At 50.7% G+C, this 57671-nt stretch carries 52 protein-coding genes; 41 read left to right on the top strand and 11 right to left on the bottom strand.

Annotated features, from left to right (window positions below):
* Nucleotides 1-130: 130 nt before the first annotated feature.
* Complete coding sequence (locus AV929_RS20990; protein WP_064289266.1) at nt 131-1486, top strand: DNA methyltransferase; 1356 nt, start codon at nt 131-133, stop codon at nt 1484-1486.
* 40 nt (nt 1487-1526) lie between these two features.
* Here the strand turns inward: AV929_RS20990 and AV929_RS20985 are convergent, their stop codons facing one another.
* Nucleotides 1527-2039: a DUF192 domain-containing protein gene (locus tag AV929_RS20985; RefSeq protein WP_064289298.1), complete on the bottom strand. Its 513-nt coding sequence runs from the start codon at nt 2037-2039 to the stop codon at nt 1527-1529.
* 93 nt (nt 2040-2132) lie between these two features.
* Here AV929_RS20985 and AV929_RS20980 point away from each other — a divergent pair, with 93 nt between their 5' ends.
* Both AV929_RS20980 and AV929_RS20975 read left to right on the top strand, forming a co-directional pair.
* Nucleotides 2133-2651 carry a hypothetical protein gene (locus AV929_RS20980; protein ID WP_064289265.1) on the top strand — a complete coding sequence of 173 codons (519 nt, stop codon included), beginning with the start codon at nt 2133-2135 and terminating at the stop codon, nt 2649-2651.
* Between the two features lie 92 nt (nt 2652-2743).
* Nucleotides 2744-4282, top strand: a complete 1539-nt coding sequence (locus tag AV929_RS20975; RefSeq protein WP_155120802.1) for an N-6 DNA methylase — start codon at nt 2744-2746, stop codon at nt 4280-4282.
* 609 nt (nt 4283-4891) lie between these two features.
* Here AV929_RS20975 and AV929_RS20965 read toward each other — a convergent pair.
* Entirely contained in the window at nt 4892-5509 is a 618-nt protein-coding gene (locus tag AV929_RS20965; RefSeq protein ID WP_064289262.1) for an archaellin/type IV pilin N-terminal domain-containing protein, read from the bottom strand.
* 297 nt (nt 5510-5806) lie between these two features.
* On the opposite strand from AV929_RS20965, the gene AV929_RS20960 reads away from it, so the two are divergent.
* The 10 genes from AV929_RS20960 to AV929_RS20915 all read left to right on the top strand — a co-directional run bounded on the left by AV929_RS20960 (nt 5807) and on the right by AV929_RS20915 (nt 13570).
* Entirely contained in the window at nt 5807-6355 is a 549-nt protein-coding gene (locus AV929_RS20960) for a hypothetical protein (RefSeq protein WP_064289261.1), read from the top strand.
* A 350-nt stretch (nt 6356-6705) separates the two neighbouring features.
* Entirely contained in the window at nt 6706-6975 is a 270-nt protein-coding gene (locus AV929_RS22110; RefSeq protein ID WP_155120801.1) for a hypothetical protein, read from the top strand.
* Nucleotides 6968-7447, top strand: a complete 480-nt coding sequence (locus tag AV929_RS20950; protein ID WP_230458932.1) for a DUF6884 domain-containing protein — start codon at nt 6968-6970, stop codon at nt 7445-7447. Before AV929_RS22110 ends, AV929_RS20950 begins: the two co-directional genes overlap by 8 nt.
* A gap of 64 nt (nt 7448-7511) precedes the next feature.
* The gene (locus AV929_RS20945; RefSeq protein ID WP_064289258.1) at nt 7512-7802 is read left to right on the top strand and encodes a hypothetical protein; all 291 of its coding nucleotides are present in this window, start codon (nt 7512-7514) and stop codon (nt 7800-7802) included.
* Between the two features lie 118 nt (nt 7803-7920).
* Nucleotides 7921-9114 carry a phosphoadenosine phosphosulfate reductase family protein gene (locus tag AV929_RS20940; RefSeq protein WP_064289257.1) on the top strand — a complete coding sequence of 398 codons (1194 nt, stop codon included), beginning with the start codon at nt 7921-7923 and terminating at the stop codon, nt 9112-9114.
* A gap of 38 nt (nt 9115-9152) precedes the next feature.
* Nucleotides 9153-9548, top strand: a complete 396-nt coding sequence (locus tag AV929_RS20935; RefSeq protein WP_064289256.1) for a hypothetical protein — start codon at nt 9153-9155, stop codon at nt 9546-9548.
* Nucleotides 9548-10573 carry a hypothetical protein gene (locus tag AV929_RS22105; protein ID WP_155120800.1) on the top strand — a complete coding sequence of 342 codons (1026 nt, stop codon included), beginning with the start codon at nt 9548-9550 and terminating at the stop codon, nt 10571-10573. The genes AV929_RS20935 and AV929_RS22105 overlap by 1 nt, the downstream gene beginning before the upstream one ends.
* Before the next feature lie 281 nt (nt 10574-10854).
* Nucleotides 10855-11049 carry a hypothetical protein gene (locus tag AV929_RS20930; protein ID WP_064289255.1) on the top strand — a complete coding sequence of 65 codons (195 nt, stop codon included), beginning with the start codon at nt 10855-10857 and terminating at the stop codon, nt 11047-11049.
* Nucleotides 11050-11471: 422 nt separating this feature from the next.
* A complete protein-coding gene (locus AV929_RS20925; protein WP_064289254.1) occupies nt 11472-12878 on the top strand; it encodes a site-specific DNA-methyltransferase in 1407 nt (468 codons plus the stop codon).
* A 269-nt stretch (nt 12879-13147) separates the two neighbouring features.
* Nucleotides 13148-13570, top strand: coding sequence for a hypothetical protein (locus AV929_RS20915; RefSeq protein WP_064289252.1), 423 nt, complete (start codon nt 13148-13150; stop codon nt 13568-13570).
* A gap of 201 nt (nt 13571-13771) precedes the next feature.
* Here AV929_RS20915 and AV929_RS20910 read toward each other — a convergent pair whose 3' ends face one another.
* On the bottom strand, nt 13772-14509 hold the full coding sequence (locus tag AV929_RS20910) for a hypothetical protein (RefSeq protein ID WP_064289251.1): 738 nt from the start codon (nt 14507-14509) through the stop codon (nt 13772-13774).
* A gap of 102 nt (nt 14510-14611) precedes the next feature.
* Between AV929_RS20910 and AV929_RS20905 the strand changes: the two genes are divergently transcribed.
* The 13 genes from AV929_RS20905 to AV929_RS20845 all read left to right on the top strand — a co-directional run bounded on the left by AV929_RS20905 (nt 14612) and on the right by AV929_RS20845 (nt 24167).
* Nucleotides 14612-14797 (top strand): DUF192 domain-containing protein, encoded by a 186-nt coding sequence (locus AV929_RS20905; RefSeq protein ID WP_064289250.1) that lies wholly within the window; start codon nt 14612-14614, stop codon nt 14795-14797.
* Nucleotides 14798-15181: 384 nt separating this feature from the next.
* Nucleotides 15182-15595, top strand: coding sequence for a hypothetical protein (locus tag AV929_RS20900; RefSeq protein WP_064289249.1), 414 nt, complete (start codon nt 15182-15184; stop codon nt 15593-15595).
* A 130-nt stretch (nt 15596-15725) separates the two neighbouring features.
* The gene (locus AV929_RS20895; protein ID WP_064289248.1) at nt 15726-17996 is read left to right on the top strand and encodes a DEAD/DEAH box helicase; all 2271 of its coding nucleotides are present in this window, start codon (nt 15726-15728) and stop codon (nt 17994-17996) included.
* A gap of 145 nt (nt 17997-18141) precedes the next feature.
* The gene (locus tag AV929_RS20890) at nt 18142-18354 is read left to right on the top strand and encodes a hypothetical protein (protein ID WP_064289247.1); all 213 of its coding nucleotides are present in this window, start codon (nt 18142-18144) and stop codon (nt 18352-18354) included.
* A gap of 176 nt (nt 18355-18530) precedes the next feature.
* Nucleotides 18531-19181 carry a hypothetical protein gene (locus AV929_RS20885; RefSeq protein WP_230458931.1) on the top strand — a complete coding sequence of 217 codons (651 nt, stop codon included), beginning with the start codon at nt 18531-18533 and terminating at the stop codon, nt 19179-19181.
* Between the two features lie 104 nt (nt 19182-19285).
* Entirely contained in the window at nt 19286-20104 is an 819-nt protein-coding gene (locus AV929_RS20880) for a hypothetical protein (RefSeq protein ID WP_064289245.1), read from the top strand.
* A 2-nt stretch (nt 20105-20106) separates the two neighbouring features.
* Nucleotides 20107-20475: a hypothetical protein gene (locus AV929_RS20875; protein WP_064289244.1), complete on the top strand. Its 369-nt coding sequence runs from the start codon at nt 20107-20109 to the stop codon at nt 20473-20475.
* Between the two features lie 79 nt (nt 20476-20554).
* Nucleotides 20555-20989, top strand: coding sequence for a hypothetical protein (locus AV929_RS20870; RefSeq protein WP_064289243.1), 435 nt, complete (start codon nt 20555-20557; stop codon nt 20987-20989).
* Between the two features lie 16 nt (nt 20990-21005).
* Nucleotides 21006-21371: a hypothetical protein gene (locus AV929_RS20865; protein ID WP_064289242.1), complete on the top strand. Its 366-nt coding sequence runs from the start codon at nt 21006-21008 to the stop codon at nt 21369-21371.
* A gap of 98 nt (nt 21372-21469) precedes the next feature.
* Nucleotides 21470-22255 carry a hypothetical protein gene (locus AV929_RS20860; protein WP_064289241.1) on the top strand — a complete coding sequence of 262 codons (786 nt, stop codon included), beginning with the start codon at nt 21470-21472 and terminating at the stop codon, nt 22253-22255.
* Nucleotides 22252-22692, top strand: a complete 441-nt coding sequence (locus AV929_RS22100; protein ID WP_155120798.1) for a hypothetical protein — start codon at nt 22252-22254, stop codon at nt 22690-22692. Before AV929_RS20860 ends, AV929_RS22100 begins: the two co-directional genes overlap by 4 nt.
* Nucleotides 22693-22791: 99 nt before the next feature.
* Nucleotides 22792-23148, top strand: coding sequence for a hypothetical protein (locus tag AV929_RS20850; protein ID WP_080510122.1), 357 nt, complete (start codon nt 22792-22794; stop codon nt 23146-23148).
* Nucleotides 23148-24167 (top strand): A24 family peptidase, encoded by a 1020-nt coding sequence (locus AV929_RS20845; RefSeq protein WP_064289239.1) that lies wholly within the window; start codon nt 23148-23150, stop codon nt 24165-24167. The genes AV929_RS20850 and AV929_RS20845 overlap by 1 nt, the downstream gene beginning before the upstream one ends.
* Nucleotides 24168-24240: 73 nt before the next feature.
* On the opposite strand, the gene AV929_RS20840 is transcribed toward AV929_RS20845, so the two are convergent.
* The 4 genes from AV929_RS20840 to AV929_RS20825 all read right to left on the bottom strand — a co-directional run bounded on the left by AV929_RS20840 (nt 24241) and on the right by AV929_RS20825 (nt 35045).
* Nucleotides 24241-29667 (bottom strand): CARDB domain-containing protein, encoded by a 5427-nt coding sequence (locus tag AV929_RS20840; protein ID WP_196220014.1) that lies wholly within the window; start codon nt 29665-29667, stop codon nt 24241-24243.
* A gap of 1053 nt (nt 29668-30720) precedes the next feature.
* The gene (locus AV929_RS20835) at nt 30721-31290 is read right to left on the bottom strand and encodes a hypothetical protein (RefSeq protein ID WP_064289237.1); all 570 of its coding nucleotides are present in this window, start codon (nt 31288-31290) and stop codon (nt 30721-30723) included.
* A complete protein-coding gene (locus AV929_RS20830; protein ID WP_064289236.1) occupies nt 31283-32209 on the bottom strand; it encodes a ParA family protein in 927 nt (308 codons plus the stop codon). The genes AV929_RS20835 and AV929_RS20830 overlap by 8 nt, the downstream gene beginning before the upstream one ends.
* Nucleotides 32210-32498: 289 nt before the next feature.
* On the bottom strand, nt 32499-35045 hold the full coding sequence (locus AV929_RS20825; protein WP_064289235.1) for a bacterio-opsin activator domain-containing protein: 2547 nt from the start codon (nt 35043-35045) through the stop codon (nt 32499-32501).
* A gap of 133 nt (nt 35046-35178) precedes the next feature.
* Between AV929_RS20825 and AV929_RS20820 the strand changes: the two genes are divergently transcribed.
* From AV929_RS20820 to AV929_RS20775, 11 genes are all read left to right on the top strand, one after another.
* Nucleotides 35179-35835, top strand: a complete 657-nt coding sequence (locus AV929_RS20820; RefSeq protein WP_155120797.1) for a hypothetical protein — start codon at nt 35179-35181, stop codon at nt 35833-35835.
* A 219-nt stretch (nt 35836-36054) separates the two neighbouring features.
* Complete coding sequence (gene rdfA / locus AV929_RS20815) at nt 36055-36759, top strand: rod-determining factor RdfA (RefSeq protein WP_064289233.1); 705 nt, start codon at nt 36055-36057, stop codon at nt 36757-36759.
* A gap of 132 nt (nt 36760-36891) precedes the next feature.
* Entirely contained in the window at nt 36892-38742 is a 1851-nt protein-coding gene (locus AV929_RS20810) for an archaea-specific SMC-related protein (protein ID WP_064289232.1), read from the top strand.
* 103 nt (nt 38743-38845) lie between these two features.
* A complete protein-coding gene (locus AV929_RS20805) occupies nt 38846-39214 on the top strand; it encodes a hypothetical protein (protein WP_064289231.1) in 369 nt (122 codons plus the stop codon).
* Nucleotides 39215-39531: 317 nt separating this feature from the next.
* Nucleotides 39532-39720 (top strand): hypothetical protein, encoded by a 189-nt coding sequence (locus AV929_RS20800; protein WP_064289230.1) that lies wholly within the window; start codon nt 39532-39534, stop codon nt 39718-39720.
* Nucleotides 39721-39725: 5 nt separating this feature from the next.
* Nucleotides 39726-39986 carry a hypothetical protein gene (locus AV929_RS20795; RefSeq protein ID WP_064289229.1) on the top strand — a complete coding sequence of 87 codons (261 nt, stop codon included), beginning with the start codon at nt 39726-39728 and terminating at the stop codon, nt 39984-39986.
* The gene (locus AV929_RS20790; RefSeq protein WP_064289228.1) at nt 39986-40267 is read left to right on the top strand and encodes a hypothetical protein; all 282 of its coding nucleotides are present in this window, start codon (nt 39986-39988) and stop codon (nt 40265-40267) included. Before AV929_RS20795 ends, AV929_RS20790 begins: the two co-directional genes overlap by 1 nt.
* Before the next feature lie 55 nt (nt 40268-40322).
* Nucleotides 40323-41567: a DNA cytosine methyltransferase gene (locus AV929_RS22985; RefSeq protein ID WP_080510121.1), complete on the top strand. Its 1245-nt coding sequence runs from the start codon at nt 40323-40325 to the stop codon at nt 41565-41567.
* 118 nt (nt 41568-41685) lie between these two features.
* Entirely contained in the window at nt 41686-41877 is a 192-nt protein-coding gene (locus AV929_RS20785) for a hypothetical protein (RefSeq protein ID WP_230458930.1), read from the top strand.
* 20 nt (nt 41878-41897) lie between these two features.
* Nucleotides 41898-42452 (top strand): response regulator, encoded by a 555-nt coding sequence (locus AV929_RS20780; protein ID WP_064289226.1) that lies wholly within the window; start codon nt 41898-41900, stop codon nt 42450-42452.
* Between the two features lie 694 nt (nt 42453-43146).
* Complete coding sequence (locus tag AV929_RS20775) at nt 43147-44550, top strand: AAA family ATPase (protein ID WP_080510119.1); 1404 nt, start codon at nt 43147-43149, stop codon at nt 44548-44550.
* Nucleotides 44551-44864: 314 nt separating this feature from the next.
* Here the strand turns inward: AV929_RS20775 and AV929_RS20770 are convergent, their stop codons facing one another.
* A complete protein-coding gene (locus AV929_RS20770; protein ID WP_155120796.1) occupies nt 44865-45854 on the bottom strand; it encodes a hypothetical protein in 990 nt (329 codons plus the stop codon).
* A gap of 140 nt (nt 45855-45994) precedes the next feature.
* Between AV929_RS20770 and AV929_RS20765 the strand changes: the two genes are divergently transcribed.
* Nucleotides 45995-46552, top strand: coding sequence for a response regulator (locus tag AV929_RS20765; protein WP_064289224.1), 558 nt, complete (start codon nt 45995-45997; stop codon nt 46550-46552).
* 332 nt (nt 46553-46884) lie between these two features.
* Here AV929_RS20765 and AV929_RS20760 read toward each other — a convergent pair whose 3' ends face one another.
* Nucleotides 46885-48327, bottom strand: a complete 1443-nt coding sequence (locus tag AV929_RS20760) for a hypothetical protein (RefSeq protein ID WP_064289223.1) — start codon at nt 48325-48327, stop codon at nt 46885-46887.
* 464 nt (nt 48328-48791) lie between these two features.
* Nucleotides 48792-50663 (bottom strand): hypothetical protein, encoded by a 1872-nt coding sequence (locus AV929_RS20755; RefSeq protein ID WP_155120795.1) that lies wholly within the window; start codon nt 50661-50663, stop codon nt 48792-48794.
* Between the two features lie 252 nt (nt 50664-50915).
* On the opposite strand from AV929_RS20755, the gene AV929_RS20750 reads away from it, so the two are divergent.
* The 3 genes from AV929_RS20750 (at nt 50916) to AV929_RS20740 (ending at nt 55932) form a co-directional block, all read left to right on the top strand.
* A complete protein-coding gene (locus AV929_RS20750; protein WP_064289221.1) occupies nt 50916-51362 on the top strand; it encodes a hypothetical protein in 447 nt (148 codons plus the stop codon).
* Nucleotides 51363-51485: 123 nt separating this feature from the next.
* A complete protein-coding gene (locus AV929_RS20745) occupies nt 51486-55370 on the top strand; it encodes an Eco57I restriction-modification methylase domain-containing protein (protein ID WP_064289220.1) in 3885 nt (1294 codons plus the stop codon).
* A 16-nt stretch (nt 55371-55386) separates the two neighbouring features.
* A complete protein-coding gene (locus tag AV929_RS20740) occupies nt 55387-55932 on the top strand; it encodes a TATA-box-binding protein (protein WP_064289219.1) in 546 nt (181 codons plus the stop codon).
* Here the strand turns inward: AV929_RS20740 and AV929_RS20735 are convergent.
* Entirely contained in the window at nt 55914-57584 is a 1671-nt protein-coding gene (locus AV929_RS20735; RefSeq protein WP_155120794.1) for a hypothetical protein, read from the bottom strand. The two genes, AV929_RS20740 and AV929_RS20735, sit on opposite strands and share 19 nt — an antisense overlap.
* Nucleotides 57585-57671 lie beyond the last annotated feature (87 nt).

Genomic DNA, 57671 nt, shown 5'->3' with positions numbered 1-57671 from the left:
GACTATGAGTTCAACATGAGGTACGGTGTCGACGAAGCGCCGCCTTTCGCTTACTATTTTCATCGTGTGAGTTCGAGATGAACGTTCAGTCTTCTCTCAGCACTTTCAATACGACACTCGATTCGTAACAATGTCCCAACATACACTCGCTGGGTTCGGTACAGAACAGCGCGACCCGTACGACCTTTCAGGGTACGACTGGTCGCTTAGCGGCGTAGATACCACCCCACTCACGCACGGCCTTCACTACTATCCGGCGCGGATGATTCCGCAGATTCCCCACCAACTCATTAATCACTGGGAGGAGACGGGCCTTATCGAACCGGGCGAGGTAATCTATGATCCGTTCTGTGGGTCGGGAACGACCGTTACCGAAGCCCAACGTGCTGGCTACCACGGCGTCGGAACGGACATCAACCCATTCGCCTGCCTACTCGCGCGAACTAAGGCAAAACCTATCGACCCAGCCAAAATCGAAGCTGCCGCCCAGAGCATCTTCAGCGACTGGCGCGTCCATCGTCGATTCATCCACGAGGGACACTCAGCTGGAAGTCCATCTGAACCGACCACTGTAGCTAAAGGGTGGTTCCCAGAACCCCAAGTGTACGAACTCGATTCGATCGCCCGACGACTTTCTGAAGGTCGCGGTGAGTGGGGCTTCGAGGTCATTAGGTTTCTCCGTATTTGCCTCGCGTCTATCACCCGGAAAATAAGCTACCAGCAGAACGGCGAATTCAAACGCCAGCGGATTCCCGAATGCGACCGTGCAGGCCACAACCCCGACGTGTGGGAGTTGTTCTGTGAAGCGGTCACGGATAACGTCGGTCGGATGGAACGCTACTACGAACAAGCAAGCGAACAGGGCAGTATCGACGTCCGACTTGCGGACTGTCGAAGCCCCACCGAAATCGTAACGAACTCCATCGATTCAGTGATCACGTCCCCTCCGTATGGCGACCACTCAACCACCGTCGCCTACGGACAATATTCGAGAGCACCAGCGCTCGCCGCAACCCCTCTCAACGTCAAGACAATGCGGGACGTGGACCCAACTGGCCTTGGTGGCACCCGGAGCAGTGCGTTTACCGAGGTCGATGACGTGACGGCCTTTTCGACTGCACTCCAGAACACGCTCGAAGAGTTAGAATCTGTCGACGGACGTAGCGACGACGCCTTTGCGTTCTTTGCCGACTACTTCGAAGCGATCAACCAGCTCGCTCGTGTCGTCAAAGAAGGACAGCCGGTCGCCCTCGTCGTTGGAAATCGAACGATGAGCAGGACGCCGATCCCGATGCACCTCATCACCGAAGATTTCTTCTCTGCCATCGGGTTCACTCTCGAAACCACCGAACCACGGTCAATACCGACCAAGACACTCCCATGGGAAAATGCCCCTGAAAACGAAACGGCAAATACTGGCGAACTAATGGCCGATGAATACATTATCGTCGGAACGGCTCCAGAACGAAGTTTGTCCAAATGGTGATTGCGATAGCAGTGGTCGGGATGAACCTAAAAGTCCCAGTCTAACAGCCGCCTTCAAATTTTACAGCGTCTCCTACCCCAACTCGTTCTGTCGCGTACCCATTCGGGACTTCAAGAACATACTTCGCTTCTCCTGAGTAGTGGTATTTCGGCTCCTCTCCTGTTTCATCCGGGGCGGGTTTCTCTGCGCTGTGAATAGTCGTTATCTCACACGACGAGTTGATGAATACGATATCGATTGAGAAGTTCATATCACGCATTACATATGTTCGTTCAGTAGTCTCGCCGTGGATGAACAACATCCCTTTGCCGACTGCCAGTGTATCGTGGTCACTCAATCCAGTCACCATCTCAGACTTGGTATTAGCGACCGAAGCGGCGACTGATCCGGCAGAACTGCCGTCAGACTTGAGGGTGACATTGAGCATGTCCTCGTCCGCTAATTCTGACGGAGAGCTAAGCGCACCAACTACGCCAGCAAAGGCAAAAAGAACTACGAGAACGCCGAGTGTATACACTTTCCAAGAGTAAGGGTCATCGCTGATGAGGTCCATACACGTTTTAGCCGTGTGCTGCATTATAAGAATACCCTCGCGTTGCGCCTCCAAAGGGCAAAACATCAAGTGCCAGTACCGAAAACCACGACTATGGCCGCTTCCTCAGAGACGAATCCCAGCGAGGAGACAGAATTGGGGGAATATACGCCGCCCCTCAAGCAATGCTCTTGCAGTGCTTGTGACTCGTACTTTAGCGAGCAGACAACCATCGAAACTGCAAAAACTGTCGTCTCCCACTGGAACGACGAGCACGCGAACATCCTCACGAACAGTTTCACGCCGTTCACTACTGAGGAGGTTGAACGTCACGTACTCACAGAAGGACTATCGCAAGCCCGAGAGCAACACCTCTTTATTACGGTTTACGATGTGCTCGATACCGATGGTGCGGACGCGCTCAGTAAGTCGTTCGTCGAAGACCTCAGGTACGAAGATATTTGCGTCGCGTGTGGCACCTCGATTTTCGATCTAGAAGACGTCAGCTACGAGGAGTTACCATCCGAGAAGCCGTTCAGCCGACATATCTGCGATGCCTGCTCTGCGAGGCGGAAGCTCAAACGTCGAAAGCAAAACAACAAGCAACTCGACGAGTGGAAAGTCGACAAATAGGAAATCATCCCGCTTGGGGAAGGGGTTTTCACTTGGAAAGAGAGCACGAGTCTGTTTTTATTCGCCCACGGGGGTAGAGCAGGTTTCAACTAATGCCATACTTAGCCCCATATCGACACGAGCTTCGAGACATAGTCAAACCTCTCGCAGAGGTGATCACTGGCACGCAAACACTTTCGACCGAACGCCGATTCGACAGCGTCCTTGACGAAATCGAGAAACTCCTCCAAACAGGCAATATCCCGAAGGGGACAACAGAAGAGGAGTACACCACAGTCGTCGCTGCTTGTCGCGAGAATCCACATGAGGTGAGTGATGAAGAAATCGCACGCGCCATTGCTGCTGTAACCGCCGCAACCAAGACCGATATTCTGGGCGCACTCTACCAGCTCACTGGACGGACTGCTGAGGACGACTTCAACCAGTATTTCACGCCTCCGAATGTCGCGGATGCTCTCCACAGGGTCGGTGAAACCACGAGAGACTATTTCGAAACTCCAGAGCCGACAGTAGAAAACGTGTCTGGTCAGTCCGCTCTCGGAATGTTTGCTCGCGAGGAGACAAAATCAGCGCGTACAGACGGCGGTCAGGTTGACAGCCACAACACTGAGGCGACGGTACTCTTCGATCCGGCGTGTGGAAGTGGCCGATTGCTGTTAGCAGCTGCTCGAGGAACAGAGAATGCTGTCTGTCTTGGGTGGGATATCGAACGGACTGCAGCCCGAATGACCGCGCTCACGCTCAGTCTCGTTGGCATCCCCGGCTGGGTCATCGGTGGGAACGCGCTGACGATGGGGATTCGAGAAATATATCGCATCGGAGCAGACGACGAGACCACACCCCAGTGTTTCCGGAGTATACGGCCAGAAGAGGCCCCAGAAATGCCGAAAACACAAGGTTACAATTCCGATGCCAAGACGGATAACACTGCCTTCATTCCTCATGAAGAACTCTCCTACCCCGCCAACAACGTTGACGACTGTTTTACCGAAATTGAGCGCGTCCTCCGGCATGGCGTCGACCAGACCGTCGTGAACCCTCCGTTCGACAAATGTGATCTCAACGAGAACGCCATCGGCCCACTCTCTCTCAGCCGATTCGATACCGCTCACCGGACAGTCGGGGACCACGATACGAAAATCAAAAGCTCGCAGCGATACGAGTGGCTCATCCTTGAGAACGCCCTGAGCTACACGCTCCCCTCGGGGGCAGTCTCACTCATAACCCCGACATCGATGCTGGGGAACCCAACCGAAAAAGGCGAGCGCCAGTGGTTAATGCATCAAGCATACCTGGATGCGAGTATCGAACTCCCTCCAGCAACATTCGCCCCAGAAACGACAACCGGCACCAGCATCATCACATTCGTTCCCCGACAGACAGATACCGAAGACCTGAACGTCGACTATCAAATCTTCATGTCCATCGCGGAAGAAGTCGGCCAAAATAAAGACGGTACCAGACTCTCCTACACAGACGACGCGGGAACGATCACACTCGATACTGAGTCACTTCCACGCTACTATCGAGGCCACAGGTGGCTTGGCCATGACACTATCACGCTGCCGGACGACGACCTCTACGCCGTTCTCAAGAACCACCGTGATATGCGGAAAAAGGAACCTGCATAAATCACAGATTAGGACAGCCAGTAAAGGCTTAACCAGATGTTCAGGTAGTTGCTTGTCTGTTTTTGCTCTCCATAAGCTGATAGAGACGGAGATTATAAGATGAGCCATAGCCAGAAGCCACTGAGTGCGTCTGACAGTGAACAACCCAATATGATTCGGCGAATTATCGGTCGGCTACCCGGTAGCGAAGACATTCATAAACAGTTGAAATACACGTCAACTGGAGGTAGCGAGTAATGTTCCCCTCTCCCCTTTTCGCGTTCGCCAGCTTCATTTACAGTCGAGTAACCGGCGCACCCTCGTTGTTCAAGTACGTCATCGCAGTCTACTTTTTCTGGCTCTCACTCCCTGTTCTACTGGGCGCAAGCGACCCGATCACCCAAACCATTGTATCCTCTATCGTAATCTATGTTGTGTACGCGCTCAAGCAAGAGCAGAAGGAGCAGAGATAGCCTCCTCATCCGGTTCACATCAATTTTGAGTGTAGTTCCAATTCGAGTCCTCCCGTGGATCCCGTCTCGCCGCAAACTGAAAGAAAAGCACTAATCAATAGTTCTAAGTGAGCGGAATAGTCATCCCACTGCTGAGTCGCAAAAAGAAAGCGCTGTTCTACAGCGTAACGGCGGAATTGCCAGACAGAGTCTCCGGAACAACAAGGCGGGCAGTCGAAGTACCGCCGGACTGTGTATTCAGTCGAAGCGTTGCCGTCTCACCTTCTCCGAGCCCACTGCCACCATGAATCTCGGTCACATCAAAAGTCAGCGCTGCGCGATCTGCCGGTTCATCTAGCACTTGACTACTCGAAATCGAGGAGCCGTCATCGTCTTGGACGGTCTCGACTGAGTAATGGTCACTCGCAGTCGTACCTGGATTATCCTCGTCGACGGTCAAATCGTACGAGCCACTTGAGTCGACCCACTGCCCAATCGTACTGCCGATGTCGATGTTTGCTGAACCGGGTGCTTTCTTGACTGTGAGTCTGACCTTATCCACTTCATTATCGTCTTGGTCGATAGTCGTCCCAACTGCACTCACAACTTCAAGCCGATTCGTCACTTGGTCACTACTCTGTTGTCCAGTTTCTTCAGCACTGCTCTGGAGGAAACCAGCCGTGTTGATCAGGACGCCCGCAGCGATAGCCGCCACCAGCACCATCGCGATGAACACGATCAGGGTACCGATACCGACCTGTCCGCGGTCGTCGTCATTCATATTTTCCGTGAACATAGGGAATTACGGGTCTGTCTGACCCTACTGTAACACATTATTCCGCTCATAATAAGTATTACTAAAAAATATCAAACCTGATAATAGAAATCTCGAAGACCCCTCTCTGATTGTGATTTGTAGATATTATTATCCGACAGCATCGGTCAATAGTTGGGCTTGGGAGGTCCGCCACATAGCACACACAAGCGAGGAACGGAGCGTTCCATTCTTACCTAACATTTTAGAAGGGCCGTAGAGTGGTTTGGTAAGACTGGGTTAGTTTGTATCCTCCGAAGAGGACAAGAGAGACTATTGATGAAGTCGAAAAAGGGACAAAATCAACTAGACGCGAGCACTGTCATCCAATCGCTTCGAGAGCAGCGAGAAGCTTGTACCGTTGGATACGGAGAGCGCTTCCCAGAGTCCGATGCACCCGAACTCGTTGTCGAAGACAATAACTCCGCGACAGGCATCCGACACGCAAACCAATCTTCGGAGGTCGCGTACGACATCACGACTTTCGGGGCTGGCGTCCTCGGCGTCAAACGGTTCCTTTCCGTCCTCCAAGCGGCTGGTCTCGACCCTTGTTGCGACTATATCCGCCTTTACCGTGACTTAGGGCGCGGAGTCGATACTGACTACCAGGACCACTTCCTCCACGCGTGGATCAACGACGACATCCTCGTGGCGTGTTCAAATAATCCAGTAACAGGCGAGGGTTGTTCGGAAAACCATTGCGGACAAAAAGGGAAAGCGGGGTACATTGGCGTCGGTGGAGATGGACAGCTCGTCGAAAAGACCACGAGTAAGATCGATGCGTACTCAAATAGCAAAGACAAGCAAGAGGGAAGGTTGTTCTTCTGATGAGTGGAACTGGTCAAGCTGCTCGCAAGTATTTATACGATGGGTGAGAACCAATGGATCGAAAAAGGATGTCTGGTGAGCCACGCGATGCAATTCAGCAGCGTGAACCCAAGCGGGAACCCCGTCCCCAAGACGAAGCAGGGACGTACTACTGTTATTCCGAAGATTGCGAGCAAGAGGCAGATGTCGCGCAGCCACGACGGATTGCGTCAACGGGATTAGACCCGATTGAAACCGTCGTAACATTCTGCCTCAGATGTCACTGTGCGTGGAAGACGCTCAGGGAGACAAGAGCTCCGCTCTCTGAAAGCATTGAGATCGAAAAAGAGCTTTCCGGAGACTACGGAGACATGGGATGGAACACAGCGCGGTTATATCCTCGCCTGCTCGCAAACATCGTTTTGTTCGATGACCCACGCGGCAGTGACCCAACGGGTGATGACAGCCCGCTCGGGAGTATATTCAAGCACGCTGGAGAACGCGGAGAGGACCTCTGTGAGAAACTAGAAACGCCGATAGATGAACAGCTACGGGCGTTCGACTACCTTGACATGGAAGACAAGAGCGAGGGGACAGACCCGGCCCAAGAGACCACATTCGAGGATTTTAATGATGACTGACCATGTTATAGGTATCACAGCGTGCAGCAAATCCAAGAGAGGAGGGCCTGACTCAGTAGAACCGTTTCCGGCGAGAGATCTTTATGACTCTTGGCTGTTCGACGGGCGAGTCGCCGCCTTGGAAGCAAACTGTGACCGCTGGTGCATCATGTCCGCGAAACATGGCTACGTCGAGCCCAATGATGAAATCGCATGGTACGACCAAGAAATGAGTGACCTTCCAGAAGAAGAGCAGCGTAAGCGTGCCGAGGACGTTGCCCGAAACGTCACAGAAGCCGACCGCGTGATGATTCTGATGGGACGGAACTATGCCGAACCGCTCAAGTCGGCTCTCCCCGACAGCATCGAAGTCAAGGACCCCTTGGAGGGGGTTGGGCTGTTCGACCAGCGAAAAGAATTGGACGACCTTGCTAAATCAAAAAGGCCCACCAGTCAAACGACGTTCGATGAGGTTAGTAAGAGTGAAAAGTGAGCGAACAGACGAGAATAGCCCCGGAAAGAACAGTCAACGGCGATATCAAGCATAACGAATCACTATGGCGGATACGATAGTAGAAGAAATTTCTGAGTTGGGCTACCCCAACAAAGAATTGGAGTCACTACTTCGGGGAGCGCAACAGCAGTACCTCGAGCAGGTCGAAGAGCATGGACCGGAAAAAAACTGGCTACAAGACGAAGCACGCTGGCACATATGGAAAGCGTGTGACGAGCTGTTCCAGGCAAGAGACCACGCTCATCGCGGCGACTACAAGCAGTCACGCTACCACTTCGGTGACGCGCTAAATCATATGCTGTTCGCAATGGAAATTGTCCACATGGAGGCATAACACTCGACTCAGATTAGGGGACGTCTTGTCGGATTTGTAGTGATTATTTTCTATCTCTCTTAGGTGAACCGAGAGTATTCCGAGTCCAGCGAAATGCTTCACCCTAAAATTTCATAGTATGATCCAAGTACCTACTTACGACATCGCACCGCCGGACGAAGCTGTCCGAACAGACGCAATTCCGAAGCCCGATCCTGAGTCTGACCCTATTGACATTTGGGAATCCAATCGAATACTTGAGGTTCCGAATGGGACTGGCGAGAAAGACCGCGCCGTTCTTTTCTCTGGAGGCGACGACTCGTTGGCGCTCACGCACATGGCGATGTCGAATGGATGGGCTGACTTCGTCATTCACTTAGATACGAACTCGTCGATACCGGAGAACCTCGACTACGTTCGGGCAATCTGTGAACAGTATCAGTGGCCACTCTTGATCATTTCCTCACCGATGCCGCTGGACACGTTCGCGTACCGCTACGGGTTCCCTGGTGCATCCTGCCACCGGATGGCGTTCCAGTTATTCAAAGGGCGGCAACTGGGCTACTTCTATCGGAAGAAGCACGGTGATGTGAAGTTCTTCTCGGGGGTTCGAAAGCTTGAGTCCGACCGTCGATTGGAAAACATCGAAGCAGAAGTCCAATATGAAGACGCATCAGAAAGCGGCAACTTCACCGGTTGGTGGGTCAGCCCGCTCATCGACAAGAGCGGCAAGTGGGTGCAAGAATACCACGAGCAACACGACCTCCCTCGAAATCCCGTCTCAAAGAAGATTCACCGCAGCGGCGACTGCCAGTGTCTGGCCTTCGGAAAGCGTACGGAGGAGCTGATAATGATCGAAGCGGAATATCCGGAATTCGCGAAATGGCTATTCAACGTCGAGCGCCGAGTACAGGAGTACCGGGGTCGAGTCTACCAACTGGAGGACGAATACCCGGACGTGACCAAGCAGATGCAGGAAGAGCGCGAAAAGACCAGACCGTATCCGATGAAACTCACTGTTCTCAAAGAGCACTTCCACAACATCTACGAAGAGATCGTAGCCACTCCCACAGATGAAGCAATTCTCAGAGGCCGAATGGAGAACACGAGCTATATCGGGCACGGCGGAATGTCTTCACGAGAACTCCGAGACCTTACCACTTCAGCGGACACGAATCAGAAGACGCTCTGTCAGACGTGTGGAGATGCCTGCACCACGCTCGCGACCTCTGTGGAACGAGATATCGAGCAAGCAGCCAGCGAACTGTCCTCAGAGTCGACTAACAATTCGAACGGGACACAAACGACACTCGGAGAGATTGTCGCCCAGTAAATCTTTGTAACTCCCAATGTGGAGTGAGGAGTTCTGTGATGGGAAATACCGAACAATCGCTAGGTGCAAGCCGCACTGAATCGTTTGATTACTGCCGGTTGAAAGAGGTGGCCGCACCACACGCCGGGCAGTCACTCTATCTGAACCATCCAGTTCTCGGATGGGTTCCAATACTTGACCAGTTCACCGACATCGAGAGGAACCGAGTCGTGATCGCGATCGGAAGTCCGGACAGAGGAGCCTTCAAGATGTTGTTGGATACGTTCTACAGCGAGTGCGCAGACCTGATCCTCGATGCGGCGACAGCCAAAGACATCTTCCCAGACCTCCTCCGTGAGGGAGAGTTCGAACCAGCAGACGATATCGTAGCCGAGCTGCCATCGGCAACACCGGGGGAAAGTAATCTCACTGCACTCAGAAAGGACTCATTGTGATGGGAGATCAACAATCCTTATCAGCGTTCCAAAACGCAGCGCACGAGTCAACCACAGATTCATCCGATGATGTTGATTCTCCGTCTAGCACCAATCCACAACCCGCTCATGGTTCGCGGACAAAAAGAGGTGAGCCCCTTGAGGATCTCTACGAGGATATCCGGAGCACTGCAACCATGTTCCCAGAGGTACTCCTCAGAAGTCAGACCACAGTTCCACTAAAGCCACCATCTGGGGGATTCATCACCAACGGGTTACCAGAGAGAATACCTGCACTTCCCGCCTCAGTCGGGAATTGGAAACTCGTCGTAAAAAGCAAGGAAGCAATCATCTACGCTGCTGACGGGAAGGCCTACGACGAGCGTTGGGGAAGTGGCGGTGCAATCCATCGGGTTCGTATGAATCTAAACAACAGGGGCATCAACAGCGATGGTCAATTCCATCGGAGTAGTGAATCACTCGTTGGATTCACAAACGGCCAACAGATACGGAACGCATCTGCCAACGATACCGGGCCAATGCTGAATGTTCCTGGCCACAGCGTCAAGGACAATAAGGGAGACTTTTCCTGCCTTCACGGGACAGAACATAAGTCAGAAGACATATACAACGCGGTTGTCGACCTGCTCTTACATCTCCACGTTACGCCAACACCACTCGCGAACTACGTCCCGTTGGAACCCAATACCAACTGGGAGCTGACGAAACTCGCCCCACGGACGGTAGTTTGGAAGGCACCTGCCCCAGAGCAACTGTCAAAAGACCAACTACGTCTCACGCTCACATCAGGCCGAGTCGTTCTGAGCGCTTACGATGAATCGGATAGCCACCTCGATCGGATCCGATCTGCAGTCCCAACCTTTTGTGAAGAGACCGAATCCATAGTCACCGCTACTGAAAAAAGGACCAACATACCAGCTACGTCCGCTGGGTGTCTCCTTGTCCGTGATGCCCTGAAGAGGAATCCCAGACGCATCCTCCAAGAGTCAGCCCTTTCGGAGCGGGATGATAGCAATAAAAACTAACAACTGGGTCTAAATTTGATATAATTAGTCCGTGTTATTACCAAAAGACACTAATTCAGCAAGTTAAGAACCCCAAGTGACCGTCAAAAACGTAATCAAAGAGCCAGCAGCCTCTCAGAGAGCCTCAGGTATCGACCGAAGGATAACAGAGCCCACTCCCCATCACCAGTGAAACATCGTTACTGTGTTTCAGAACAACTGGAACAACCACCGAAACTGATAAGCAGGTACAACAATCTGTTTCAACCAGACCTATGACAGCCGGCTTGTTAGCTCATAGTATGATGTCCGCCTCCATCCCGCTGTTCCTCGGAGGGTTGTTGAGTCCGCTTCAAATCTTCCTAATGGTACTATTCCTGTTCTCATCAGGAATGATCTTCACGGTCGTGAGAAAGGAATTGTCAACTACAGGCGCAATCGGCATAGCCGGCGGGCTGTGGTTCGTCAGTTTCACAATGACGTTCCTCATGCTGTAAAGACAGTAGCGTCATCAGCCGCGTCAGATATTTTTACCCCTCAAGTGGGAGACAGAAGAGAGTTAGAGAGGCAGCTGCGGCTACCCTATCACAGAACAACCATGTCAACCGACCCTCACCGCAACGACGGACATCTGTTCAGTACCGACTATCTACTCACACCGAACCGGAAAGTAGCAGAGTCAATTCTCTGGCCGGTACCTGTTCTCAACCAGTGTGCGAACTCCAGCATCGAACTCAATGGGCTCAAAGTTAGTCCCGGTGACGTCCTCGAACTCATCTCAGAGAAGCGCGAAGAATTCCTTTTAGCCGTAGCGACCGTTAGCGACAGTACGCGCCGTACTCCAACAGGATACACCGGTCTGGTTTGTTATTCTACGAATACAGAGTTGTTCCAACACCTCCACCGACACAATTGTCGGGTGGCAGCACCGGCGGAAGTTATCTCAAATCAGTATAAACCGGATTCCGAGAACGAAAACAATCAAATCCTCGTTCACAACCAGCACGCCTATGCTGTCCATAATGACGTGGTAGATCCGCTGGACGACGATCCGGTCGCATCTGTCTCATTCGTTCAGGAGTCGCCCGTGGTAGGCGAGTACACGCAGTCGCGACCAGAAGGCTACTATCCCTACAGCAGCCCACCAAACCCGATGTCTCCCAACTATCCGAGCGGGACTTACAGCGTCGACGCAGATGCCATTCTCAGCATTAACGACATCAAGGATGAACTCTTCCACGGGGACGCAGTTGAGGTCCTCAAGGGGATTCCTGACGAAGCGTTCCATGGCTGGGTAACTAGTCCGCCGTATCCTCACTCTCAACGTGACTACGGTGTAGATGGGCAGATTGGTATTGAGTCCACGCCTGGAGAGTATTTAGAGAACCTCTTGAGCGTAATTCTACAAGCGATGCGAGTCACGCGGCCAGACGGGACTGGTTGGGTGATCGTCGACGACGCAATCTGTAACGGGGAGTACATCGGAGTGCCCGATCGTTTGGTGGCCCAGTTGAAAGATGAGGGCTTCAAAGTGATTCACAACGGCCCTTGGGTGAAAACGGGCAGGAAGCCTGACCCGGCCCCCAATCGGTTTGCGCATACTCACGAGCGCGTCATCGGCATCGCAAAATCAGACAACTACATGTTTGACCGGCGAGCAGTCGAAGACCAGTCAGATGTTCTATCCCTTCCAACAAGCGCAGAGAGCAAGTTCAATACGCCCGATGTCGAAGAGGTCTCACACGACGCAATGTTCTCCATCGAGTTAGCGAGCCATCTAATTACGGCGTCAATTCCCAAACACACCTGCCCAAAGTGTCGATCGCCGCTATCGCCTCAGTATGAGGTCACAGACATCCTTGACCTCAAGGAGAATCGCCACAAAGAGCGCGTACTGGATGCATTCCACCGGACACCAGAAATGACACGAAAACACGCGAGAGCGTGTCGATCAGTCGGGCTCTGTGATGCGGGACAGGGCGCTCGTACGCAATCAGGAACTGGCCGGAACAGCAACCGGGTGCAACAACTCGTCAACGAAGTTCGAGAATCAGATTTCCCCTCCTCCTATATCCGTGAATTCAGTTACGCCAAGAAGCACCTCACGGGTTACAGACAGACATGCGAGTGCTCTGACGTTGACATCGGCGAGAACACTATCGGCGGACTTGTTCTTGATCCCTTCGTCGGGAGTGGAACAACGTGTTCAGCAGCAATCCGCCACGGTCGCCACTACACCGGTATCGATCTCAACGAAGACTACATTGATCTCACGACTAAACGGCTTTCTTCCGGTGTTGACTCTTCATTGTCAGAATTCTTTTAATAGGGTTCATAGTACCGAAGAACTAAATCGATAACAGGAGATATAATAATCGCAGTACACCACCCGAAGGATCATGAACGAGCAAATGGGAGCGGCCAGCAACAGAACCGACACAAGTACGGACGATATAAAAGACCACAACCAGTGTTTGGCGTATATAGGCGACTACGAGTGCGACGGAGACGTTGCAGGATTATACAACGGTCTCCCACTCTGTAGACACCATCTCGACAAAACTGACATCTACGACTATCCTCGCATCAGATAGTATGCCGTCAGGATTTTATTACCACACCGAAGAATTCGACACTGACGAATTCGCCGGCAAGTGCTCCGACCGTTTGGAGGACCTCCCGCAAAATCCGGATGATGTTGCCCTGCGAACGAAGAAAGCAGTCGATCCACAGGACTTCTTCGACTCAAATCTCACAGCGGACTGGAAAGCAGCGAACTACGGAGACAATATCGTCGAATTCGATGTTCCGTACACCGAACTGAACGACGAGAGCAGAGAACGGGAAATGGAAGTTCTGTCCACCAGTTACGGTCAGTTCTTCATTGTCGAGTTAGACGTTCATGCCGACAGCGAACAGCACAAATGTAGTGCCCTTATCGAGATCCGTGGCCGTGCGCGGGAAGGCAAAACCGAATTCTTCATTCAAGAGCTTATCAGCGGTGAAGCAGGCGTTTAACCAAGCAGGTTCCGAGCATCCGGAGCATGAAAGTGTCTGAACCGACATTATCGCGGGCACGCGGGCATATGTTCAGGACCACCACCCCCGACTATGCGCTCGTGTTTCCGTTCAGCGACGTAGGTTGACACTCTTTACATATCAGTAATTGGTAATACAGTTTCTTTATTCGTATGTGATTTGAAATCAACAGGGTAGTATTCACTCAATTTTTATCTTGTCGTCTCCGATATCTGAGATAGCTTCAGAGAGTCTCATCAACTGTTTATTAGCTTCATTCGCCTCTATCATCCAGTCCGGCAGTTCGCTACTTAGTTTTTCTCTGAGGAGTTTTATTTGTTCTCTGTGGTTCCAGTCCCCAATTTTGTTCTTCAGACGTTCACCGGTTTCAGCGGCAGACCTTGCTGTGTCCTGTTCTAATTCTCTTCCAACACTTTGTTCAATGGTCTTAACTTGCTCCTCGATACGGGCACGAGGGATACGGAGTGTTTGAACCTTCCCAAGTGTTGCAGCCGTTGTTTCTGGAAGCCACCCGTAAATGATTGAGCTAGAGGTGGACATTTCGACATCCACCGATGGCCACTCGTCGTCTAGGTAGGCTACATCAAAGTACCATTCAAGATGCTTCTTCTCTGTTTCAGACAATCCAGACACATCTATTATTATATACTCCCAATCAGAAGTGGGGAATGTCAATGAAGGATTGTCTTCAAATTCGATGTGCGTGGTCGTAAGCTCTGTGATTGAGGTATCGATGCCGATTGATTCTGAGTCTCCAATGACAAGAGTGGCAGAAGGATTATCAAATGTCCAAGCGGGTAGCAACGCTCTAACTGCTTCTTCAAAAGAGGAAAAGTCGTTTTCATCTCGGTATTGCTCTAAGGCCATTTTCACTTCGTCTCCGTTAGCTTCACTAAACTTAATCTCTGGACGTACCATACCCAATAATGTATGACAGAACCTAATAAATTTGTAGGACACTGCTGATACAGTGATTTCCTCCCCAAACTGAATAAAATAACCGTATTACCAACTACTGATATGCTGCTCGTTCCTTTCTCACTCGACGCTGTCTACGTGATCGATGGGGCAGTAGAGAAAGTATCCACGATGAGGCCGATGGTCGGCTTCTCCCTTGGAAAAGCCGATGCAATAATCGAACTCCCCGCTGGAGAATACGACATCTCTGAGGGAGACAAAGTGCGAAGTGGCATGAGCGGTACCTGAGCACAGACAGGTCTCTGGAAGACTACACTCCCAGCAAATTCAGAGGCCCCATTATCGGCTACCGTCATACACTACTCTCAAGAATCACCGTATAAGGGGAGAGGGTCGGTGATTCTTTTGGTGCTACAGTGAACAGCCATTCGCTTATTACACGATTCTTTCCTCTATTTCCGGCGTCACGTACGCGGAAACGCACCGACCATATGAGTCGGCACCTAAGCGATTTTGGCGTTCGCCCAACACGCAATTTAATCAATGACGGTAGCAATAAAATAGTTTTTGGCCGATCCACCGCGATTCAGTCCGAACTACTACAGTCTCAAAGACGATCTGAGGTACATCTTTAGTTCTCCGCCACAGAAAGGGTAGTATCGAGAGCAAAATATGATCCCTTGTATCCCTGAACACATTGGCGAAGCCCGTTGTCCCGAGTGCGGAGAGAACCACAAAGAGTACGGCGCTCTCCCAAACCGTGCCTTGTCCCCTATTGACTTAGACGATATTCTTGGAATCGACTCCGTCGATTCGTTGATGCCGATTTTCAAGGTCCAAGGAAAGGACGAAGAAGGGTACTATATGCAGGTAGTGCCCGCACTCGTCATCGTTTCAGGTGATACTGTTCGGATCGTTTGGTTCAACCCGAATACCGACAACGGGTGGATCAATGTTCGAACAGAAACAGACGTCGAAAAGCCAGAGTTGCTTGCAGAAGAGCTCGGCCTGACCCTTCGTGAAAGCGCAATGCAGGAGGCCGAAATTGAGGGGATGAAAGTCATAAAAGATAGATCTGCAGCCTGAGTAACTGTGGGGTTTTTCCCCTTCCTATGAGAAGTGAAGGAATATAGGTAGGTTCGCTGAATCACCAGCCGAACTTGACCGCGTAAGAAGCCAGCTAGGACACAGCAAGATACCGCATTCCAGACCAGCTATGATACACCCACCGGACCTCAACATCTCGCCAGAAAACAAAGCAATTCTCGCTGAACTGATGGACGCCCACGGCTACGAGGGACTGAAAAAGACACAAGCATTCGCCTTCGAGAACGGCATCCTCAACGACGGAAACGACCTGCTCATCGCAGAAACAGGGAACGGAAAGACCCTCACTGCAGAAGGTGTCGTCAAGAAACACCTCAACCAAGGAAACCGAGTCGCGTACCTCGTCCCATCAGTTCAGTTGGTGTGGGCAAAGAAAGAATCCCTCCAAGAATGGGCCGGAGACTACTCTGTCTACTCTGGCCACGGGAAGTACCGCACCGCAGATATCGCGGTAGGCACGTTCGACTCGTTCTACCAAGCAATTCTCCAAGGCGCAGAAGGCGCGCGGTCGCTCGATGCCATCATTCTTGACGACTTCCACGAACTCTACTCAGACTTCAGAGGGACGGCGATTGAATTGAGCATTTCAGCCGCACTCTACGAGGATATCGACATCTACGGCATCTCTGCGACCCTCGGGAATCCTGACGAGCTTGGGAAGTGGATGAACGCTGACCCACACATCAGTCCGGAAGACCGCCAAGTTCCCATCAAGGAACACGCCGTCGACAGCAGTACCAGCTCAACGAAAGAGAAGATAATCGACGTGATCAAGCAGAATCCGAACAAAGGTCCGTATCTCGTATTCTGCTTCGCAAAGTCATGGACGGAATCTCGAGCGAAAGGAATCGCAGAATCCAACCTGTTCGATGGTCCATCTGACCGAAATCTCCGTAAGGAACTCTCCGACCGCGTCGACGGGATGCTAACTGAGACTCATCGTGAGATCCTCAAAATGCTCCAAGCAGGCGTTGCCTATATCCACGCCGACCTACCTGGAAGCGTCAAGCAGTATATTCTCGAACTGTATGAAGAGGGCGAACTACAAGCACTCACAACGACCACGAGTCTGGCATACGGTTTCGACAGCCCAGTCCAGTCAGTTATAGTTGCAGACATCACTCGCCGTGGTGAATACGTGGGCGTATACGAATATGTGCAGTGGGCAGGACGTGCCGCCCGCCCTCGTTTTGACTACCCGTGTGGACACTGTTTCGTCTTGACCGACAGTCCAGACGAGACTGCAGAGCGCTTCTTCACCCCCCACCGTGAACTTGAGGACGTTCAGACGCACATCGACGACGAAAGCGAGTTCCGATGGCTGGTTCTGGAACTTATCGCAAACGGTTGGTCGTCGACATACGAACTAGAGGACTTCATCGAGCACACATTGTACTACGAGCAGATGAACGAGGAGTCAGCGTGGGGGCAGAGTCCGAAGCCGAAAGACGAACGGTTGAAAGAGCGCCTAGAAGAGACAACACAGTGGCTGGCCGACGAAGGATTCATTGATGAGAGCGACACATGGGATGCATTCAACACCACAGCACTCGGTGAAGGCGCTGTCGGGTTTAAGTATAACTCATTTGTCGACGCAAGTCTCATCAGCATCAAGAGTTTCTACAACTGGGTAGAAGAGACAGACCACGAGGACATTCGGCAACTAGACTATCTCCACCGAACCATCGCAAACTTCGATGTGCAACTCGCAGCCAGTACCGTCGACGGGCCGCTAGAATCGGTCATCAGAAACCACGGATACGATCTCAACGAACCCGGCATCACAGCAGGAGTCATCCGCTGGTACTGGATGCGGAACTACTCAACCGAAGAAATCGAAGAACAGACCGGTATCGACCCGACTTACCTACCAGGGCTTGCGAGCAAGTTGAGCGATACGCTCATGGCAACCAAATATGTGGTCAAAGCAGCACCAAACGCGCGCCTTCCGGAGTGGCACGAGAGTCTCGTATATCGTGCAGACAAGGGCGTCTGTGAAGATGCCGTCCCAGTCGTATCCGAAATCAACGCGATGGGGCGCGCTCGTATTCGGTTCCTCCGGACGTATCTCGAACAGATGTCCCGACAGACGCTCGACATTTCCCCCGATTCTGACCTTTGGGAGCTTCTCGCCGCCTTCCGAGAGCATTGTGGCAACGAGGGCAAATTTGAGGACGTGCTCAAAGAACAAGTCGCGATGGTCGGAAAAGTGACCGCTCGCAACATCAACTCGTTCATCGAAGATGCGAATATCTCCGAGACAGACCTTTCAACCGAAGAAGAGCACGCACTATCGGTAGATGCTACGAGTGGGGCTCGGACATCTGATAAAAGTTTATCCCCCGAATCAACGCGGCCAACCAGTCTCAGAGACTTCTAACCGCATCGTTTCCTACGAAATGCCATCCTGCTAGAAGTGTGGGTTTCTACCTCTCAAAGCCAGTTGAGAGAAGGACTTCGGTGAGAATGCACATCGATACTAGGGTGCGACCATCAAGCCGTTCACCACTCTCCTCAGCCAAGTTATGATCGATATATCAGAGCTCAGGGTTGGAAACACCCTCGTTGGGAAGAAATACGGAAAAGAATGGAAAGTAGCGGGAACCGTCACTGACATCGAAACAGGTGAGCGAGTTGGTGTCTTGGTCAACGACGGGTTAGAGGGCTCCATTCGGACAGACGCCTTTGACCAAGATGATCTCACAGAATTTCAAAAGAAACACAGAGACGACAAATGAGCAGCGAATCAGCCACTAAACCGAACAACTCCAATCTCCCGTATGGGCTAGATGGATGGCCAACTTCCCATGCCGGGTGGGTACAGGTAGAGTCTCACGAGTCCAGCCTGATAGAGTATTGGCGACGCGGCAGCACACACATCAGCGGTCAATACGAGCGGCTTTCCGTATCAGAATTGAGCGACGGAGACCTCCGACTGCATCGACAAAGCTTCGACCAGTTTGGACATCCACTCAGCGGACAGACACTTTCCGAACAGCCTCCAGAGCGAATCGACTGGATCTGGAAACAAGCTCAAGACAATATGGAGGAGTGGCCTGCACTCGGAGAGTTCGATAGCAAGCCAGAAATTCCGTCGCAGGTCGGTTCGTGGAACCTCATCTCTCTAAAACACGAAGGGAACGCCCAAGACTTGCGCTGGGAAATCGGCTTCGGTGAGGCGACACTTATCCTAGAGGAGTTGCGGATTGAGTCGTACTACAGCCACACGAAACGGCCACACGAACTTCGGTATCAGGAACCGAATGCGGACCCAGAGGTCATTGTGAGTGAGGTTCCGCAAACAAGTGCTTTCGAGATAGCAGTGAATACTATGTACCAACTGCCTGAGCCAGTCAACCGCCTTCATGACCATCGTGAGCAGTTGCAGAAAGTCAAGGGTATCGGGCCAGCAAAATCCGCGTCCCTGCTTCGGCTGGGGATTACTTCTATCTCTGCACTCAAAGGCCACTTTGGATACGATCCCCCCGTGAACCATCATCACTCAGTCGCTGTCAACAAGATCCTCACAGGAACGATTAAGAACGCCCTCACCACTGGAGAGTGAAAAGTCGATACTATCAGTCGTTGCTAATACGGCCTTCTTATTCAGAGAAACTATAATTTCATAAACTCCATCAGAGATTTTTACTCTCCCTGAAGAGGTGAGAGATGGTTCTGATAGAAGAAGGTCAGCAGTTTCAAACGACATTCATAGAGGAATCAGCATTCGAAAGCGGCTTCGAGAAATACGTTAAGCAGGAACACGACGTCGAAGTCGGTGAAAGAATCGAACAGCCAGATTCTGTACCGACGACAGAGCCCGAGAGATGCATCAACCTAGCAAAAAGGTGTTTACTAGCAGGCGGAAACCGGACGGGATTCACGCACCACACTGAGGTATCGGCGTCTCTGCGGAAGTGCGAAATCGACAGAATCGACAGAAGCATCGTAAGGACACTCAGACCTTCTGAGATTCGCTTCGGTCGGTTCCGTGGCGATAGAGAAGAGAAACTGACGAAGGCAAAAACCGTTCTGGCCTGGGCCTCAGCAGAGATCGATCTGCGTGTCCTGAAAGACATCGAACGCGAACAAGAAGAGCGTATCACAAAAGAGTGGGACACTGCTGTCGAGTCAGCAGAAAAAGAAGCAGCAGCCCGCCAGCTCCGCAGCAACCCGCCCAAGACTCTTAACGGGTGGAAGCGATTCGACGCCACTCACGATGATGTGAAGACCGCGTACAGGGGAGTAGTCCACGGAACTCCCGTCATCGCTGCAGTCTACGATACATCCGAGGGTATGAAAGCCAAGGAGTGGCTGGTGGACCACTGGTCAGAGAACGAGTGTTCTCCCCATGAGACACCCCCCAACCGCCACCTATCTGTCGGACAAAACAGCGATCCATACAAAACCCTGATCTCGCACTTGCGAATGTTCGACGTGGAGGCTGCCAATACGGGCGAAAGCTTTAATCCCCTCCGTGCGGCGTGAATATGGGCCAGAGAACCACTCTACCAGAGGAAAACAGGCAGTCAAGTGGCGGTCAGATAGCCGAGTCTGAAGATACAATGCCACACCAGACAGAGGATGAAATCATCGATGACATCCTCAAGTATCTTCGCAAGCACGAATCCGTCTGCATCCAGACGGAACGTCAATCGGGTCTCGGTTGGATACGGAAACACAACCGCGGCTGGCGGCATGTTAAACAAACAAGCCAAGGTGAGCTTTCATCCACCATCATGAAAGAGGAGATGGTCAGGGCGATACTAAAGGCGAATTACTACCAACTCATCCCAACCACCCAAGCCGGAACAGAATCTGAGAAACGTGTTTGGACCGCAGTTGAGGACAGCGAGTAACGACGGTCAAGTGGCACCGTAGCTCACAGAAGAGGAGTGAATTTTTACTCCCGAACAGAGGGTAGAGGATTCGATAGAAATGATAATCGATACAGGCGATATCGGCTGGAACACTCGCGCAATGGCAATGCCGGACTACCAAGATGGGATTGCTCCCTCGACTGCTTCCCCCATCGTTCGAGAGTTTGGCGAATGCCCCGAGTGTGGGGCCGACGTCGACCCAGAGGTGGCGGACGCACTCTACCAGGATAGAGACGTTATGTGGGAGAACGACCGAAATCACAAGTCGAGCCCGCACGTCTGTCCAGAGTGCGAAACTGAAGTCCGGATCTTCGTCGAAGAGAAGGCCTTTGGCATCATCGGAGAGTCGCAACTGCCGTCAGATGCTGACACATGTGAAAACGTCTACTTCATCCCCGTCAAGGACTCCAGCAACTATCTCGTTATCAACACTCACCAATTCTGTCTCACTGAAGCCACACCTCGAAAGTCCCAGTCACAGGCAGTTAACTAGTAATACAACGCCACAAATGGAATCTACTACTCAATCAGACGATCATAACTCGGATGGCGATGCACCGGGCGCAGTCTACATACTCCCTGGAGAAGACGATCAGGTCTACGTTCTCAAAGGTAGTCAAGCAGATGAAGACAGGGAACTCACCGCAAAAATCGTCACCGACCTCCGGTCAGTCATCAAAGAAGCGTCCAGTCCCTCGAGGAAGATCAGATGTGCTCTATCGTCTCACAGAGGAGATCGGGCACACATCAGTATCGTAGGGGAGTTCCCCGGTCTGAACCACGGATTCGGGAAGAATACTCGGTTCTCAGAAATCTTCTTCGCCCACGACAGTGCTGAGCCCCCGGATAGTGCCATCGAAATTGTCCTCCCTTGAAGTGATTAGCGAGGTCCAGAAGCACGGTTTTCATCCAGATGATATCGAGCGTACTCTCCGAAGCGGATTATTTGTATTCTCCTACATGTGGTGAGAGTATGTCTACAGAAACATTAGTGTCGACTCAACCAGCCACATTCCAGCATAGCCCTTCAAACGGAGAGTGTAACTGTCCAATACACCGGAACCAGACGAGCCCTCCGTTTACCGCACCGCTCGGTCTTCCATTTAGTAACAACGTCTCGATCAAGCCGATTTCCCAGAAAAAAGCTGAGGAGGTATACGAAGCACATCACGGGTATATGGACGGAGATCTCCACCCTGCGAATCTCGCCCACCACGGCCTTTATTACCAGGACTTACTCGGCGCAATCACGTACCGATATCCGTTTTTCAGCAAGAAGAAACTATATTTCAACAGTGACGACGAACTCAAGCCGAAACCATACACCGAACGTGATTTTGAAGGACTCCCCGACAATATCGAACCGCGCGCCCGCTCTCTTGTCTCAGGTGTGGACGGCAGCAGTATCGATCATACAGAAGTCCTCTCCGGCGACAAGTTCGTCGAGGCAAACCGGATTTGTATCGGTGAGCGGATGCCGAATCTAGCCAGCTGCTCGCTCGCTCAATCACAGGAATTCTTCGTCGAATCGTCTGATTGCCCCGCAGGTATCGAGTATCTTATCACGTATGTCGTCGCGAATTTCGAAGGGTCGATGATAAAAGCGCTTCGCGGGAAAGGATGGACATGCATCGGGTGGAGTGAACCCAGTCAGGCAGGAAATCGAGAGCACAAAACGATTCGCGACCAGTACAAATGGGTCTTCGCGTGTCCTGTGAGCAAGGTCTACGAACAGATGGGACTCAGTGAGTGGAAATGACACCTGATACGAACCAACCACAAGCAAAGTTCCCGGACGATACACCAGCCGACCTGTCCGAGTGTACGGCTGTTTCATACGACAACCATGTCTTTCACCGTCTGCACCGGACTTGTGGTGGAGAACCATATGGCGGCGCTGTATGGTATGGTGAATCCGAACTCGTCCGCGTAATGAGGTATCAGGATTCGTGGGCTGTCGAAGTACCACCTCTCGAACGGGAGTCTGTTGACGGTGAAGATGGCAGCAGAGAGCGGATACGCATCATCGAGTATGAGATGGATGCTGAGTACGGACTCGGACAGATGGAGGCCTACCAGCTTGCAGACGCCTATATGAGGGGCGAGGAAGACCTATCGGATGGCGATTGGTTTGTTCAAGACGGCCAAGAAGAAGCTGGAGGCCAGCAGACCTTAGATGATATCGTCGCCCAGTAGGTTTTCAGTGGGTGTAACCTTCGGTACAAGGTTGGAAGCGTAAAGTGCGTTCTTACTTAACTTTTTAATGCATTCCGTTAGTTTGTTTGGTAAGATACGATGATCGACGACCCACCACCAGCACCCGACCAAATCCCGCAGTACATCGTTGAAGGGCTGCATCGTCAGGATCTCCAGAGTTTGGCAACGATTGAGGAGTACACTAAAACCCTACAAGACTTCATCGAAGAACAAGATGATACCCCTATTGAAGAAGACGAACTCGCAAGCAAGAACGAGAAGATCGTCGACACGGACGAGAAGGGTGGTTGGACGTACGTAAAAAAGAAGGTCCCTTGTGGGAAAGACTGCAAAGGATGTCCTCATGGGCCGTATATGTACCGCGTGAAGCGAGAGAATGGCAAGCTGAAGTGGGACTATCCTAAAGACCATCCCATGAACAGCAATGACGACTGATGATCAGTGCAAGCCCAGATTTCTTACGGTTACTCTCGGTCCCACTGCTCGCGTGGGCGGCCTGGAGTGATTATCAAGTCCGCCGTGTCGAGTCACGAATCTGGCCAATCCTCATCGCGATTGGAGGGATAGCTGCAATCTGGCAGATCACCCAAATAGCACCCATCAATTCACCCGAAGATGCATACATGCACCGTCGGCTAGTCGGTGTTCCCGTTGGGATGGCACTCATCAGCGCATTCCTAGTCAGCGAGAACGCTATCGGCGGAGCAGACGCAAAAGCATTATTTTCGCTTGGACTTCTCTTTCCGGCGATCCACCAGTACACGATCCCGGTCCTCGGGATTGAACTGCCACTTATCCAAGGAATGACCGGATCGCTCGCCGTCACTATTGTGATGAACGGATTTGTATTCGGAGCGTTCTACCCGCTACAAATGTGGGTCAAAAACCTGTCCCGTGGAGAGCGGAAAAAAGAGTTGTTCTTCTCAAAGCCAGTAGCAGTCTCCGACCTTACAGAAACAGTAGGGAAGCTCATCATCAACCGAGAGACAGACGACGAGTTTGTAGTCGACGCCGATGCAATTAGAATGTATCTTCGGTGGCGGGGTGAGACAATCCAGACACTCAGAGCAAGAGGCGAAAGTCTCCGGTCCCCAGAGACTATCGCAGAGACCTACGAAATCGGTACGGGCGCGATCAAACCGAATACTAATTGCTTCAAGTCTCTTCCCCCCATAGACGAAACTAGTCCATCTGAGCGGACTATTTTAGCCACAGAAGGGGGGTCAGTAGAAGATACATGGGGGGTTGAGCGGTTCGTCGATGAGGTCGATCACAACATCTACGAAACGACTGCTGATGAGCTTCGCGCAATCCTCAACTACCTCTGTGACCATGATGAAGTACACGTACAGCCGGCGTATCCACTCATCGTCCCGATCTTCCTTGGTCTACTCGCTGCGCTTACTATTGGTGACATAGTCGTTCTATGGATGTATCTCATCGTCTCACCCTAGTGTCACCACAAACTCTCTGCACCACCCTACAGGGCGAATCAGTTAACTAAGAACAAGGCACTACTGACGCAACTTATTCGACTTTGAACGAGACTGTATCCACCGACCCTTCTGGTGCGTACACGGTTTGGACATTAACCTCTGCAGTATACGTCCCCGTACCGACAGTCACTCCTGGCGCACACGACATTTCCGTCTTCCAACACCGTTCGTCGATCAATTGGCTATAACTGACTGTCGTCGACTCGCCGGGAGCGAGTGAGTCTATTTCCAACGTCTTGTGGGTGACGCGGTCGCCATCTTGGTTGTACATGCGGACTTCAGCCGTCGTCTGGTTACTCTGCAAATCCCCAGCATTAGTTACCGTTACATTGACATCGGTCCGATGGTTCAGTTCGACATCTTCTACTGTGATATCGGCCCGAAGGTCTGAGGAGAGGACTTGAATTGTGTCTGTATCCCCTGCTCCAACTGGGAACTCCTCATCGCGGACATTCAATTGAACAGTATATTTTCCGTCATCTGGAGGAGTCATCTTCACCCTCTTATCCGTATTGGAGCCGGCATTGAGAGCGCGTATGTCGACCTCGTGTGTTTCGACAACTTCCTCGTTAGGGTTCATTAGCGCTACCGTAGCTGTTGTCGCCTCGGCTTTGTCATTCCCGACGTTCTGAACGGACACCGTAACAGCCGTCTCTGATTCGACAGGAGTCGAATCATTCCGGAACGAAACGCTCCCGTGGAGATTCCCATGAGAGACCGTGATGTCGTCTGTCTCAGCATAGTTCCCGTCAGGGAATTTGCTATCATCGACTCTTGCACCGACCGAATGCACCCCTGGTCGGGTGAAGTGGATAGAGACCGTTGTTTCATATGTCGCACCAGATGCGACTTCTGGGAGGGAAATCGTCTGTTGGCTGAGGATGTTCCCAAAGTTGTCGTAGAGGTAGACCCTCGTCGTCGTTTCTTGACTCGAACCGGGGCCATTGTTCGTTATATTAACATCGACAGTGGTCTCATTGCTCTCGACAACGGATGCCGACGGTGTCACATCCACAGCCAGATCCGGCCACCGAATACTAAACTCATCCGAGTCAGTCGTCCCCGACGGACGGCCTTGGTCTTCAACATCGACTGTCACAGTGTAACTTCCGGCCTCACTCGTAGTGAACTCCAAGTGCCGGCGGGTATCACGACCTCCCCGGATAGAATCAGTCGAGATATTCCACTCCTGAACAACCATTCCGCTATCATCAACGACTTCGACTGTTGTGTCTACGGGGTCACTACCCGCTGTACCATCGTTGGCAATTGTGACGTTAATAGTTGTCTTATTCGTCGTTGTGACGTCCGAGGAGGACACAAAACCTTTCAAGTTCACGTATTCAGTCTGGAAGCCATTCCGAGCCACGCTACCGGTGGTGTCATCTTTCGCGTTCACATCAATTTTAGCAACGTATCGGCCGGGGCTCTCAAGCGTGACATTGGAAAACAAGTTAGTTTGGTCCTCGCCGGGTTGCAGGCTTCGGACATCAACGGTAGTCCGGTTAATTACCCGCCCAGCATCGTTCTCGATAGTCACTGTCGCGGTGGTATTCTCGCTAACCGCCCCGCCGTAGTTCGCGACTTGAGTGGAGATATCCACGTTTTGTCCCTCTCCAATATCTCTTGCTGTGATATTGGCTCGGAGGTCCCCGCCGCGAACGTAGAAGGCGGTCTTGGAAACGTTTCCTCTCGGAACTCGAGAGTCATCAACTTTCACTTCAGCTATGTAACGCCCCGGCTCGTCGAGAACCCGTGCAAGCGGGGTATTGGTCTGTTTGTCACTCGGCTGCAATCTCCCAACAGGATACTGGGTCGTTTCGAGAACCTCTCCGTTATCGGTCTTCAGCGTCACAGTCGCTGTGGTCTCGTCGCTCAGGACCTCGCCAGCGTTTACGACTGTCGTGTTCACGTAAGCTGTCTCACCATTACTAATGTTCGAAACATGGATTCCCGTTCGGTGATCGGGGACAGCAGTGACGATCTCCTCGGAGTAATCGACGTTCCCATCGGGGAATTCGTTATCGTGAAGCTCAATCTTCGCCGTGTACGTTCCGACTTCCGGGAACTTCACAGAAACCGGATTGGAATCGGTTTCACCCGATGCCAATTCATCGACGTCGATCTGCTTTCTATCGACGCGACGATTATCTGAATCGTACACTGTTACCGTAGCATACGTTACGCCGCTCCGCCCTGGACCAACGTTGCCAATAGTCGCGTTCAATTTGGTTTCAAATCCGTCAACCGTCGTCTCTGATGCATTGATTGTCCCCTGGAGATTTGACCAAGTAATGTGATAATTTGTGTGATACGTCTGTCCGTCAAGTGAGGCTTCAGCTCTATGCACACCCGCTCGGTCGTGGTTCACCTCGAAGCGACGGATTGTGCTCTGATCCGCCTGAAGTCTACCTACATCAAGTGTTCTTTCTGTCACAATTTTTCCTGCTGGGTCAACGATATCAACGTTGACAGAGGTGGGCTCACTCAGACCGGTCCCATGGTTTGTCACATCAATTGACATCTGGTTATCGTCCGAATGTGACACGTTCGACGCACTCACCTCGACGCCAAGATTCTGATAGACCACATTAAACTCATCTGTATCTTTCGTTCCAGTAGTAGCTAACTCGGCATCAGCATCCATCGACACTTGATAGGTTCCGGGTTCGTTAAGCGTGGAACTGACAGGGTTCGTAGAGTAGCTTTCACCGGGGGACAAGCCGGGCACTTCAATCTCTGCCTGTTCAATGAGTGTACCATCGGGGTTCGTGAGGTTTACTTGAGCCGTTGTTGGCTCTGCGTAGTCCGTCCCTTTGTTCCGGATTTCTGTTGTGATATCAGCCTGTTCTCCCTTCTTGATCGTATTACCAGTCACGTCCGTACGAAGGTCAGGACCAATCCCAGCGACAGTGGCCGAGTCCGTCGTACCTGCAGAGAACTCGGGGTAGTGGGCGTCCACATTCACATGGTACGTGCCTGTCTTTTCAGTAACCACCGTGAATTCGCGGGCGGTCGATTGACCAACAGATAGGTTTTCGACATCCACATTCCACGATTTTACGACATCGCCACTCGGACCTACCACTTCTACGTCAGCAGTCGTCGCTTCAGACTTGTTGTTCCCCGCATTCCAGATGTCAACTGTGAAGTTTGTGTTCGTCCCGACACGCGACGTAGATTCGGTCTCAGAAACCTCGGCACGCACATCCCCGTGAATGATCTGGAACTCAGTCTGGTCGATGTTCCCCTCTGGGAAGAGGTCGTCCTCAACATCAAGAGTCGCAGTGTAGGTTCCGGGCGCTCGATACGTGTTCGTAATCTCTGTCACTGAGTCTTCTTCGGGATCAAGTTCGGCAAGCGTAATCGTCTCTCGGTGGACTTTATTTCCATTTTCGTCCGTGATGACAAGCTCAGCTGGAGATGCTTCGCTGAAGGCTGTTCCATTGTTGTATATTCGGGCGTCAAACGAGGTCGTGTTTTCGTAGACCGTCCGACCCTCAGATAGGTCAGACCGGAGATCAGCGTACGTGATGGTGATAGTTTTGTTGTCATAGTTGTCCCACCCAGGGCCGCGCTGAAGCATCTCCTGCTCATCGAGATTCGTAGCAGCAATCAGATTCACATCTCCGACTACACGATTTTCGCGGAATGAGGTGAACTTAGTAATCGGGTATTCGCGCCACTGTCCGCCATCAAGTTGCTCAATGAGCAATTTATCTGAGGGGGTGCGTTCATCACCACCATACAACGTCCCTTCAGAGGCCACCGTGAGATTGAACGTATCAACAGTCTCCGTTTCACCGATATTATAGATACGAACATCTGCATCCACACCGTTCCGAAGAATAAACTCATCATCCTCAGTCATCAGCTCAACCACGAGGTACGGGTCAGGGACTGGTTGAAGGCCAGCAGTTACAGAATCCAACTTGCTATTCTTGCCCTTAATCTCCACCGTCGTTGCATTAGTGACTGAGATTTCAAATCGGCGATTCGAAATGATATCTTTCTCAGCAACGAGTTCGTCTCCATCGTAAATGCGAACAGTCATTTCGTCGTCAGTTTTCACCTCCACAAATCCTTCTTCATGCTCAGTTCCCGTCAAATCAAACTGCTTGGAAATTGTACCGTGAATTTCTAATTCACACCCCTGCCCTGCCGATGAATCAACAGGTATCGCCGTTCCAGACTTCGCTTCCCAGTCTTCAGTAGTGCAGGCTGAGAAGTCGTCTTGCTCGTGAAACGGTCGTCCTGCAAGGTTCTCCGAGAGCGTGTCACCGGCATCAGCCGTCCCCGTGGTAAGCCATGCTGAGGCTGTAACTAATGCCGGCATGAGGAAGACAACAAGGAGGATGATCGATCCTGCGCTAAGATACTCGTGACCACCTATTGAAGGGAACCACGATGACCGAGCAAATAACAGCATCATCACCGCACCAAGTGCTATGACGAAAATCCCCAGCATCAAGTAAGACGTAGTCTGAAACGAGAGAAAGTTCAGAAGAACCGTCTCAACAGGGTCTTTCGACGCTGCAAGTTCTTCGATAACTGGATGATAGCGTGCGCCACTGAACAATTGACCTGTTGGGAGTTGAACTGGCGGGGCCACTCGAGTGAGGGACCCCTCTGGGTTACTAAGTCCAGTTGCTAACCACGAGATCGCGTGCAAAATTGGGACTATCGTGATTGAGCCACCTAATCCGAGCGCTGCTCGATACAAATGTTCTTGCTTATTTCCAATGTCATACCGGAATGGCCAGTGGATGAGTAAATAACTCACACTGAGGAAGGTCATAGCCGAGATGAGAATGAACGAAATGCTGACCTGATACGTCTGGAACAACATGCCAAGACCGGACACCAGACCGTCTATTCCCTGTGCGGCCTCTGGTCCAATCAGTCGCTCCTCGAAAGATGTCCCGAATACACCGTCAGCTGGGAGTGCCTCAGGCGTCTTCTGAGTATCAGTCGCCACCCAGACCACGGTGTACAGAAGTGGGAGAAACACTGTCACGACACCCACTGCGATTCCCACGCGGCGGATATACCGAGACTGTACATCCGCGATAATCTCTGTCGGCCACTTCGTTGTGTAGTAAATCACAACGAGAGAAAGCAAGGCAACAACCCCAAGCGTCGTCCAAGAGAGGAAATATGCCTGGAAGAGGTCGATGAGAATACCTAAAAATTGGTCCAACCCCCGTGAGGAAGGGTTCGGTCCGATGATCCGTTCTTCAAGAGGCGTTCCAAACACACCGCCAGCTGGCAGGTCAGGGCCAGCAGAAGTTGTCCCCTTTGCGATCCACATTGCCGCATACAAAATCGGGAATATCGCGGACGCTACGAGAAGAGCGGTACTGGATCGGTGGAGACGCTTCCTCTTACTCTGCGTCCCGTAGCTCGTCGGGCCTCGTAAGCGGTAGAGGATGACCAATACAATGATAGAATAGGCCAAGAAGGATGTGACAGAAATGAGGTAGGCGTTAAAAAAGTAGATGAGTATCTCATAAACCTGCTCAGGTGACGGTACGGCAGGGTTGGGACCAATCTCCCACCCCTCGGTTGGTGGTAACGGAGGCATTTTTATCAGAGGTTATGGACTGAGGGTACCTACGGCTCGTACGCGGGCATACTCGCAGGTGCGTTGCATATCTGTATCTGTGCACGCTTCATTACTCTTTCCCACGAAATTCAGGCTTCAGCACAAAGACTTCCCTAGGGGTATCTCACACAATCTGGTACTCCGACTTGCCGAGGACGACCTAGGATGGACGCTAATGAGGTCGGATCAGACCTCAAGGGCGACATAGATCCCGGACAGATTCACGAGAACTTCTTACACCAGGACCAAGCATATTGGCCTTAGATTGGGGTGAAACTCGCAGGAGATTTCATGTTCCGAGTGTACCACAAGTTTCGCATGTTCCGATACACATAGACTTTATCTCTCCCCCCGTGTGAGTTTAGTGAACACTCCCTCAGGAAGTCCAAGCATCCTCAGTGTCTCGAACGGATCGAGTGTATCGATACATCCAGTCACATAGATTATTCAATAAAACTGAGAATCTGAAACCATCGAAGGTATCGGAATATCTGAGTGTTCTGTGTGTATCGTATGTCCTGTATTATTCAAATGTGACAGCAGTTTCACAGCCTCGATACTTTTGCAGTTCCGTGTGTTGCAGATGATCCAGTATTCACTGAATACCCGGCTGTTCCACTAACCTACACTTCAGCGTTGTACGAGAAATGTATTTCCGTACATTATGTTTACTGTGTATTTCTATACACTCAAACATATTCAAAGACGCAGTACACACAGAACACAGAATACATACAGAACATATGAAACACACAAAACACGCAATACATACACAATATTTTGAAGTACGGTAAGTCCAGATGTTTCGTAGAGCCTGAGTATTCTGTATCTTCCAACTCAGACGGACTAAACAACAAGCGTATCCACGTAGCGATAAGCGAACAGGAATACAGAACTTTAGCAGCGCTACTTGTGCTCGCTGTACTCGGAGGAAACGAAGTCGATAAACTCTTCTCGGTGCTCTAGCAGAAATTCACCCATCTTATTCTCGATAGACTTTTTTTGGAAGCTCTCACCGACCTCTTTTTGAACGTCAATGTAGACTGAGTCCGCCGTCACACTGTCAGCGAACAAGCCGTCAATAACCTCCGGTAGCAGATTCCACTGCTTTCGTTGAAATTCACCAGGACGGTTGCCAAACTTGTCTGGTTGATGCTTCTTACAGTACGAGCTACCGGGTTGTGCATCATGATCGCACTGCGTTCCGTCTCGAGTGATCTCCTGACACGACGAAGTAGAGTTTCCGTCTAGGGCCGTAGACTGATCCGCCGGTTGCTGTGTCTGTGTTGAGGTTGACTCCGTGTCGTCGAATATCTCCTCTTTCGGTTGCTCATCTGTTCCAGAGATCGATTCAGCTGACTGTTCTTCTTGCTTGTCATCGGCATCGCTTTCAGTCGACTGTTTAGCCTCATCATCGTCATCTTCATCGGGATTAGCCAAGCTATCACCGAGTCCGGCGAGATCACGTTCACCCATTCGCTGGCACCTCCTCTTGGTCGGTCATATCTTCCCCTTCGCAGGAGTCGATTACCATTTGAGCAAGTGTATCGAAGTGCTTGATTTGATCGCAGTCAGCATCATACTTAGCAACCGGAAGCCCATTCTTGAACGCATCATTGATAGCCTTGCGTTCACGGAGAGCGGGTTTCGGAATATCAGTCAATGATTCTCCGGGTGTGTCGATCACCTCGAAAACATCAGGATCAACACGCGCATACGCTGGAAGGTATTCGCGGAATGTTTGATTTAGATCCCTCGTGATTGTTTGCTCGCCGCTATCTCGGCTGATGCTCTCATGCATCCTGTTCGGCGTGATCGCGACAATCTCGATTTCCATGTTGGCTTCCTTCCGGAGCGGGTCAATCGTACGCTCTAGGAGGCGGGCGAGGCCGTTCACCGTTCCAGCTTCAGGAGTGATTGGAACGATCGTCCGCTGGACAGCGACGAAAGCGGCGTCCAACATCTGTCCCTCACCACCGGGTGGGTCAATGACAAAATAGTCGTACCCGGCTTCGTAAAGGGGAGCCGCAATCTCATTGCGAATGCGGTTGATACCAAGCCGGGTGTTTTTCATTTTTGTAACAACCTCTCCCATCAGATTCGTGCTAGGGAGAAGCTTGACACCGAAGTCCGTCTCGATGAGGAGTTCTTCAGGGTCCAGATCCCCGAACATCGCCTTTCCAATGTGGTTTTCGTCATTGAGAACCTCCTCCTCTGTTTCATCATCAAGCAAGAGGCTCGTCAAATGGCAGTCGTGATCGAGGTCAATCATCACGACATCGTTCCCACGGTTTGCTAAGCGCTCGGCCACGTTGAGGCCGAGTGAGGTTTTCGTGACGCCGCCTTTCTGGAGCGCGGTGACTACACCTGGTAGTCCTTGAATTTCTCCTGTCATAGTTTTTGAAATGTCGGTTGTTCACTGGATGGCACTCCAACTCCAAACGAGATGCTAGTGGACTGCGTGTACCAGACACCTCGAACGTTTCGGAACACCATCAAACTCAAAGTAGGCGCTACACCACTTATTTCTTTGCGTGTATCGCAAGACGCAAGTCATACAAATAAGCCGTATGTTTCGTATGTTCCGGTACACACAAACTATTAGATCCAACATAAGTGCGAGCTGTGGTATTACAAGAACCGGTGTTCCGGTACACACAATCCCAAAGCAGGGTAGAGATTCGTTACTCGTAGATAATACTAAGAAGGTGACCAACAGCAGTCTGGCACTGCTTCGAGAACCCTGGTTGAGAGATACCGATTGACTCAGCCACTTCGGTTGCACTACTATCACGCGGATAATTGAAGTAACCAGAGTAGTAAGCGATATCGAGGATTTCTCGCTGCCGGTCAGTGAGCACCTCAAACGGAGACCCTTTTCCGCCAAGATCACTTTCTTCCTCAGCCTTTGGCCCCTGTTGAGAATGGAGAGAAACACTAGGGTAGCGGTTACGGACGCGATCAATGAAAGACTGGACACCCTCATCCCGTGGGATAGCCACCACAAGCGACAAATTATTACTTGTTGCCTCAGCACGAACTAACTCTGCACCGAGATCCGTAAGATCGAAGAGCGAAGAATCTCTGTGGGCAACCAATTCAAAGATGATCGTATCTGACTCGGATATCAACCGAAAGTCGTCAACTAGTGGGAATTCTTCCAATACCGCCACTGTGTCTTCTACAGATATTCGACCCTGGAAAGCCACGTAGACCAGATGCGTCTCGTCGCTTCGGTGCGTGATATGTTGAATTTCGATTTTCGACCCAACCTCTGACGCTAGTTGGATAAACGACTCCTCTTCGTCATCAATCGTTAATGAGACATCAACATTGTCATCGGACACTAATGCATCACGCTGGCTGAGAGTCTGATGAGCAAACCCAATTAGCTCTCCCAATTCAGAAAGTGTATCCAACGTCATATCTTCAACGCCACCAACCTTCTTGCTATAGACCGTCAGGACACCATGAAGAACGCTATCGTATAGTAGAGGGACGCTCAAGATAGATCGGTACTCGTTCAAAAGTGCTTGGTTCTTCCACTCGCTATTCTGAACTCCGCGAGCAATGTTCTTGTCAACGACCGGTTCTCGTTGCTCAACAACTGAAACTGCAGGCGGCGAATTCTCCGAATCGATATCGAAAGCAATTTCATCGATATACGAGTTGACGGGGTGTGATTTCGCTTGGGGGTCTAACTGATTCTCCGCATAATCCGGTTCAGCAATCCAAGCAAAATCAAATTGCTCAATTTCGACGAGAGAATCACAGACAGATTGATTGATATCAGAATGAGAATCCGCGTCCATAACCGTCTGATTGACTGTTCTAATTTGTTTGTTCAATTCATTCAGTCTGCCATATTTTTTCTTTTGTTTCTTCGACCGCTCCTCCCTCTCACGGATCTCTTGAATCTGGTTCACCTGGTCCATTGCAGTTTTCGCTGTCGAGCTTAGGATCTCAATAGCCTCCTCGCCAGCGCCGTCTAAGTCGTGTGAATCAGCGAATCCCGCAACAATGACCCCATACCCATCGATAGGAGATATGATAGTCTCCCGAACGTTGGAGGAGAAGAACTCGATTTCGGCCTTTTGATTAGTAGAATCAACTGACTTGCTCTCTAAGTCCTTGAAAGCCTGCCAAAGGGGGTTTTCACCCGCCTCAAATTTGGGCGGCTTCGACTTTCCGGTCCGTTGCGAATATGCTGCAGGATATAACTCGCCGGTTTCATCATCGTACAGGTATACAAACGGGCCGTTCAACTCGAATACATCAGACCCAGCATCAGCGACAATGTGAGCTACTTCTCCAATTGTATCAGATTGCGATGCTGCACGCGAAACCTTACTGACGGCCGCAAGTGACTCCTCACGAACAACCTTTTCAGTCGAATCCCAACCAATCCCTCGAACAAGAGTACCCTCACCATCAGGATGTTCCATCGGCACTAAGTAGGTCCGAATATAATAGTTGACGCTCGCTTGGTCGAGGACGCGGAAGTTCATGAAACGCGGCTCTGAATCCGGATTCATATCCATCATTGCCTCTTTCAATCCCTCACGGTCATCTGGATGGACAAACTCAGCCAACGTGTCTAAAGTCTGTTCTCGAAAGTAACACAGATCATCAGTTTCAGCTAATCCTTCGTAGAGAGAAAGGCTCCACGTATTGAGATCCACTTCGAAAATTCCTAGTTTCTCGATGTCCCATACGTGTTCATGTAAAAAGTCTGCATACGCCCGTTTTTCATGATCGTCCAGACGACCATCTTCGAACTGCTCTGCAACAGGTTTGAGACCGTCAAAAATACGCTCTTGGATTGACGTATATGTTGAGGCATCTAAGTCCTTGGGCACGTACTCCGTTACACCGTGTTCAATCGCTTTGCTTGCGATCTCTTCGCTACCAGAGCCAGTCCACATCAAGAATGGGACTTCGCCGTACTCATTCCGAACCCAGCTCAGGAGATCAAGCCCAGTACCGTCCTCCAGTTCATACTCTGAAACGACGTAGTCAATCCGTTCCTCTTCAAATAGTGTCGTTGCACCAGCAATTGTTGACTCGGTTTTAATATTGGCATTAACCGAAATATGCTCACCTTCCTCAGAGAGTGATTCAGCCAGTTCATCAAGTTCAGGAGACGTGCCAACTAACAGTATATTAATTTCATCAATAAGACTACAATTCTCACCCGCCTCACTTTGAGAATGTATAGAGTGGTTATACATATTACCACTGTCTGAGGTGGTAGTTTGCTAAAAAACCTTTGGTTATTAAGGTAGGTATTTCGTTGTCAAGTACGCATATGTTGGTGCTACAATATTCAAGCCCCGTTGGCTTGTGGAGATGGGGGACCTAATCATGGAGGGCCTAGATGGGAAGACCGAACGGTATCTGGCCCGAATAGCCAGCGAAATTGGCTATATCTACCGGGACTACTCGGACCAACCGACAGAAGAACTCTTCGCGAAGAAAGATGTCCCTCTCTACCACTGTAGGAAGATCAAGATTGAAGAGGAAAAGTTCGCCACCATATACAATTTCCCAGCAAACGTTGGCGAATTTGCTTCACGGCTCAATCAGAACACGAGTCAAGCTGACGAAGATGAATTCCACTACGCCGCAGACTGGCCCGTCCAGACCGACTCTGGATATGTCCATCACACCTTCCTCTTCGACACCCTCCCCCAGAGATCAGACATCAAAACAGCTCGACATATCAATAAGGTGTGGAAGCAGATAGACTGCAACGAGCTCAAGCAGTACTTCACATGCCGCGTCTGTTCTCAGCGCACACACTGGACAGAGACAGAAGGGTCCGCAGATGAGGAAACAGACATCTTCAGAGAGCGGGTGATGATGCTCGAAAATCAAATCTGTGATCACAGCACTCTGGAACGCGAATCGTCCACTCACGTCAGGACTAAACCAAAACAGAAGGATTCCAGTCACGAAGAAGTCGACTCCGAAAGCAACGAGTCCGAAGAAGCTCGAAACCAGACTCAGAAAGCAAATTGAAGACAACTTGCCAGTTTAGAAGTTGTCTGAGAAGGACCGGTTCGTAATTCACATTGAGGTTTCATTGATTTCTATTCAGCATTAATAACCAAGTCAAGGATTAGTTTTTGGTAATTTCCGTACTAACAACTGGTTTAAGGCCTTCCTAAAGCGGTTAGAGGTATTCGGAAGAGGTTTCATGAGGAAATCTTTTTCAATGAGAAATGTGTAGGTAGAACTATGGAACATTGCTGTAAGGTCGGCAAGAATATTGCTAAGTACGACCTTAAGCATGGCGTCGTCGGGGGTGATCTGGATCAGTATATGCTAGCCAGGTGGATGGGAAACAACGAATACCCAGAGACGGGTCTGCGGCCATTGACAACTTGGCTGAATCAAAAAATTCTGAAAACAGTCTATACTGAACACGATCGAAACACGCTTGACAGTCGGATTGAATCAGACCACGAAGCACTCACTAGCGATGATGACGAGAAGCGCTTCGCTATCATCGACGATCTGGAATCTGACGGCATCGATGGGGAGCAACTCCTTGATGATTTCGTTTCCACTACAACGCTCTACCGCCACTTCACTAACTGTCTTGACGAAGAAAAAACAAGGGACATAGGCGAGGACGATGCTGCAGCAGAAGGCGTTATGGAGAGAATCCAATACTCGCGAAACAACACCAAGGGTCACATCAGAGAGAACTTGAAGACCCTCGAAAACAGGGGGAAGATTCCCCATGCCACAGATGCAGATATCTCTATACCAGTCATCTTGGGATGCCCTGTTTGCTCTAATCAAGTACAGTTAGAGCGGGCGCTTGAGCGCGGATATATCTGTGATGAGCACATGAGTGAATCAGCTACCGGACCTGGAGAATCCTCCAGTTCCATTTCAGACGACAACGAACCACAACCCGAATCAACTCTTCTGTAATCTCCATCTTTCCGCTGCGTTGTTCCCATCTAGCCAGTCTCCAAACTGGTAGAGTTATCAGTACTGTCTTGGAGCGTCTGAAGGTGTTCTAAACAGAGCATTATTAAGCCATCCCACTCTATGTGAGATTATATGTGGGACCTCGACATCAACAACATCGGTGGAATTCGAACCGGGAAGGCAACACTCACCCCCGGTCTCAACACGGTTCAAGCTTCTAACTTCCAAGGGAAGTCCAGCTTTATGGCGGCCATCCGGACCGTCGTCGGCACCACAGGGATGTTCGGTGAGGACCACCCTCTTACAGAAGGCGAAAAGAGCGGTTCAGTCACCCTCAATGCAGACGGTGATGAACACGAAGTCACGCTCAGCCTAGAAACAGAGGAGACTATAACCCGAAGAGGGAACCCTTACCTCACAGACGAAACAGATCGAGTGTGTGCACATCTCTTCTCGTTCCTCGGAGAAAATAACCCCATTCGGTCTGCCGTCCGAAACGGTGAGGATCTAACCGAGTATCTTCAGGCACCACTCAATATCGAAGATATCAACGCCCAGATCGTCGAGCTCCAGAAGAAACGACGAGAAATCAAAGAAGACCTTCGAAAATCCGAGCAGTCTGCGAAACAACTGCCGTCAGTCCAAGAAGATATTACACAGTTGGAGCAGGAACTTGAAGAACTCCGTGACCAGCGCGATGAGTTGTCCGCAGAAGCCCCAAAGGACACTAATGCTAGCGACCTCAGTGATAAGCTCGGCAGCAAGCAGGGCAGTCTCGAAAGCACTGAAAAGGAAATCGGTCGCTTAGATTCGAAGATCAACCGCCGTGAAGATGCCCTTGAGGAGAAACAGGCCGAACTCAACGACCTTGAGGTCCCCTCCGAACCAGAATTGACCGCTGACGTTAATGAAAAAGAACAACGGGTCAACGACCTCAAACTTAAAATCAGTCTCCTTCAAGATCTCTACCGAGCGAATCAGCAGATTCTCGAAGAAGGAGAAGTCGAACTGGTGACAAACGTCGATCGAGGTATCGACATGGACACAATTAATTGCTGGGTCTGCGGGAACGATACAACCTCGGCAGATATTGAAGAGCAACTCAACGCACTCCAGCAGAAAATCAACGACCTTCGGGGTGAGAAATCTGACATCGAATCCGAAGTTGAAGATATTAAGAAAACGAAACGCGCAATTCGCAAGAAGAAGAACGAACGCGACCAACTGCAAGATGCCATCGGAAAGATCAAAGGAGATATTCAGGAAGCGAAAGCTGAACTGGAGCAAGCAAAAGAGCGTAAAGAGCGTCTTGAGTCCGAAGTTGAAGAGCTAAAGGCTGAAGTCGAGGAGGCGGAAGAAGAACTGAACGAAGAACTGACTGATATCAAATCCGAGATCAGTAACAAGGAACGGGAGTTAGAGCGGAAACAGGGACAGATCGAAGACTTGGAGGCTGAAGCTGAGAAGATTGACGAACTAGAGAATAAACGCGATGAATTACGTGAACAAATCAAGGAACTTCGCCAGCGGAAGAACAAAAAGCAGCACGAACTCGCGGAGGAGTTCAATGACGCGCTTGAAGACGTCATTGACAGGTTCGCACCTGGGTTTGATGGTGGCCAACTCGTTCCGAAGACCACGACAGAGGGTGGAGATATCGAAGAATTCGAACTGAAAATCGTTCGCGAGTCAATTGAAACAACAATCGACACGCTCAGTGAAGGAGAGCAAGAACTGGTGGGGATTGTCGTCGCCATCGCTGGCTATCGCACATTCAACGTGGACGAGCGCGTTCCAGCCATCCTTATCGACGGCATCAGCCAGCTGTCCTCAGACAACCTTCGGTACCTACTGGAGTACCTCGAAGATACAAGCGAGATGCTCGTGACAACCGCCTACCCAGAAGCTGGTGACTTCGAAGGAACCACAGTCGACCCAACCGAGTGGGACGTCGTCTCCAACTCAGAACCCGCAACGGCCTGACGATAGCACCGGAGTGTTATTTGTTTGCGGTCTGAAAAAAGAAACTTTGGAAGGACGATGTTAGGATAGGTTTATATCTCCCAACGCAGGTGGAAGAGCTCAAATGAAAAGTACGATCTTAATCAACCACGACGACGTAATGGTAAGCGGAGATGACGACCGGACAGAGAAAGCGAAGGCTGTCGAAGCAGCGGTCGAAGACCTCTTCGACGAAACTGATACTCTCGGACCAATCACAGTCGAGAATCTCGGAGTCAACCTCGGTGCGCAGCGCGACGACTGGGAAGAAGGCGAACCGTGCCCCGAGTGTGGATCTACGATAATCAGCGTCATGAACCTGACTGAAGACCGCTACGTGTCTGAGAGCGGTAAATTCGAGTTCGTCAAGAAGGGGGACGCGATCGGGCCGGACACCTCTTACGTGTGTGGTAACTGCGTCTCCTTCCTCAAGTACAGTCCAGCGACCGAATAGTCGCAAAAAGCGACCAATGGAGACCCATCACTGTCTGTGAAACAACGTTACTCTGTTTCAGTCCCTATGGGCGAACGCACAACGGGCACATAGCGCAGTTTTGTCTGTGGCGTAGCAGAAACCAGTGCAGGATGAGTATCGCGTTACGTCGCCGCACAGGCGATTTTACAGGATCCAGACAGGCCGAGCAGCCCAGCCAGAAAGAGCACCACAACAACTCGCCGTAGGGGGTAGTGACTCAACGAAAGGAGTATTCACTCTGAAAAAGTCCTTGAACTGGGCGTGTGAGAGTTTCTATCCACCGGAGGAAGTGAAGTATGACCTACGAGATCCCAGAGAATCCGCGGAGAGAAGCAGAAGTCGAAACTGCCCATGACAAACTCGCGACCGAACACGGACGAGACAACGTCCTCGTGACTGAGGTTGACGGCAACATCATCTCTATCGTCGGAGACAACGTTGGCACCATCGACCCTGTTACCGTCAACGTCGACGACCTCAAGTAAGCGCAATGGCAGGTCAAGAAACTGATTCCAAAGACGCACAACAGGACATCGGCTCGCAGGAGATTCCGGTTCCCGAGGAGTGGGAGTACATCGACGCCGAGCTCATCCCGCTATTCGAAGCCACAGTTGAGTGGTTCGAGTCCGTCTACGAACAGTTCTACTTCTCGACAGGCGTGTTGGTCAAGCAACCAGCCTCACTCCCAATGGCATCGAATTCAGTCGGTTTTACTGCGTCCATGGGAACGGCGAGGGCTATCTACAAGTGATGGAACGTTACGAAAACAGCAAGACTATCGAAGACGCGCTCGTCGTCAACGACCGGAAGGCCGCCATCGAAGCCGGCGAGCAAGCGACGTGGGTGAATGACGAGGGGCGCGATGGATTCTGGATTTCCGAATACGTCCCCTTCGAGGACGAAGTCACTACGACGGACAAGTTGATCGATGAACTCTCGAAGATTATGGTGAACCACCCTGACTTCGACGATCTCTTCGAGGAAACCGCAACGGTCGCTCACAAGATGTTCGACCTGGACGACGCAAAGTAGCAACGAGGAACTCCCGTTGTCACGCAACTATATCCGCGTCAAGTCTACTCTGACAATGACTCCAGAATTCGAAGGTCCCGACAACGCACCAACGGCTATCGATTTGTTCGCCGGCTGTGGCGGGTTCACGTACGGGCTGATGAACAGCGGGTTCCGCGTAAAGGCAGCGTGGGAAAAGGCGACACCTGAGTTTGGGACGTATCATCAGCACCACTGCCAAGCAAACGACATCACTCTCTTCCGAGACGCGACCGACGTCGACGCCTCGAAAGCCCCGGACGAGCTTACCCTTTTAGCCGGCGGTCCTCCCTGCCAAGGACTTTCGTCCAATCAAGGCGAAACGAACTCAGACGACCCGAGAAACCAACTTCTGTTCACGATGGTCGATTGGGCCGAAGCGACGAATCCCCAGCTCATCGCAATCGAAAACGTGACTGGATTACGCACTTGCCACACCAGACTCTTAGATGCACTTACTAGTGATCTAGAAGACTTAGGCTACGAGGTTGGAGTCATCTCATTGAACGCAGCAAGCTACGGCGTCCCCCAAACAAGAGAGCGGCTCTTCGTACTTGGGGTGAGAAACGACCTATCGCCGCCTGACCAGTGGGAGCCACCGCGGGTCTGCAACGAAGGCCAACAGCGGTTAAGTGACCTAAGAAGATCAGGATGGCCAGCGTCGTACTTGACGGTCAAGGAAGCAGTCAAAGACCTACCGGAGCCGCTCGAACCTGCATCCCCCAGTGAAGACCCAATTCACCACACGCTCGCAGAACGTCCTAGTATTGACGACAACCAACTCACTCGGGCACGGGTTGATCCGAATACAGTCTCTGGATTCATTACTCGCGACGGCGAACAGCAATGGATGCCGACAAATCACGTTGCCCAAGACCACGGAACCGACCATCGTGAAAAGATGGCTAGATATCCGTTGGGACATACTGGGCCACCGACGACCGCAAGGCGACTCCATCCGGACGAACCAGCACCTACAATGACAAACTCAAGTGGAACACCGCCCGTCCACTACCAAGGCGCGGCTCCCAGTCAGGAGGGGAACAGCGCAAACGTCCGGCGTCTCACTGTCCGTGAGGTCGCTCGAATCCAAACATTCCTTGATGAGTATACATTCGCAGGAACACGGGGAGAGCAGTACCGGATGGTCTGTAATGCGGTTCCGCCTGCGTTAGCCTATCATATCGGCCGCCATCTTCGGACTGAAATTCTTGAAGCGCAGACAAGCTATTCCAGCACAAACCAACTGGCAGGTCGAGCAAGTGCACCAGAAAGTGCCTGAGGTTGGTTTGGGCGTCAATATTATAAGAGGTGACCGAGAAGTGGTTATTGACCGGGCTAACCGGAGGTAAGCATCTATAATGAGTCTCACTGAGCGCGCAGGAGCGGCTAACAAGCGAATGGTACAGATCCTCAGCTTCATCGACGAGAATAGCGAAGCAGCCCGTCTCCAAGGAGCGGCAATCGCCGGCGTCCTTCTTGGCGGTTGGCTGGCCGCAACTGGAGTTGAGATGGGTTATTCGGCACCAGTCATCGCCTCGATAATGACGGTTGGAACAGCAACGGCGTTCGCAATCAGAGCTGTAGCATAAGGGTTGTCAGATACATCATGATGCATTCTGCAACCCAGGTAAGAACGGATACCGACCAAAATTCAGTTTTCATCGTCGACGACGAGAAGGATCTGCTCCTGTTGTACGAAGAGATTCTCGAAGACAAATACGATGTACGAACTGCTACAAGTGGTCCTGAAGCCCTCCAGAAAATCGACTGTTCGGTCGATGCCGTCCTACTCGATCGAACGATGCCAGAGATGTCTGGTGACGAAGTGCTGGGTATACTTCGCGAAGAAGGGCTTAATGTTCCTATCGCGATGGTCACCGCAGTCAAGCCTACCGAAGAGGTCGTTGACTTGCCTTTTGATGAGTACATGACAAAACCCATCACTCCTAACGAGGTGCTCGATCTGGTAAACACGTTGATGACACGGAAAGAGTACCATCAAGCCAGCCAAGAATTGTTTAGACACGTATCAAAGAAAACTGTGCTCGAGAGGGCAAACTGCGACAGGTCAGACGAGTATGAAGACCTCGTCGAAGAGATAGCAGATTTACGGGAGAATATTCGGTCTATTCTTAACGATATCTCTTCGACTAATCCAAGCTGAAAGCTTCGTTAGTACCGAATTTTCCTTGCCCAATAGGATTTTTAGCTTAGATACCACGCACAGGAGTAAAGTGGAATTTGGGGTCAAAGTTCTTTTTGCAGACACACACCATGCACAGGAGTAAACGAGTCCTGGAAAGGCCAGAATTCATCTACTACAGACACACACCGCGCACAGGAGTAAACAGAACAGAAATGAATCGAAGCATCCTTTTGAATCTGCAGATCTCAGGAGTCTATATCCGTAGAATCAGGAGATATATAGAGTATAGACGATCTGGATAAGGACTCCGGACGCGACTAGGAGTCGTATCTGAATGACCATAGTGAAGGCGAAATAACCTTTTCTTCGCCTTCTCTAGCTGGTTTGCAGTTACTGTTATGCTGTTATTGTATTAAAACTTCCCATATTTATATATACTTTCTGAAACACTGTCTTAGACATTCTACTCAGTGTTTCTTGTGTTTGAAGACGGTATACAGTGGATTAGAGCCAATTCTTCCCTCCCATTGTCTGGAGTTTTACTCCTGTGCGCGGTGTGTGTGTCCTCCTATATCTCCCGGTTACTATTGCGCACACTTTCTGAATAATCCCGACTCCTTCCCAAATGCCGGTCTTACAAGGCTCCTTACGCCGGGTTTACTCCTGTATCCACTAGATAGTTTTATTATCCCCTAAGAGTAAGATAATAACTATGCCCGATGACGGCCCCATCTCAGACATAGATGACGACATCAGGGATGAACAACCACCGATATCCCGTGACAATTCTGACAATGATTCTATTAGTAGTATCGAAGATGAATTCGAGATGGAGCGAGTTACGGTATTTAAAGATGAAACGCTCCTCCATCCCACAAACCTCGTCGACGAAGACCGTATTTATGGCCGGGACAAGCAATTGGACTCAGTCATCCGCCAGCTGAAACCAGCTTTAGATGAAGTGCCACCCAAGGATATGATTCTCCACGGGCCATCTGGCACCGGAAAATCGCTCATCATCGGGACAGTCACTAATAAGCTTGTCAAAGTCGCTGAACGGAGAGGGTATAATATCGCAGTTATCAAGCTCAATTGTGTCGATATCAAGACAGAAGACGCAGCTGTCTACAACCTTGCGAAGAAACTGGCTCGAGAACTTGATGTGCCCTTTGACCTCGCTCGGAAGGGTATCTCTACGAACAGAAAGTACGAGAAGCTTTATGATCTGATCCGCGAGCATCTCGATCTCACAATATTCGTTCTTGATGAACTAGATAGTCTGGTTGGTGGTCGACGAACTAACAATGAACCACCTGCTTACTCAAATCTCCTCTACAACCTCACGCGGGCAACAGATATTGCAGACTTAGAACATCAAGTCACCACCGCTGTTCTAACCAACGACGCTGACTCGCTAGTCCAGGGTCTCGATTCAAGAACAGAGAGCTCTTTCTCTCCCCGTGAAATTCTATTTGACGATTACAACGCGACTGAGCTCCGTGAAATTCTCCGTCGTCGTGAAGACGCGTTTCAGGAAGGGGTTCTCGAAGATGATGTTATACCGCTAACCGCAGCTTATGCAGCACAGGGTGAGGGCGATGCCAGAAAAGCGATTGATCTGCTCCACTCAGCTGGTGAAATCGCTGACGACAAGGGAAGTCCCGTTGTTACGGAAGATCACTGTCGGGAAGCACAAACCAAGGTCGAAGTCGAGTACTCGGTTAGAGAGATTCGGAACGCGAGCATACAAAAGAAGACTCTCATTTTCGCAGCCGCCCTCTGTGACCTGTACAACGACACCGATATCGATGGAGTACCGGGCCAAATCGCACACAATGTCTATGAGAAGATCGCAGAAAGTGAGGACATGGACAAACGGAGCCGGAGCCGGACGCGAGTGTGGTTCAACGAATATGTGACGAATAGCCTCTTCACTTCGGAAACAAAAGGCTACGGTCGCGGAAAAGGCAAGCACACCCACTATTACTTCCAGAAGGACCCTAATAACATCCGAACCGAGCTCGTCAACTCCGACGACCGTCTTCAAGACGTTCACAACGACCGAGAACTATTCCGTGAGATCGTTCGAAACGAGTACAAGTGGCTGGCTTCCTAACTTTGACCCTATACCGTTAGTCTCTCTCTTCCCCGACCAGGTTGCTGGTTTTACTCCTGTGCGCGGTGTCTCTCCTCAAGAGTAGATAAGAAAATCACACTAGCAACTACCGCTAGTCTTTCGGAACCTTGCTTACTCCTGTGCGCGGTGTGTTCTCTTAGACGCTCGGGACTTCGTTTACTCCTGTGCGCGGTGTGTATTCTCAAAATATATCTATTTTTATCGGTTGTTGTGAATACAGCAATTTTATTCACGGGATTGTAGCAGCCACTTGGTCAGTAGTGGGTTCACGTATCGGTTGCTATCGGAATAAGTTACCCAAGTTCGTACAATTTCTCTCCAACAGGGTACCGATGTTTTTCGGTGAGTCGATACTCGTTGTCCTCAAATAGGTCTTCGAGTTCGTAATCAAACAATGTGATGTCGAGCATCCCTTCCTCGTCACCACCACGGATGTTCTGGCGGAGAGAGTCGAACATCTGCTTAATCATATAGTAGTTGAATAAGGAGAGGTCGTGATATACTTCGTAGTCAAACCATTCTGTCGCCTTGATGAGTTGGTGAATCTCGTCGCTTCCGTCTTTCTGAATCCGCTCGCTTTGGAGGTAGGTGTGAACCGACCCTTCTTCATCAAGCACTGTCTTCTGAGCCTCTTCATCGGTGATGGTGACCGACTTTCGAGATGTGACCACGCGCAGACCGTGCTTATACTCATTGTACAAATCGTTATCGAGGAACCGCGTACCTACTGTCTTCAGATATGTTTCGATGAATTCTACACTTTCACGGAGTTCTTCGCTTTCTTCAAGTGCATCCTCACCTATGCCGCGATAGAACGCATATCGAATATCCTCTTGAGAGAGGCTATCATCAAGAATAACATCACGGATGAAGTCACATATCTGGTGAACTCCTAAATGGCGCATCTTCCGCCACGGGATATAGGAAACACGGTTGGCAATAAAGAGCGAAATGAGAGCCTCAGTGGTGTGGAAGAAGTCGTAGACTGCCTCACTTTTTAACGATAGACGAAGCCCCTCTATGGACTCTTCTTGGAGATCTTCACCACCAAACTCGTTCACGAACTCTTCGAGATTATCTACGAGGATACGGTTTGTCTTCAACTTATAGAACCAGTACTTGTGATCGTATGAGTCGAAGAACTCGCGATTGATGCGATTCTTGTCCTCTTCACTGAGTGCATAACTGATCGTCATAGCTGTCCAATATGCCGGCTGGCATCTAAATACTCTCCACAACTCATCGGTGAGCAGGCAGACCCATTGAACAGGTATCTCAGCCACTAGAATGAATAAAGAAACCGTGTTCACAATAACTGTTATTTACTCCTGTGTGCGGTGTCTAAATAACTAGTCGTTATACGGAACAGCACGACTAAATACGAAGAAAATAAATCGGGATAGTAACTGAAAAGGGCCGATTAATGAACACCACTCAAAAGGGAGACAATGAGTCGAAAGAAGACGAGACCGTCTTCATTATTGACGATGAGGAAGGGATGGTTGTTTTCCTGGAAGATTGTCTTGACGGCCATTATACAGTCAAATCAGACACGAATGCAATACGCGCCTTTCACAGAATCAACAGCTCAGTTGATGTAGTCCTACTAGACAGGAAGATGCCAGAAATGTCTGGCGACAAGCTTCTGGGCCTCCTTCGTGAGAAAGGACTCGACGTTCAAATCGCGATGATCACTGCTATCAAACCAACTGAAGAGATTATGGAAATGCCGTTTGACGACTATCTAGTCAAGCCAGTAGAAGAACCAGAAGTCCTCGGACTCGTCGATACGCTGATAACACGGAAACAATTCCGCCGAGCAACCCAGCGATTCTTCCGTAACATCTCCAAGATACAAGCCCTAGAAAAAGCCAACCGAACTGATACCAAAGAGTACGACAAACTCATCAAGCGGACTGCCGAGCTTCACGGCAAGATCAACGAGATTCTTGACAACATCAACTCCCCAAACTTCAGCTAACTCCTCTCTGATCTACAAGCCGGCCAACACTCCGCTGATTTTCTTGTAGTGCGAATGGACCGTAACAGTAGTTGATAGCGCGGTTTTGTTCAGATCTGTCCCTGAAACTGAAACGGCCAATCGGTACATACAGAGTACGGCCTCAGTACAGACGTTAGACCCGGAAAAAGAGTAAGATGGTACAGAGCAAGTCGAACTCACTGATTTCGACTATTTCTGAAGAAGAAAACCGTACTAGCAACGACTGTTTGACCAGTATAGCAGGTGGAAAAGCAGAGAACAGTGTAGATGTACGAATTATGTTCTTCGGGTGAACTGCCTTTCTTGACCGGTTAATCTTCCACTGGCCCAGATAACTCAGACGGATCGAGATCATCGATTAACGGGAATAGCCCCTCACCAGCTACCGTTTCAACAGTATGCCGTCGTAGTAACCCACGGTCATTATCAGTCAGTGTTCGGATTCGGTTCGGGAATCCGAGAACGCGCAGGTACTCATCGACGAACTCCACCATTTCTGCAACGGCACGTTTGGTGAACTGATACGCATCAATGCTCGTGTGTTCCGTAATAGTGGGGCTCTCACGTTCTGGCGTGATAATCCCCCACTCAGTCATCAGTTCATTCGGAAGTACGGAATCATCAAGCTGTGTGTAGTACTTCTTGAAATCCTCCCTATCGTCTTCGGAGAGAGTGGTTAGCCAGATTGAGTGCGACCCCCATTCTACCATGTTGTCTCCAGTTACAGTATGCCCCGGGCCACGCTTGATCACGCCACTTTGATGGATGATGTCGTTTCGGAAGATGTGCAGCAGTTCGATGAATGGGTGGTTTTGCTGTACATGTAGCCACGCGTCTTCGTTTTCCTCTTTTAGTGCCTGGAGAACCGGATTACTACCTACTCGAAGGTTCGTGTTTCTGTCGCTCACATCAACGTCGAGTATGTCTCGCGTGTGCAACGCGAGGACATCACCGATGCCGGTCAGGAGTGAGATGCAGTTGTTGAAGTGGTATCTTACCATGATATCGGTGTGATTTCCGGTACCACGATAGTGCTGGGTGCCAATCTCGTCGATTCCGACGCAGAGAGACTCGATTCGGTCGATCATTGATCCTAGGTATTCGTTTGCGCTGAGATGCGGGACGAGTAGTCGTGAGAGGCTCCAGCACCAGTTCGTTCGTCCAATCCGGTATGTTCCGGGGCGATCGCTGTCAGCAGGTGGGTAGAATTTGAATTCGTTGTTGTTTCGGAAGTATATACCAGTGAATTCGACGGCTTCCCGGGCGCTCATCAAGTGTAAGCGCTCGCGCTTGTGTTTACAGAATTCGTGTTCTATTTCGTATCGGTTTCGAAGAAGACTCGTTCGTTCAGTGATGAAGATATCGAGATTACACTCATTGGAGAGCTGTGTGAGGGATTCGAATATGTCGATGAGGGCGATATCGTCTGTTTCTGGTTGTGGTTCGGTGTAGTCTCCACGAGTGGCGAGAGCGTCGTGCCGGTCGGGAAAATAACTGGTTTTGAGGGTTTTGTCGCCCCAAGAGATTTCTAGGTCTGTTTCTTCAGGGTTCCGGTCGACCGAGAGTGATGTAATGGCGTCAAGTTCGGAGGAGTGTGCTTGTTCAGGGGTTCGATAGAAGGAGAAATCGTCGTGCCAAGTGTAGTGGAGGAGTCGTTCGAGTGGTGAGTAAGGGGCGACGTGTGAATCGAGGCTTTTGGTGTCGAGGATGTATCGTATTGTGGTAGTGTCTGGGAGGATTTCGCGGGAATCCATTTGTTTTGGTGTGTTTGTCTACTGTCCTAAGTGTTTGCGTGAGGAGCGGTGGAAGTCGTGAACTGAAGTGTGGTGTTTTCCAGTGGTGAAGTCAGGTGTGGCGGTGTAAGTTGTGAGTGTGACCTGTGGATTACAAGTTCAGGAGTGGGCACGTTTCTGGACAACACGCAACCCACCGACTTGCGGCTTTACCCCAAATAGTTTTGACCAGTAGAGATCAACAAGTCACCTAATTGGTGGTTTGTAGGAATCCAAACGCTGAATCTGTGGAAGCCATAGGTTCGGAGGATAGGGGTAGTAACAAACGAAACACGGGTTGAGAGCGGTATTTGAGCTACTAGCAGCAGAAACAGTTGCTCGCCAGAACGGTTGATAGACAGACTACGATTTCACAGGAGAATGACCGCAAAAACAGGTCGAAATACCGAGAGGTGTCACTACCGACCTACGGATGAACCCGGAACTCACGCGGGCGCGTCTGGTGGGTCGAATCCCCGACCGAACAACAGGACGATAGAAGAGGCAAGATAGTCGCTCAGTGGAAGTACCGTGTCCAACCGCTTCTCGTGCTTTCCCCGTCCATAGTGTTCATCCGCTTCCGAAATCAGCACCTTCAGCGAATGGTCCGTCACGCGCCACATATTGTAGAGCAAGCACGAAAACACGAACGAAAAGAACCGCATCCGGTAGTCCCTCGACGCGATTGACGGAACCAGCGGCGTTATCATCTTGTACTCGATCTCTATATCCCATCTGTCCGAGTACCGGTTCGTGAATCCGAGTGCGTCCATTGGGGAAATCTCGTCCGACCTGTTCGTCACGAACAGCGCATAGGGAATCTCTCGCTCCGGGCTCGTGTCCCACTTCTTCCGATCAGCGGGGACGTGCATAAACGTCACATCGTGGCTGTAGCCGTTCTCTCTCAGTCTCTCGTCGGATTCCACGTCAACATACGCTACATCGTCCTGCACGTACAGCGAAGCATCCTGCTCCACTAGCGACTTGAGCTCGCTATCCTCACGGACCTTCTCGGCGTCTGCTCGAAGCCGTTTTGAGTCCGTTTTCTTCGGAATCAGGTAGTTCACGTCGTGCTTCTGGTCTAAAACGTGGAACACACCGTGGCTGTCGAAAGCACGGTCGGCCATAACCAGCTGAATGTCGACAAGCTCGCGGGCCTGTTCGAGTAGCCGGTCAACCACTTCCGCCCACGTAGACGTGTCGCCGTCGTCGCCCTCCCAGTTGGAATTGTGACGGACTGGTTCGATAGCGAGTACCAGCGGTGCGTTCCGACCGACGATAGTGAGGGTGGCGTACTGAAACTCGTAGACACTATCCTCTTTGCCGCCGTTGACCATCTCCGGGTATTCGGGTTTCGGAACTCTCGGTCGTCCGTTGACCCACACGCGCTCGTCGTCAGGTTGGATATCATCGTCGCCCTTCCACGGCGAGACGTGGTACGGGACGTTCGTCACGTCGATAGCGGCGACGACTGGCTCCGTGAACGTCTCTGACCCTTTGACGGTCTCAAGCATCCCCTCAACGGCGTCACTGAACTGCTGTTGAACCGTCGTAGCGATGCTTCGCCAGTCGGGGACCGGCGTCCGATTTGACTCTGTCGTAGAGTAATCGGTGAACGTGTACTGGTAGTCTGAGGGCGTTCCGAGTTTCTTTACGGCCCGCGTGTGGGTATCGTGATGGAGCGCGTCTGAGCGGAACTTATTGAACGACCGATAGGCGGCTCGTGTCCCCGCCGTGTCCATCAGGCTCATTAGCGTCTGATGCTCCCATACTGTCCGGTCGTCGTGTTTCGTATTCGCGGCTCTACCCGTGTCAAATGCCGGAACAACGGTATCCAAGAGCGATTCAATAACGCCCGGCGCGTGGTTGTCGACGTAGTGGTGGAGTGGTTGTCGACTCTCCCTCACTTCCGATGGGTCCGGGTTCGTGTCTCCCTCTGCTAACTCGGTAGACGAAATTCCTGCCTCGTGAGCTACGTCGCGGATGCCCGCCGCAACATCCTGTATGAACTGCCGGAGGGGACGGGAAAAGCGCCGTCGTTTGGTATGTGAAAGTGCCTGCTGTGTCGGCGGGCTGTCTAACTCAAACCGGGACTGGAGATACGGCCACTGTTCTACACGCTCGGCCACTTCCTTTTGGCTGAATCCCGCTACTTCTTTGTAGAGAAATAGCCGGAACATCGACTCGAAATCAAACACTGAATCTCCATCTCCCCACACACCGTACTCGTCGTGGAAATCGTCTATCGGTACATCGAGATCGCTTATTACCCGAGAAACGTTGTCGTGAACATCGAATAGCGCCTCTGCTTGCGTCACCAACTGCTCCGGGGTGACCGAACCATAAGAAGACATATTTAGTAAAATCTAACCCAAGAAACCGACAGAGAGCGGCGTTACCGCTCTAAATACGATTTTGAAAGAGAGCCGCAATCGGGCAACCAATTCTATTTCACATATCATATCTTTCCGAGTTAGTTCTATTAACGAAGGCTGTTTGATTCAAACACTATCCTAGATAACACCACAACCCAAAAGACCTTCGGCTTAGAAGTGTGTTCAAATCGCACAATGATTGAGGATAAGCAGATTATCGACTTTCTCCAGCGGAAAGGTGCATTAGAAATCTTAGTCGAAATCGGATACAAACCAAAACGGCATACGGACCTGCGTGAGAAGCTCTTGATGAGCTCTAGTACGATTCACGAGCGTCTGACCACGGGGATGCAACTTGACCTGTGGAAGCAATCGCTCGAACAGCAATCCTCGGGTGTCTCAGCGAAGGTCTACGAACTAACTGAAGTGGGGTTAGAGGTGTGGGAGGCTGCAAAAGAAGAGGACTTACGCCGATACCATATGGGTCGCCGTGATGCAGTCCGACAGGTTCGGAATGCGGAGAATGCCGTGCTGCGAGAGGTTTCTCCGCAAGATGCAGAGTGGTGGGATGAAATCGACTCCGAGATCGAAATCGAACGTTTTGAGATGCAAAAACGACTTGACGAATATTTCACCGAATAAACCATTTTTATAATTCTAATAACCACTTCTGCGGAAACTGGTTCTTGCCTTGCCGTTGAATAGGTCTTTTAACAAGTCCACCTGATACAATCTTTTTTAATGTGTGGCTGTCTCGGGTTTGTTATGCCCGACACGTCTGCGATTCTTGATGCCCTCCACGGGATTGCTTCCCGGCTCGATGGGGATATGACTGAGAAGGACGTTGAAAACGCATTTCTCAACGAGAATTTCTACACACACCTCGGTTACGAAGGAACTGGTCACGATCTCCGTAGTGAGTGGACGCTCCCTGACGACCGGCGGCCCGACTACGTTACCCTCGACAACAACGAGTCAGTCACCGTTGTCTACGAGTTCAAGACTACTGGACGCGATCTTACTCCCCACGAAGACCAATTGTTCCACTATGTCGATGAGCTGAAGGCCGATTACGGGGTGCTGACTAACGGACAGGAGTTCCGGCTGTATAGGCGAGATGGACACACTCGAATTGCTGGGTTCGCCCTCAGCGAAGCAACCGAGAGTGACGCTGCTGATATTGGTCACGCTCTCAAAAAGCCGGAGTGGGACATTACTGACCCACAGAGTGTAGACGAATTTCTCTCCCGACTCGATGAAGTGGAACTCGATACTGAACTCGGTCGAGAACACTTCTTCGACACCTTCCGATTAGAGGAGAACAGCCCCTTCGCCGATCTCGTCACAGCGATGATGGACTTGCTGGTGGAGCTTCGAGATGAGAGAGAAGCGAAGTTCGTCAAGGGAGCCTACGACTTTTGGGAAGCCAGCTACGCCAGCGAACCTGATGAAACCCCAGACTCGTGGGAACCATTTATTGATGGGAAACACAGCCTTCGAGACTTCATGTTCTGTCTGGAGAGTGGTCACGCACTTCTCGCACGAATCCTGCTGGCAAAGGCTACAGAAGACAACGATTTCTTCCGCAATACGGCGTACAACGGGATGGACGAATACTTCCAAGGACTCCAAGGATTCGGGGACGATATTAGCCTCGATGCCTACCCTGTCGCTGCTAACGGCCTAATTGAGGACATGGAAGAACATCTCGTTCAGAGTCTTTTCGAGGACGACATTTTCATCTGGTGGACTGACGGCTTCGCGGAGCAAATGACACGATCTCACGCATCGAGGGCCAGTCAATTCGAGGACGTTGCCAAGGGCTCTGGCGAAATTACGAGAATTAGTCCTGCTACAAGAGACAGGTTTAGTGGCGCAATTGCCAACATCATTTTTTCTGTCCTCAAATTTGACTTCTCCGAGATCGAGGGCGACCTTTTGGGCGATCTCTATCAGCATTACTTCGACCCCGAGACACGGAAGGCCCTCGGTGAGTTCTACACCCCACAGGAGGTCGTGGACTACATTATGGACGGCGTAGACTACGACGTTGGAGTATCTGGTGAACGACTTATCGACCCATCCTGTGGTTCAGGTACGTTCCTCGTTGAAGCGATTGATCGCTATGTGGAGGACGTGGAACGGTACAATGACGACCCGGATTGGGAGAAGCACCTCATCGACCTCTGTACGAGTCCGCATATCGTCGGGCTGGACATTCACCCGTTCGCGGTTCTGATGGCGCAGATTCGGTTCATGGTCGCCATTCTCCCACAGTACCGAGATGCGAAAGAAGAGAATCGAGATTTTACAATCCGCCGCCTGCCAATCTATCGAACAGACACACTCCGAAACGAACGCGAGCTGACCGGAATCGACCTCGGTGACGACGGACAGAAGCAGATGACCCTCGATGGGGTGACAGACGACAATCAGGACGTGAAAATTCCCATTCCCCTCCCCGTCGAAGTGGACGAAGACGAGGTTGATGAGACAGAAGATGGGTTCCTCGTCCAACGGGTTCGGATGCCTCTATATGATACCGCTCGCCTGAACGCTAATATCCGCAACTTCGATGAATACTTCGCGGCACTTCAGGGTGTTCTGGACGTTGTGAAGTGGTATATGGAGGAAGAAACGTGGGAATATAGCGGTGGGCTTGAGAAGGGAATCTACCGTTACACGAGCCAAGAGTACGACGGGATTGAGGAGTTCTTCGCCCCCTACGTCGATGATATCCTTGATACAGTTCGGTATCTCCGTGTTGAGCACGGCGACGGTCGCCTATTCAAAATCTTTGAGGACACCGTGTTGGCCCTTGTCGTGAAGAACTACATGGACTACGACTATGTAGTGGGCAACCCTCCATATGTCCGAATCCAGCATCTTCCCGACCAGCAGAAGGCGATGTTGGAACAACTCTATGGGTCCACCACTGGGAACTACGATCTCTACTGTCCGTTCTATGAGCGAGGGCTCGATTTCCTCAAGGAAGGAAGCGGGAAGCTCGGTTACATTACGCCAAATCAGTTCATGGTCACGGACTACGGAGAGGGTATTCGTCGAGTCCTACTCCGAGAAACCCGGCTCGATGAAGTGTATGACTTCCGCGATTCGGGAGTATTTGCAGACGCTACGAATTATCCTGCTATTGTAATTGCGGAGAACGAACCGGATGAAGACGTTAGAGAAAAAAACCAAATCCGATGTGTGAGAGTCAAAGGAAACGTCAATGATGATAGTGGATCTTCAGTAGATGAGGAAATAATAAAAGGAGTACGAGAACACCGAGACGAACCGGGATACTCGGATGACTATATCGACGTGTTCGACTTCCCACAGGCCCAACTGAGTAGTCAGTACTGGGCATTGATGCCTCCTGAAGAACTCTCCGTATTCAACAAACTCGCAGAGAACGGAGATAACCAAATCAAAGATGTGACACAGGGTGTCTTCCAAGGAATCCGAACCAGCGCCAATAAAATCTACATCGTGGACGTATTGGACGCTGATCGGGTCGAGTCACAGGATACAGAGGGTACTGTAACGATAAGCCCGATTGGGGGAAGCAAGGAGTTTGAAGTTGAGAAGGAGCTTCTTCGCCCATTCCTTCAAGGAGACGAAATCGGCCGGTGGCGTGGTGAATGGTCGGGTCGTCACGTCGTTCATCCCTACCGAGTTATCCGAGACGACGAAGGCGATATCGTTGACGCGGAGCTGTATTCTCAAGACTACCTCGAACAAGAACTCCCGAAGACGTGGGACTTCTTCCTTCATTATCGAGAGGAATTGGAAGGGCGAGAAAGTGGTCGAATGGAAGGCGAAGACGACTGGTATGGATACATCTACCCCAAAAATCTCGAACTGTACGAGAACCCCAAAATCATCCAGTCTGAAATCTGTTCGCGTGCCACCTATATGCTGGACGAAGTAGGTACTTGGTACTTCACGACAGGATACGGCGCACTTCTGGAGCCTAGCTACAGGGGTCAGACCAAGGAGATCGTCAGCCAGCTAAACTCGAAAGCTCTTGACTTCTACTTCAAGCACATAGCTGTTATCAAAGCGGGAGGATATTACTCGTACAGAACTCAGTACGTTGAACAACTCCCGTGTATCACCAACGGTGAGGGCCATCTAGAGCAAGAACTCCAAGAAACAATCTCGGACATCACCGACCTGATAGACACCGGAACTCGGACTGATCGGTTCCCCGAGGCGTATCTTGAACAGTATGATGGTAGTCTCGCCTACATCAATTACGAATGGCAAACTCGCCGTTACCCTGTCAACGCCGATATTCAAGAGAAAGCCGATGGCAGGTTCGCTGTAACGGCTGGCCGCTCTGATGAAATTACCGCTCCGCTGATGGACAAGGGCGATAGAGACGAGAGAAAGCTCCGTGCAAAGTACGTCCAAGCCGCCGTTGATGGGCGGAATATGAAAAGCGGCGAAGAGCAAACGATACCGATTCCCGACACTCAGGGCGGAGTTGAACAACTAATGGAGGCGTTGGAAGCCGACAGACAGATCGTTGAGGAGACAAGCATTGAGCAGCTTGAGTCTGAGATCGACCAGACTGTGTATGAACTATTCGACCTAACTGACGAAGAACAAGAAGTCATAGAAGACTACCTCGAAGTCTTCTGAATAGGCGACCTTTGGAATGAGTAATGCTCAGATAGTAAACGTCGTCGGTTCTGGTGTTCTTAGCTATGAGTTCGACTTGGAAGAACTAAGCACGGAGTTCGGTAGCGAGGCCGAGTACGACGTTGAAAATTATCCAGGGATGTACCTCCGCTTCGAGGGGCGGCCCACGATCACGATTTACCGAACGGGCAAGTTCATCATCTACGGAGCGGACAACGTTGATGAAATCTATTCGACTCGGGACTTCTTACTGACCCAGCTCTCTGATCTTGGTGCAATTGAGTCCCCTGAGGATTCGGGATTTTCAATACAGAACGTGGTTTGTACGGGCGAGTTGGAAGGAAACCAGAACCTCAACGCTGTCGCTATCGAGTTGGGATTAGACCGAACTGAATACGAACCCGAGCAGTTCCCCGGTCTGATTTACAGACCTGAGACACGCGATTGCGTCATCCTGATTTTCGGAAGTGGGAAGGTCGTACTAACTGGGTGTGAGAGTTTAGATGCCGCACAGAGAGCATTAGACGCGCTGATCTCTACGACTCAGGATTTAGGTGTGTAAATTTCCAGCTCTCCTTCTAACAACTCGATAAACTCTAGGTCGGTCAGGAACTCTACCCCCTGTTTCTCGATGTAAGAGGGAACGACATTTGATACCACAAACATCCTCACATCGAGGTCAGGCCACTCCTCCGCAAATTGCTGTTCTACTCGATCTTCGCAGTCCCGGTCGAGGTGAGATAAGAATGAGGTTCCCGGCTTTTTATTCAGCCAAGTCTCCACCTTCTCAGGGAATGGTTCCCCCGACTCAGCATCGTAATGCTCGGTATCTTCCTTGTAGACCTTAGAATCAAACTTCTGGTTGAGACGGATTACTCCGCCCGCTGTACGCATATGTGTTTCTGGAAGGAGGAATTTACACTCGATAAACCAGAGTTCGTCATCCGATTGGTTAACCACGATGAGGTCGATCTCACGTTGGTCTGATTTTGTGAACCAAGAGCTGTAATAGCACTCGTAGCCATCGTTTTTCAGAAATTCATAGAGATTATACTCAAATTGTTCACCGCGATTATCACACTCATCATCAAGGAGATCTTGACCGTTCTTTGAATCCCCATTCTCCAGCAGAGGGAATAATTGGAACCGGATGAGCTGATTGTAATATCTTGGATAGAGGATAACGGGTTCGTCCTTCGTAACGGGAGGTCTTCCAGTATCCTGCGTAATGACGTGTTCACGAATGATTTTGAAAAGGAATGGGTGAGCATCTACATTGTTCACACTCACAACGAGATTTTCTCTGACCCCCTCCCAGTCATCGCCAAAGACGTTCTCTCCACATTGGTTGACTCCTTCTTCAGCGGCAACCGGGAGAGTCCCCGTCTCGTCGATGTGAGCTATCCCTTCCTCGGTGAATTGAGAATCAATACAGTCTAAGAATCCTTTTAGATCGAAGGCATCCACGCTATTAGGTAGCGACTTGTGGTAGATTTCATTGAGCGTCTTGTCCGTGGAGAGCATGAAGGCCATCGTGACGATGATCTCGAAAAACGTGCTTGTGAACTCCTGTAACGAATCTATATCGTCAACATCTGTCTTCTCGAAGCTCCGAGCTTCTTCATGTGCCCGGTAGAAGAACTCGATGCCCTCCTTACTCCCGCCAGCAAGACTGTCCAAGCATCGGAGGAAGCAATATCTATATTCCGACTCAAAAAATATGTGTTCACCAACGAATGGTTTGGGATTGTGTGGCTCTACTGGAGGTTTGACAGCATAAACGAACCCGTCCTCAACCTGATCTAACTTTCTGTAAACCGTGTCGATAAGATCGTAGATGAGTCGTATCTTCTCGGGTAGGCCGTCTTCCTGATACTCGAACTGCTTATCTCCGAAACCATCGCGTTCATAGACCAATTTTAGAAGATAACTCGTATAGGCGAACTTTCGCACAGGCAATTCAGAGTCAAATCGATCATAGAACGAGTGCGAGATTCGATTTAGCTCGTCAATCAGGAGCAGTATCAAGTGATTCTTGTCGTACTCACTCAGCATCGCCATCCCTCGATCTTCGCTAAGAAACGCACGAGTCTGATCAATCTGCTCTTGAACCTCCTCAGGATTAACTACGCCTAAATCCAGACAGTTCGGACAATAGAGGCTCTTGGCTCTGTGACCAACCAGCAGGGAAGTACCACAGGTCGAACAAGGCATTAGGAGAAACTTGTGCCCTACCTCACATAATATCTTACCCAATTACGTATAATGATTGAATGCGTCCGATAGCTATCAGATAAATTT

Origin of the sequence: Haloarcula sp. K1, from assembly GCF_001647155.1 — an archaeon.
In the GTDB taxonomy this organism is placed as follows: Archaea; Halobacteriota; Halobacteria; order Halobacteriales; family Haloarculaceae; genus Haloarcula; species Haloarcula hispanica.
This window is presented reverse-complemented; position numbering and strand designations above follow the sequence as displayed.

Bases quoted from the DNA above. Each gene is read 5' to 3' on its own strand.
- AV929_RS20990 (WP_064289266.1), top strand. From the start codon at position 131: ATGTCCCAACATACACTCGCTGGGTTCGGTACAGAACAGCGCGACCCG.
- AV929_RS20985 (WP_064289298.1), bottom strand. From the start codon at position 2,039: ATGGACCTCATCAGCGATGACCCTTACTCTTGGAAAGTGTATACACTC.
- AV929_RS20980 (WP_064289265.1), top strand. From the start codon at position 2,133: ATGGCCGCTTCCTCAGAGACGAATCCCAGCGAGGAGACAGAATTGGGG.
- AV929_RS20975 (WP_155120802.1), top strand. From the start codon at position 2,744: ATGCCATACTTAGCCCCATATCGACACGAGCTTCGAGACATAGTCAAA.
- AV929_RS20965 (WP_064289262.1), bottom strand. From the start codon at position 5,509: ATGTTCACGGAAAATATGAATGACGACGACCGCGGACAGGTCGGTATC.
- AV929_RS20960 (WP_064289261.1), top strand. From the start codon at position 5,807: ATGAAGTCGAAAAAGGGACAAAATCAACTAGACGCGAGCACTGTCATC.
- AV929_RS22110 (WP_155120801.1), top strand. From the start codon at position 6,706: ATGGGATGGAACACAGCGCGGTTATATCCTCGCCTGCTCGCAAACATC.
- AV929_RS20950 (WP_230458932.1), top strand. From the start codon at position 6,968: ATGACTGACCATGTTATAGGTATCACAGCGTGCAGCAAATCCAAGAGA.
- AV929_RS20945 (WP_064289258.1), top strand. From the start codon at position 7,512: ATGGCGGATACGATAGTAGAAGAAATTTCTGAGTTGGGCTACCCCAAC.
- AV929_RS20940 (WP_064289257.1), top strand. From the start codon at position 7,921: ATGATCCAAGTACCTACTTACGACATCGCACCGCCGGACGAAGCTGTC.
- AV929_RS20935 (WP_064289256.1), top strand. From the start codon at position 9,153: ATGGGAAATACCGAACAATCGCTAGGTGCAAGCCGCACTGAATCGTTT.
- AV929_RS22105 (WP_155120800.1), top strand. From the start codon at position 9,548: ATGGGAGATCAACAATCCTTATCAGCGTTCCAAAACGCAGCGCACGAG.
- AV929_RS20930 (WP_064289255.1), top strand. From the start codon at position 10,855: ATGATGTCCGCCTCCATCCCGCTGTTCCTCGGAGGGTTGTTGAGTCCG.
- AV929_RS20915 (WP_064289252.1), top strand. From the start codon at position 13,148: ATGCCGTCAGGATTTTATTACCACACCGAAGAATTCGACACTGACGAA.
- AV929_RS20910 (WP_064289251.1), bottom strand. From the start codon at position 14,509: ATGGTACGTCCAGAGATTAAGTTTAGTGAAGCTAACGGAGACGAAGTG.
- AV929_RS20905 (WP_064289250.1), top strand. From the start codon at position 14,612: ATGCTGCTCGTTCCTTTCTCACTCGACGCTGTCTACGTGATCGATGGG.
- AV929_RS20900 (WP_064289249.1), top strand. From the start codon at position 15,182: ATGATCCCTTGTATCCCTGAACACATTGGCGAAGCCCGTTGTCCCGAG.
- AV929_RS20895 (WP_064289248.1), top strand. From the start codon at position 15,726: ATGATACACCCACCGGACCTCAACATCTCGCCAGAAAACAAAGCAATT.
- AV929_RS20890 (WP_064289247.1), top strand. From the start codon at position 18,142: ATGATCGATATATCAGAGCTCAGGGTTGGAAACACCCTCGTTGGGAAG.
- AV929_RS20880 (WP_064289245.1), top strand. From the start codon at position 19,286: ATGGTTCTGATAGAAGAAGGTCAGCAGTTTCAAACGACATTCATAGAG.
- AV929_RS20875 (WP_064289244.1), top strand. From the start codon at position 20,107: ATGGGCCAGAGAACCACTCTACCAGAGGAAAACAGGCAGTCAAGTGGC.
- AV929_RS20870 (WP_064289243.1), top strand. From the start codon at position 20,555: ATGATAATCGATACAGGCGATATCGGCTGGAACACTCGCGCAATGGCA.
- AV929_RS20865 (WP_064289242.1), top strand. From the start codon at position 21,006: ATGGAATCTACTACTCAATCAGACGATCATAACTCGGATGGCGATGCA.
- AV929_RS20860 (WP_064289241.1), top strand. From the start codon at position 21,470: ATGTCTACAGAAACATTAGTGTCGACTCAACCAGCCACATTCCAGCAT.
- AV929_RS22100 (WP_155120798.1), top strand. From the start codon at position 22,252: ATGACACCTGATACGAACCAACCACAAGCAAAGTTCCCGGACGATACA.
- AV929_RS20850 (WP_080510122.1), top strand. From the start codon at position 22,792: ATGATCGACGACCCACCACCAGCACCCGACCAAATCCCGCAGTACATC.
- AV929_RS20845 (WP_064289239.1), top strand. From the start codon at position 23,148: ATGATCAGTGCAAGCCCAGATTTCTTACGGTTACTCTCGGTCCCACTG.
- AV929_RS20835 (WP_064289237.1), bottom strand. From the start codon at position 31,290: ATGGGTGAACGTGATCTCGCCGGACTCGGTGATAGCTTGGCTAATCCC.
- AV929_RS20830 (WP_064289236.1), bottom strand. From the start codon at position 32,209: ATGACAGGAGAAATTCAAGGACTACCAGGTGTAGTCACCGCGCTCCAG.
- AV929_RS20825 (WP_064289235.1), bottom strand. From the start codon at position 35,045: ATGTATAACCACTCTATACATTCTCAAAGTGAGGCGGGTGAGAATTGT.
- AV929_RS20820 (WP_155120797.1), top strand. From the start codon at position 35,179: ATGGAGGGCCTAGATGGGAAGACCGAACGGTATCTGGCCCGAATAGCC.
- rdfA (WP_064289233.1), top strand. From the start codon at position 36,055: ATGGAACATTGCTGTAAGGTCGGCAAGAATATTGCTAAGTACGACCTT.
- AV929_RS20810 (WP_064289232.1), top strand. From the start codon at position 36,892: ATGTGGGACCTCGACATCAACAACATCGGTGGAATTCGAACCGGGAAG.
- AV929_RS20805 (WP_064289231.1), top strand. From the start codon at position 38,846: ATGAAAAGTACGATCTTAATCAACCACGACGACGTAATGGTAAGCGGA.
- AV929_RS20800 (WP_064289230.1), top strand. From the start codon at position 39,532: ATGACCTACGAGATCCCAGAGAATCCGCGGAGAGAAGCAGAAGTCGAA.
- AV929_RS20795 (WP_064289229.1), top strand. From the start codon at position 39,726: ATGGCAGGTCAAGAAACTGATTCCAAAGACGCACAACAGGACATCGGC.
- AV929_RS20790 (WP_064289228.1), top strand. From the start codon at position 39,986: ATGGAACGTTACGAAAACAGCAAGACTATCGAAGACGCGCTCGTCGTC.
- AV929_RS22985 (WP_080510121.1), top strand. From the start codon at position 40,323: ATGACTCCAGAATTCGAAGGTCCCGACAACGCACCAACGGCTATCGAT.
- AV929_RS20785 (WP_230458930.1), top strand. From the start codon at position 41,686: ATGGTACAGATCCTCAGCTTCATCGACGAGAATAGCGAAGCAGCCCGT.
- AV929_RS20780 (WP_064289226.1), top strand. From the start codon at position 41,898: ATGCATTCTGCAACCCAGGTAAGAACGGATACCGACCAAAATTCAGTT.
- AV929_RS20775 (WP_080510119.1), top strand. From the start codon at position 43,147: ATGCCCGATGACGGCCCCATCTCAGACATAGATGACGACATCAGGGAT.
- AV929_RS20765 (WP_064289224.1), top strand. From the start codon at position 45,995: ATGAACACCACTCAAAAGGGAGACAATGAGTCGAAAGAAGACGAGACC.
- AV929_RS20760 (WP_064289223.1), bottom strand. From the start codon at position 48,327: ATGGATTCCCGCGAAATCCTCCCAGACACTACCACAATACGATACATC.
- AV929_RS20750 (WP_064289221.1), top strand. From the start codon at position 50,916: ATGATTGAGGATAAGCAGATTATCGACTTTCTCCAGCGGAAAGGTGCA.
- AV929_RS20745 (WP_064289220.1), top strand. From the start codon at position 51,486: ATGCCCGACACGTCTGCGATTCTTGATGCCCTCCACGGGATTGCTTCC.
- AV929_RS20740 (WP_064289219.1), top strand. From the start codon at position 55,387: ATGAGTAATGCTCAGATAGTAAACGTCGTCGGTTCTGGTGTTCTTAGC.
- AV929_RS20735 (WP_155120794.1), bottom strand. From the start codon at position 57,584: ATGCCTTGTTCGACCTGTGGTACTTCCCTGCTGGTTGGTCACAGAGCC.